The organism is Comamonas sp. GW821-FHT11H03 (genome assembly GCF_058807955.1).
In genome coordinates this window covers 883,731-938,303 of the sequence record NZ_JBXARF010000001.1, presented here as the reverse complement: position 1 = coordinate 938,303, position 54,573 = coordinate 883,731, and the positions used below count along the sequence as shown (strand labels likewise).

Genomic DNA, 54,573 nt, shown 5'->3' with positions numbered 1-54,573 from the left:
ATGCGGGTCTACTTCGAGAAGCCGCGCACCACCGTGGGCTGGAAGGGCTATATCAATGACCCGTACCGCGACGGCAGCTTTGCCGTCAACGAAGGGCTGGAGCTGGCGCGCCGCCTGCTGCTCGATGTGCTGGCGCTGGGCCTGCCGGCCGGCACCGAATTCCTGGACCTGCTGTCGCCGCAGTTCATCAGCGACCTGGTCAGCTGGGGCGCGATTGGCGCGCGCACCACGGAGAGCCAGAGCCATCGCCAGCTGGCCAGCGGTCTGAGCTGCCCCGTGGGCTTCAAGAACGGCACCGACGGCGGCGTGAAGGTGGCCAGCGATGCCATTTTGGCCGCCCAGTCCTCTCATGCTTTCATGGGCATGACCAAGATGGGCCAGAGTGCGATCTTCGAGACACGCGGCAATCAGGACTGCCACATCATCTTGCGCGGCGGCAAGGCTCCCAACTACGACGCGGCCCATGTTCAGGCAGCATGCGAAGTGCTGGAAAAAGCGGGCCTGCATCCGCAGGTGATGATCGACTTCTCGCATGCCAACAGCAGCAAGCAACATCGCCGCCAGATCGATGTATCAGCGGATGTGGCCCAGCAGATTGCCGGGGGCGACACACGCATCACCGGCGTGATGATCGAAAGCCATATTCGCGAAGGCCGTCAGGACATTGTCGAAGGGCATGAGCTGCAGTACGGGGTCTCGCTCACCGATGCCTGCATCAGCATGGAGCAGACCACTCCGGTGCTGGAGCAACTGGCAGCCGCCGTGCGTGCGCGTCGCCTCAAGGCGGCCTGACGCCGGGCAAACGAAGCGAGATGAACAAGAGGCGCCAAGGCGCCTCTTGTGCTTTTCAAAGGGTAGTCCTTGTGGACATTGGGCGGGGCCGCCCCTGTCTTCAAAGCTCCAGCGTCAGCTTGAGCATGTCCTTGTGCTGTACGCCGCGCTCCCACAGTGGGGTGGTGTAGTTCTGCAAAAAGAAGTCGCGCTCGATATCGGTGACGCGAAACCCCAGGCGTTGATAGAACAGCAACTGGTCGCCAAAGCTGCCAGTTCCCACTTCCAGTTGTTGCACGCCGCGTTCGCGCATCTCACGGATGGCGCGCTGCAGCAGGGCAGAACCTATGCCCTTGCTCTGCCAGGCCGTGGACACGGCCACGTTCATCAGCTCCCACCGGCGAAGGCCGTCGCCCTCGGGGATCAGCACGCATACGCCAATCAGGGCGCCGAGGCCGCTGGGCGTGAACTGTTCCGTCTGGCGCGCTGCGAAGCAGGTGGAGCCGGGCAGATAGCGCTTGACGCGCTCGCGTGAGGGGTCGGCCAGCAGCAGCAGATGCCAGGGGGCTTCTGCGGGGTTCATGGTGGTGATATGCCAGGAGTCGGTCGTGCCGGGGCCGGCCAGTGTGGAGCTCATGCGCGCACTCCCTTGCCGCGGAAGGCGGGCGCTGCATATCGGCCGGGCTGGATGTCGGCATTCACTCGATGGGACGAGAGTCCGTCCATCTGCTTCAAACCACAATCTCGCGCCATTTCCACTTTCCACCTGCGGGAGTTGTGATCCCGCCACAAATATTGTCAACAGGCCATAGCGTAGCAGTCGGAGGGCAAATTCGGTGACGTACTGGTGAAAAGTACAGCGTTCTGCGGCAATTTTGATGCAGGAATCTCGCAAACGTTGATCTGCACAGGCCTTGCAACTGCGTGAGCGAGCACTTCAGGGCAGTGCACTGACGAGCCTGACGTTCTTTGCGCAGGATGGGCTTTGCAAAAATGGGGCTAGTGGTTTATACTTAGCACCAAGGGTTAACCCTTAAGGTAAAACCCGCGAATGACAGTACATGAGATGCATACTGTCCATCGCTTGAAGTGCATCTCTTGATTTCATAGAAAGCTCATCATGCGCCAAGCTATCAACTCCCTGATCGAATTCATCCAAGAAGCTCGCGAGTTCCATCTGGATCTGGCCAACCAGTAATCACGCACTGGTTCGAGAAACAGCCGCCGCTCAAGGCGGCTTTTTTTCGTCCCGAAAGAGGCGATCAGGCCGTCAGCAGGCCTTGCTTCTCGATGAAGGCCACTACCTCGTCCAGACCTTCCAGTGTCTTGAGGTTGGTCATCACAAAAGGCTTGAGCCCTTTGGGCGAGGTGCGCTGCTTGATGGTGTCGCTGCGCATGATGTCCAGATTGGCGCCCACATGGGGGGCCAGGTCGGTCTTGTTGATGACGAAGAGATCGCTCTTGGTGATGCCGGGGCCTCCCTTGCGCGGAATTTTCTCGCCTGCCGCCACGTCGATCACGTAGATGGTCAGATCCGACAGCTCGGGACTGAAGGTGGCAGCCAGGTTGTCGCCGCCCGATTCGATGAAGACGATGTCGGCATCGGGGAAGTCCTTGAGCATGCGGTCAATGGCCTCCAGGTTGATGGAGGCGTCCTCGCGAATCGCCGTGTGCGGGCAGCCGCCGGTTTCCACACCCATGATGCGCTCGGCGGGCAGGGCGCCGCTGATGGTCAGTAGGCGCTGGTCCTCCTTGGTGTAGATGTCGTTGGTGATGGCGACAAGGTCCCATTTGCCGCGCATGGCCTTGCAGAGCATCTCCAGAATCGTGGTCTTGCCCGAGCCCACGGGCCCGCCTATGCCCACGCGCAGCGGCGGCAGCTTCTTGGTGCGGTTGGGGATATGGTGCAGTGCGGTCGACATGGTGAGTTCTTTAGTGAATGAGAGGGTTGCGATCAGCGGGCCTTGCCGTAGACACGCTCCACCTTGGCAATGCGCAGCTCGAAATGCTGGTACCAGGTGGTGTGGCCTTTTTCCTGGGCGATCTGGTGCTCGGCGTTGTGCTTCCATTGACGGATGGCTTCCTCGCTTTCCCAGTAAGACACGGTGATGCCGAAGCCCTGGGCATCGCGGGTGCTTTCAGCGCCCAGATAGCCTGCTTGCTGGCCGGCCAGCTCCACCATGCGCTCGGCCATCTCGCCATAGCCCTGGTCCGCCTGGGTGCGCAGGGAGGTGAAGATGGCGGCGTAGTACGGTGGCTGGGGTGTGGCGGCAAACAATGCAGACATGGCGGATGAAGGTTCAGCTACGGAAAAGTCGAGAATACTGGTGTTCATGCTGGGCCGAGAGAATGGCCAGCATGGGCGAAAAAGCCTGTCTTGCGCTGTCCGGCAATGCCAGTGCGTATTCGACGGCGGCGGGAATCTCGGCAGTCAGTCGCGCCAGAATGCGCTGGCCGGCGCTCTGGCCCAGGGGGACGGCCTTGATGGCGGCCTGAACCATGTTCTCTGCCCAGCCAAAGGCATAGGCCAGCAGTGCATCGCGCGGCGTGGCGCCGGTGCATTGCGCCGCAAACGAGAAGGCGATGGGGTAGCTGGCATCCTGCGCGGCCAGCCAGCGGATGGGGGCGAGCAGGGTTGTGTCATCGGCGTAGCGGTTTTTCAGCCACTCGGTCAGCGAGCGGCCCATCTGCTCGGTCTGCAGGCGCAACTCGCTGGTTTCGCGCGTGACTCTTACCCACTGGTTGAGGCTGGCAATGCGCGCCAGATCCGCGCTTTTCCAGGCCTGCATGGCCTGCGCAATCACGGCCATGTCTCCGCGCGACTGGGTCAGGTGCAGCTGCTGCACCAGCCAGCCGGCGGCCTCTGTTTCCGTTGTCACCAGCGCTGCATTGATGGCCGCTTCTAGCCCTTCAGAATAGGAAAAACCGCCGATGGGCAGCGCCGGCGAGGCCAGCCACATCAGCTGCAGAAAGCTCTGCGCGCCAAGAGCCAGCAGTGGCTCAGTGGGCGTGGTCATGCGAGTGTCCATGGCCATGATGATGGTGGCTGTGGCCGTCATTGGTCACATGGCCGCCATAGGCGCCTCCTTCGGGTTCAAAGGGCAAATCGGTCTCGACGACCGTCATATGCATGCTGCGCAGCATATCGGCCAGCACATGGTCGGGTTCGATCTTCAAATGGTCGGGCTGCAGCTCGATCGGCACATGGCGGTTGCCCAGATGGTAGGCCGCGCGCATCAGGTCAAACGGCGTGCCATGCTCGGCGCAGGCAGTGATGTGCAGCACTTTTTGCGGTGCGGCCAGCACGCGGATCAGGCTGCCGTCTTCGGCCACCAGCACATCGCCGCCGCGCACGGCCTGGCCGCGCGGCAAAAAGACGGCCAGCTCGCGACCCTGGCTGTCGGTGGCGGCAAAGCGGCTTTTCTGACGCACATCCCAGTCCAGTTCCACGGACGCTGCGCGTTTGAGGATGACGGTGGAAAGGCCCTGGCCTTGGAGCAGCAGCTTGTTGGCAGTCAGCATGGTGAATTCACAATGAAATAAAAGGCCCGAACCCGGTTGGCGCGCATGTTGCATGTGCTGCGCATCTCAGTGATTTTGATGGTTCGAGCAAGATGACCACTATTTTGGAAACTTCGGCAGAAATGGCAGCCCCGACCTCTTTGCATGATGCGCCTGCTGACTGGCAGGGCTGTGGCGCAGCCTATGTGGCGGTGTATGGCACTTTGCGTGCCGGTGGCATCAACGATATTGCCAGGCTCCAGCCGGGCATCGCCTGTGTTGGCAGGACCCTGCTGACCGGCACTTTGCATGACCTGGGCTGGTACCCGGGCCTGAGGCTGCAAGGCTCGCAGACCGTGCTGGCCGAGGTCTACCCCATGGACGCAGCACTGGAGCGGGCCATGGATCGCATCGAAGGCCTTTGGCCCGAAGACCTGGGCGAATACGCCAAGCGCATTCTGACGCTGCCCGTGATGCTGATCCAGGGCTCTCAGCAGTCCATCACGGTGCTGGTGTACGAGGCCTTGCCCGCCACCGTGAGCGCTGCGCCGCAGCTCGCCGTCAGCGACTGGCTGGCCTGGTTTGAGGGCAAGGGCGTGCAGCATCCGGATACGGAGTTTCAGCTCAACACCGCTCAGAACAGGAAGTAGCGCTGTGCCATGGGCAGGCTGACCGCGGGCTCGCAGGTCAGCAGATCGCCATTGGCGCGCACGGCATAGGTTTGGGCGTCCACCTCCATATGCGGCGCCAGATCGTTGTGGATCATGTGCTGCTTCTTCACCTTGCGTATGCCCTTGACTGCCGACAGGGTCTTGTGCAGCCCGAAGCGCTGGCCGATGCCGGCGGCAAGTCCTGCCTGGGAGACAAAGGTCAGAGAAGTTCTGGCAACCGCACCGCCAAAGCTTGCAAACATGGGGCGGTAATGCACGGGCTGAGGCGTGGGAATGGAGGCGTTCGGATCGCCCATGGCCGCCATGGCGATGCTGCCGCCCTTGAGTATGCAAAAAGGCTTGACGCCAAAGAAGGCGGGCTTCCAGATCACGATATCGGCCCACTTGCCCACCTCGATGCTGCCCACCTCGTGGCTGATGCCATGGGCAATCGCGGGATTGATGGTGTATTTGGCGATATAGCGCTTGATGCGGAAGTTGTCGTTGCGCGCGCCGTCGCCGCTCAGGGGGCCGCGCTGCAGCTTCATCTTGTGCGCGGTCTGCCAGGTACGCAGAATGACTTCGCCCACGCGGCCCATGGCCTGGCTGTCGGAGCTGAACATGCTGATGGCACCGATGTCGTGCAGGATGTCCTCGGCCGCAATCGTTTCCTTGCGGATGCGGCTTTCGGCAAAGGCCAGGTCTTCGGCAATGCCCGCGTCCAGGTGGTGGCAGACCATGAGCATGTCCACATGCTCGTCCAGCGTGTTGATGGTGTAGGGGCGGGTGGGGTTGGTGGAGCTGGGCAGCACATTGGCCTCGCCCACCACTTTCAGAATGTCGGGCGCGTGGCCGCCACCCGCACCTTCGGTGTGGAAGGTGTGAATGGTGCGGCCCTTGAAGGCGGCCACGGTGTCCTCCACAAAGCCGGACTCGTTGAGCGTGTCGGTGTGGATGGCGACCTGGGTGTCGGTGTCTTCGGCCACATCCAGGCAGTTGCTGATGGCGGCCGGCGTGCTGCCCCAGTCCTCGTGAAGCTTGAGGCCGATGGCGCCGGCACTGATCTGCTCATGCAGGCCGCCAGGCAGGCTGGCATTGCCCTTGCCCAGAAAACCCAGATTCATGGGGAAAGCGTCGGCGGCCTGCAGCATGCGCTCCATATGCCAGGGGCCTGGCGTGCAGGTGGTGGCGAAGGTGCCGGTGGCCGGGCCGGTGCCGCCGCCGATCATGGTGGTCACGCCGCTGGTCAGTGCTTCCTCGATCTGCTGCGGGGCAATGAAATGGATATGGGTGTCGATACCGCCTGCGGTGACGATATGGCCTTCGCAGGAGATGATTTCCGTGCCCGGGCCGATGATGATGTTCACACCCGGCTGGGTGTCCGGGTTGCCGGCCTTGCCTATGGCCGCGATGCGGCCGTCCCTGAGGCCGATGTCGGCCTTGACGATGCCCCAGTGGTCCAGGATCAGTGCGTTGGTCAGCACGGTATCGACCGCGCCACCTCCGTCAGGCCCTGTCCCCGTCCCGTCGCGTGTGCGCTGGCTTTGCGCCATGCCGTCGCGGATGGTCTTGCCGCCGCCGAACTTCACTTCCTCCCCATAGCCGCCAGCGGCCAGGGTGTAGTCTTTTTCGACCTCGACGATGAGTTCGGTATCGGCCAGGCGCAGGCGGTCGCCCACGGTGGGGCCAAAGGTTTCTGCGTAGGCTCGTCGGTCCATGGTGGCCATTGAGGAATCTCCGATTCAGGTATTCAGCGCAGGGACTGCTGCTGGGCTGCCGGTGGCAGGGCTGCGGGGCTTGTGACGAGCAGGTCGCGCAAGGTGCCCAGCGCCAGGGCCAGCAACAGTGCGGCGCAGCAGCGGTAGGTAAAACGGCTCCAGTGCGCGGCAGCGCGGCGGAAAAGCCGGTCCACCAAGGCTGCGCAGACAAAGCACCAGAGCAGGGATGAAGTCATGAATCCCGCGAAGAACAGCCCGTAATCGCCAGCGCTGGGCTGGGTCACTCCCACCGCCCCGAGGGCGCTGCCCATGGCTGCCCAGTAGGCTAGGTTCTGCGGGTTGCTCAGCGACAGGGCCATGCCGCGGCGCAGGGCCTGTTTCTGCGTGGCGGCGGCGGTGGTTGAGGCATCGAGCCGGTGTTCGGTTCGCGCGGCCTGCCAGCTGTCCCAGGACAGCCAGAGCAGGTAGGCGGCGCCCGCCAGGCCAACCGGCCAGCGCAAGGCGTCGATCTGCATGACCAGACCAATGCCGGCCAGGCCCAGCAAGGCCCAGCTCGCGTCACCCACCAGGGAGCCCAGCTGTACCGCCAGTGCAGGGCGATAGCCGCCGCGCACACCTTGGCGCACGGTCTCTGCAAACACCGCGCCGGGCGCAGCATTGAACACCAGGCCCAGCACGAAAGCAGAAGCAAACAGCATCAGCATGACCGGTCAGTCCCTGGCAACTGCGGGCAATGGACCCTGGAGCAGACCGCGAAAACCATAGATCTGGCGGTCACCGCCGATCTCGACCAGCTCCACCGTGCGCTGCTGGCCCGGCTCGAAGCGCACGGCCATGCCGCTGGCAATATTCAGGCGCATGCCGTGGGCGGCAGCGCGGTCGAAATCCAGGCCGGCATTGGTTTCGGCAAAGTGGTAGTGCGAGCCGACCTGAATCGGCCGGTCGCTGGCATTTTTCACCACCAGCGTGAGCGTGCGGCGGCCGGGGTTGAGTGCATGGCTGCCCTCGTCAAGAATCAGTTCACCGGGGATCATCTATCGTCTCCTTGCGCTAGAGCCCTGTGCTGCGCCGTGCCGGGGTGTTGCATATCACGCCAGTTTCGTCAGCATGAAAGCGCCGAGCGCGGCGGTGGCAGCTCCGCCGAGCCTGGCAGTCCATTGGTGGCGCTGCATGACGGCATGACCGAGCACCATGCCGGCGATATGCAGTGAGGCCGAGCCCAGCGCAATGCCCACCAGCGCGCCGACGGCAGCCAGGCCGCTGTCTCCGGCCAGCTCAAAGCCGTGCGCTGCGCCGTGGAAGAAGGCAAACACCGCAGCCAGTGCGGCGGCGGCGGCCCAGGGCATTTTTTGCTGGACCAGCACCAGCAGGCCCAGCACCAGCACGGATGCGGCAATCATGGGCTCCACGCCCGGCACCCACAGGCCGGCAAAGCCGGCCACGGCGCCCGCCACCAGCAGGGCCACAAAGGCCGCTGGTGCACGCCAGGCCGTGCGCAGCTCGGGCAGGGTCAGCGCGCTCCAGGCGCCTACGGCCAGCATGGCGGCCAGATGGTCCGCTCCGGTAAACGGGTGGGCAAAGGCATGAACCAGGCTATCGAGAAAGTGGTGATGGCCGCCTGCATCGGTGCCCATATGAGCGAGGGCGGACAGGGGCAGTGCAGTCGCCGCAGCGGTTGTGGTGGCAAGGAGCTTATTGAATTTCATAGCTGTCTGCGCTTGATGGATAAGGGTTTGATGGCTGAAAGGCTTGAATTCTCTGGATGCCGCTTCAGGCGATGGGCTCATGCACGGTGACCAGCTTGGTGCCATCGGGGAAGGTGGCCTCGATCTGGATGTCGGGAATCATCTCGGGGATGCCCTCCATCACATCGGCGCGGGTCAACACGCTACGGCCTTCGCTCATGAGCTGGGCCACGGTCCTGCCATCGCGCGCGCCCTCCATCACGAAGGCGCTGATCAACGCCACGGCCTCGGGGTAGTTGAGCTTGAGGCCGCGGGCCATGCGCCGTTCGGCCAGCAGGGCCGCGGTGAAGATCAGCAGCTTGTCTTTTTCGCGCGGTGTCAGTTCCATCTTCTTCAATCCCTCAGTCGGCGCGCGCATCCGGCAGGGCTGAATGAACGCGATGAGTCAGTGTCATGCCCCTTTATGTAGCAAGTGCCATGCCAAAGGCAAGCCTTTGTTGCCAGCCAGCAGGCAAGCCGTTGCAGATGTTCTGCACCTTGTTGGTGCCTTCGGCATGCGGTTGTGCACCACGGTGTATCGAAGAGGCAGCGATGGTGCTTTGTGGTGCATTGTCGAGCCGTAGCGGTGCATTGCATGGCACGAACTTTGCTGTTCTGGTGCATGTACAAAAGACCATTCAATAGGGGAGGCGCTCAGTGCCTGGGTACCACGGCAAGACTCGGAGTGCTGGCCTTGGGCGGTACGCTGTGGATGGCTTCAGCCGTGCAAGCGCAAACAGCCAAGGACGGCGACAAGGTATTGCCCGAGGTGAGGGTGAATGCCCAGGTCAAAGGCCAGGCGCTGGACGATGCGCAACGCGCGTTTTCCGTCACCGAGTTCAGGCGCGACGAGATTCGCGAGCAGCCCAGGCAGGAAGTGGAGTCGCTGTGGAATCTGGTGCCTGGAATGCATGTCAATCACTACCAGCTCAGCGGTGTGGCCAATGCGCTGGTGTTGCGCGGCTTTGGCGGCGGAGGCCATGGCGGCGATGTGGCGGCCACACTGGACGGCATCCCGCTCAACGAAGCCATGTCGCATGCCGATGGCTATTTCGATCTCAATGTGGTGGTGCCGCTGGAGCTGGATCAGCTCAATGTCTATCGCGGTCCCGTGTCGGTGCTGCAGGGCAATTACAACCGCGCCGGACTACTGGAGCTGCGCACGCGGCGCAGCGGCAGCTATACGGAGCTGGATGTCAGCGCGGGGTCGCGCGGCATGTTCGATGCCCAGGCCGCTCTCGGGCGCGGGCTGGAGGGGGGCGATCAGCTCAATCTGGCGGCCCAGCATTCGCGCGGTGACGGGGCGCGGCCTGCCTCTCGTTATGAGCGCAGCACCATCAGCGGCACCTGGAAGCACCAGGTGCACGAAAAACTCGATATCTCGCTGTCGGGCCGCTGGCACGAGGCGCGTGGCGACTCGCCCGGCTATCTGAGCGAAGCGCAATGGCGAGAGAATCCTCAGGGCAAGGACAGCCGTGTGGTGGGCGACGGTGCCGACAAGCACTTTGGCACGCTGCGTCTGGATGCGCAGTACGCACTGGATGCAGAGACCCGGCTGCTGGGCTTTGTCTACGGCACGCAGCAGGATTTTGTGCGCTGGTTCACCCGCCCGCGCAGCGCCACCTGGATGCAGCGCGAGGAGCGCTACGACCGCAGCGTGCTGGGAGCAGGGCTGAATCTCAGCGGCAAGTCCCTTCTTGCGGCGCGCGAGCTGAACTGGATGCTGGGTCTGGAGCAGGTGCGTGAGTCCACCGACTATGGCTACTGGGATGGATTGCTCGATCGCCGGCGCACCGGCCCTGCATTGAATGATCGCAATACGCGGCTCGACAACACGGCGCTCTACGGCCAGGCTGGCTGGCAGCCAACGGCCTGGTTGCAGACCACGGCGGCCTTGCGCTGGGACCACTTTGACGGCCGCTGCCGCCTGCTGGGGGCAGAGGCCGGTGGCGATGAGTGCAATCGCATGCAGGGCCGCAGCCATGCCAGCCCCAAGCTGGGGGCACTGGCGCAGCTCGATGCACGGACAGCCGTGCGGGCCAGCTGGTCGCAAGGCTTTGCGCTGCCCAGCGACTTTGCCAAATACGCGCTGCGCAACAGCGATCTGCATGCCAATATCTTTCGCCAGAGCGAGCTGGGCGTGGAGTGGAAACCATCGGCCCAGTGGCTGATCGATGCCTCGCTCTACCGCATCGGCTCCAGCCATGAAATACGCAACACGGCCCCCGGCGAGTATGAGAACCTGGGCGCGACCGTGCGCAAGGGCGCCGAGCTGCAGCTGCACTGGCTGCCCAGCCGTCACTGGCATGTGGAATGGGCCTATGGCCGCAATCGCTCCGAAGTCACGCAGAACGCGAACGCCGCACTGCTTGGCAGGCGTGTGGTGGCCGTGCCCGAGTACACCAGCACCCTGCATGTGCGCTGGATGCCGCACAGCGATGTCACCGTGCATGGCTTGCTGCGCCATGTGGGGCGCGCGCCCATCAATACCGGCAATACCGAATGGGCAGGCAGCTATCGCTGGCTGGACCTGGGCCTGCAGTACCGCCTGCCGGCGAGCCTGGCGCGCAATGCCCACCTGAGCCTGTGGCTGCGCAATGCCGCCAACACCCGCTATGCCAGTACCACCACCATGATTGCCGGCCAGCGTCTGGTCGCGCCCGGCGCGCCGCGCAGCGTGCAACTGGGCCTGCAGTTTTCCTTATGATTTTTCGGAGCCTCCATGTCTGTTTGCAGCACACGTCACAACATCATCGCGCGCATTCTGTGCACCACGGCCGCTGCCTGGCTGCTATGCGCCCAACCGGTCTCTGCCCATAACGTCTGGCTGGAGCCCGATGCCCAGGGCGGCTATGTCATGCAGTTTGGCGGTCATGAAGGCAGGACCGAAGTCTTTGACCCGGCCAAGCTGCAGCGCGTGCATGCCTATGACCTGCGCGGCCGCGAGGTGTCCAGCGATGTAAAGAATGTGCAGGGCGGTATCCGTGTCAAGCCCGATGCCAAGGCTGCGCTGATAGCCGTTGAGCTGGACAACGGCTATTTCAGCAGTGCCAGGGCCGAGGGCGAGATGCTGCCTTTGCCCATGGACAAGAACCCCGGTGCGGTGCGCGGCGTGCATGCGCGCAAGTTCCACAAGACCGTGGTGCAGTGGGGCGTCGTCACGCAAAAGCCGCTGGGCCAGATGTTCGAGGTGGTGCCGCTGCAGGGGCAGTCTCCCCATGCCGGTCAGCCGCTCAAGCTGCAGGTGTTGCTGCATGGCAAGCCGCAGCCCGGCGTCAGGCTGTCCTGGGGAGAGAGTGGCTCTCCCAAGATGACGGACGCGCAGGGGCAGGCGAGCATGACGCCTGCTGTCGGCAGCAATACGCTGCAGGCCATATTGCGTCAGCCGGTGCAGGGCGATCCCCAAACCACCGAGAACAGCTACGAGTATCTGCTGCGCTTTGCCGTGCATTGATGAAGCTGCATTCCGCCAGTTCAAGATCCGTTTCACAGCCTGCTGCCATGACCGATTCCACGCCTGTTGTCCGCCGCACCCGAGAGCAGATTCTGCAAGCCATCCGCGAGGCGGCGATTGCGGAGTTCAGCAGCCATGGCTTCAAGGGGGCATCCACCCAGGCGATCGCGGAAAGAGCGGGCCTGACCAAGCCCCAGTTGCATTACTACATCGAGAGCAAACAGGCCTTGTACGACGAGCTGCTCTATGCCTTGCTGGAGGCCTGGTCGGCGGCATTTGCGTTCGATCCGGCACTGGACGATCCGGCGCAGATCATCGGCAACTATGTGCGGCGCAAGCTGGACTATGCGCTGGACAATCCGGCCCTGTCGCGCATCTTCACCAACGAGGTGCTGGGTGGTGGCTTGCGTCTGCATCAATACTGGCCTGTCGCGCTGAGATCCACGGAGCAGAAGGTGGATCTGATCAATGCCTGGATCGCGCAGGGCCGCATGCGCAGCCTCGATGCGCGCGTGCTGCTGATGCAGATCTGGGGCATGACCCAGCACTATGCGGACTATGCGGTGCAGGCCAGGGTCATGCTGGAGTGCGCCGACGACCAGCCGCTGGATCGCGAGCATATCGCCCGGGAACTCACCACTTCCGTGCTGCTGAGCTGCGGTCTGGCACCAATTTGAAGTCGGTCTGCGCAAGCCTGGTGCAGGTGGCCCTGGCGGCAGGCCGGTAGCGCTCCCTGGCGTGTTTTGGCACACCGCTTGCTTAGATTTGACCAGTCGATCAAATCGGATGGTCAATCATGCCCAACACTGCCCCGGATACTCTGGAAACGCCCGTAGAACAAGGCTTTGAGCTGGTATTGCTGCGTCAGGGATTGCGCTTGCCGGTGGAGCCCGCAGAGCGCATCACCGATGTGCTGCAACTGGCCGGTGTGCCCATAGAGACGGTGTGCGAGCAAGGCATTTGCGGCACTTGCGTCACGCGCTGGACGGCTGGCGATCCGGAACACCATGACCGCTGCCTGACCGCCGAGGAGCGCAGCACGCATGTGGCTTTGTGCTGCGCACGCAATCGCGGCGCGACGCTGACCCTGGATCTTTGAAGGGCCGTCATGCGAGTGCTTGTGATCTTCTCCCATCCCGTGGAAACCAGCTATCAGGCCGCATTGCATGCCGAGGTGGTGCAGCAGTTGCGCGGCGCAGGGCATGAGGTCGATGACTGCGACCTGTACGCGGAAGGATTCAATCCCGTGATGTCCCGCGAGGAACGCCTGGGCTATCACGAGGTGCCGCACAACCGGCTGCCGGTGCAGCGCTATGTGGACCGTCTGCTGTGGGCCGAGGCCGTGGTCTTTTGCTTCCCGACCTGGTGCTTTGGCCTGCCGGCCATGCTCAAGGGGTTCTTCGACCGCGTGCTGATGCCCGGGGTGGCCTTCGACATCAGCGATCCGCAGAACGTCAAACCGGCGCTGACCCATCTCAAGCGCATTGCGGCGGTGGTGACTTACGGGCGTCCGCGCTGGACCGCGCTTTTCATGGGCGACCCACCGCGCAAATGCATCACGCGCTATCTGCGCATCCTCACGGGCGGCAAGGCGCGTATCGACTATCACGCCTGCTACCACATGAACGTGGCCACGCCATCTCGGCTGCAGTCCTTCAAGGCCCATGTCGGCCGGGCCATGCGCCGCTTTGCCTAGGAGAGCCTCCATGTCCTCACATCTGACACTCTGCAATGCACGGCTGCCGCGCTGGTTGCTCGCGGCCCTGGGACAGCGCAGCGAGATGCCGCTGTCGCGCCTGGAGATCGCCAACGGGCGCATTGCGGCCATCGGGGCAGAAACTCCAGGCCTGCCGCGCAGCTTCGGCTCCCAGGTCTGGGATCTGCAAGGAGCGCTGGTGCTGCCGACCATGGTGGATGCGCATCTGCATCTGGACAAGGCGTTCACACTGGAGCGCATGGGAGCGGTGAAGCCGGGCCTGCTGGCCGCGATAGAGGCCATGATGGTGGACAAGCAGAACTGGACGGCGGCCGATGTGCGCCGCCGTGCGGGCCAGGGCCTGCAATGGGCCTATGAAGCCGGCGTTTCGCATGCACGCAGTCATTGCGACTGGTGGGAGCCGGACTCGGTGCCCGTGGCCTGGGAAGTGCTGCGCGAGCTGGCGCAGGAATGGGCCGGGCGCGTGCTGCTCGAGCGCGTCAGCCTGATTCCCCTGCATCTGTATGAGGAGCGCGGCATGGCGATGCGCCTGGCCAAGCAGGTGGCGCTCAGCGGCGCGGGGGCCTTGCTCGGCGGCTTTGTCCATTCCACCAACTGGAGTCCGCAGGCCTTGCGCAATCTGCTTGAGGCCGCGCAGCAGCACGGCCTGGACGTGGACCTGCATGTGGATGAGGAACTCAACCCCGCAGCCCAGGGACTGGCCACCACGGCCGCGCTGCTCAAGGAGCTGCGCTTCGAAGCACGTGTGGTCTGCGGCCATACCTGCGCGCTGGCGGCGCAACCGCTGGAGCAGGCGCTGCGCACGCTGGATGCCGTGGCCAGCACTCCCATCACCATGGTCAGCCTGCCGGTGACGAACCTGCTGCTGCAGGACGCGCAAACCGGTGTCACGCCGCGCCAGCGAGGCCTGACGCTGCTCAAGGAGGCCAGGGCGCGCGGCATACCGCTGATGATCTCCAGCGACAACGTGCAGGACCCTTTCTGTCCGCTGGGCAGTTTCGATCCGCTGGAGGCGCTGACCACCGGCGTGGCGGCAGCGCAGCTGACTTCGGCCTTTGACGAGTGGAGCGACAGCGTCTGTCGCCGCGACTGGCTGGGTCATGGTGTCGGCCGCCTGCCGCTGCAGCCTGGCGCGACAGCCGATCTGGTGATCCTTCCTCAGTCCAGCGTCAGCGGCTTTCCATCCCGCAGCCAGCGCCGCGTGGTGATGCGCGAGGGGCGCGTCAGCAACGGCGAGCCGCTGGCTGCCTGGTTCACACCCTGCATTGAACGGAGCGTTGCATGAGCGCAGAAACCACAGGCATTGCCCAACCCCTGGCACGTTATGCGGCCTGGCGGCGGGCGGGCGATCTGGTGTTCCTGTCGGGCGTGATCGCCGTGGACCCGGGCGCCAATCGCATCGTGCGCGGCTATGCCGACATTCCTGCTGAAGCGGCGGCGCTGATCGGGCGTACCGGTGAGTTCAGCACCGACATCAAGGAGGGTCCCATCCTGGCGCAGAGCTGGTGGGTGCTGGACCGCATCCGCCAGACGGTGGAGGCCGCCGGCGGCCAGATGTCGGATGTCTTCAAGCTGGTGCAGTACTTCCGCAATCTGGACCAGTTCCCGCAGTACAGCCGTGTGCGCAAGCTGTTTTTTCCCGGCGAATCACCGGCTTCCACGGTGGTCGAGGTGGCGGGCATGCTGCCCACGCCGGACATTCTGATCGAGGTGGAGGCCACGGCCTATCTGCCCTTGCGTTGACCCATTCATCACTCACCCCGGAGAACCCATGCTGCACGGATACACCCCTGCCGAGCGCTTTCTGCCCTATCTGAGCTGGACCGAGGTTGCGGCCCTGCCGGACAAGGCCAATACCGTGATCGTGCTGCCTGTGGGCGCCATGGAGCAGCATGGTCCGCATCTGCCCTGCTCCGTGGATGCAACGATTGCGGCGGGCGTGGTCGGCGCCGCCATGGCGGAGTTGCCCGCCGCCGTGCCTGCATTCGCCATGGCCCCCATCGTCTATGGCAAGTCGGAGGAGCATCTGCACTTTCCCGGCACGGTGACCTTGAGCGGCGAAACCCTGCTGGCCACGATCAATGAAATCGGCGAGTCGGTGTATCGCGCAGGCTTTCGCAAGCTGCTGTTTGTCAACGGCCACGGCGGCCAGCCCCAGGTGCTGGAGATCGCGGCGCGCGAGCTGCGCCTGCGCCATGGCGACTTCATCGTGGTGCCGAGCTTTACCTGGCGCGTGCCGCATGTCGCGGGCCAATATCTGTCGAACCTGGAGAAAAAGCTGGCCATGCATGCAGGCCATGCCGAGACCGCACTGATGCTGGCGCTGGCACCGCAGACGGTGCACATGGAGCGGGCCGTCATCAACTACCCGCCCGTGTTCCCCTCCAGCCTGCTGTCGCCCGATGGCCGTCCCGCCTGCGCCTGGACCGCACGGGACTTCGGACCCAGCGGCGTGATCGGTGATCCGACCCCCGCCACCGCCGAACAGGGGCAGGAGATCCTGCAATCCCTGGCCCGAAGCTGGGCCGCCGCCATTGCCGAGCTGCACGAGCTGCAATGGGCCAGCCGCGACGAAGCCACCTGGGGCCGAGCCCAGCATCAGGGGCATGTGGAGCCTGCCCTGGCCTGACGCCCTTTCTCGCCTTGCCTGTTTCAAACCTTCGGAGATCCGCCACGATGAAGACTGCCAAACTCCTCAAACCCCTGACCTGCGCGGCCATGCTGGCCTGCGGTCTGAGCGGCCTCGGCCACGCCGAGGAAAAATTCGTCTACATGACCAACTGGTATGCCCAGGCCGAGCATGGTGGCTTCTACCAGGCCGTGGCCACAGGGCTGTACAAAAAGCATGGTCTGGAAGTCAGTATCAAGATGGGCGGCCCCCAGGTCAATATCACGCAGATGATGGCTGCCGGTCAGGCCGACTGTGTCATGGGCTCCAGCGATCTGCAGATGGTGCAGATGCGCGAGGGCGGCGTTCCCGTGACCACGGTGGCCGCGGTGTTCCAGAAGGATCCACAGGTGCTGATCGCCCATGAGGACGTGAAGCGGTTCGAGGACCTCAAGGGCAAGACCATTCTGATCGCCGCCTCCGCGCAGCGCGGCTACTGGCCCTGGCTCAAGGCCAAATATGGTTTCACCGACTCCCAGACCCGGCCCTACACCTTCAATATCCAGCCGTTTCTGGTGGACAAGAATTCGGCGCAGCAAGGCTATCTGACGTCCGAGCCCTTTGCGATTCAGAAGGCTGGCGTCAAGGCGAACACGCTGATGTTCAGCGATCGGGGCTTCCCGGCCTATGCCACGACCATCTCCTGCATGGACAAGACGGTCAAGGAGCGCAGCAAGGCGGTGCAGGCTTTTGTCACCGCCTCCATGGAAGGCTGGAAGAGCTATCTGGCCGATCCCGCGCCGGCCAATGCCCTGATCAAGAAAGACAACCCCAACATGACCGACGAACAGCTGGCCTACAGCGTGGGCAAGCTCAAGGAAATGAATATGGTCGCCGGCGGCGATGCCGCCAGGCTGGGCATCGGCGTGATGACCGATGCGCGGGTCAAGGCCAGCTATGACTTCCTGGTCAGCGCCAAGCTGATCGATCCGGCCAAGGTCAGGCAGGCCGATGCCTACAACCTGAGCCTGATTCAAAACATCAAGGTCCTGCCCTGATGGCATGGGCTGGCAGCGGCAGCGAAAGGTGACTATGAGCGGCTCTGAAATTCCCGCAGCAGCAATTCCCGCAGTGGAGGTGTTGTCTGCAGAGAAAACCTATCCCGGCGGCACGCAGGCGTTGCTGCCCGTCAATCTGCGCATCGAAGAGGGTGAGTTCGTGACCTTGCTCGGCCCCTCGGGCTGCGGCAAGAGCACCTTGCTCAAGATGGTGGCGGGTCTGCTGGAGCCCAGCGACGGCAGATTGCTGCTGTGGCGCAAGCCGGTGCCGCAGCTGCATGCCGGCGGCAAGAAGATGGCGTTTGTCTTTCAGCAGCCCACGCTCATGCCCTGGTCCAGCGTGCATGCCAATGTGCGGCTGCCGCTGGATCTGGCTGGCGTGCCGCGCGCCGAGGCCGATGCGCGCGTCACGGAGGCCCTGCAACTGGTGGGCCTGGCACGCTTTGCCAAAGCCCTGCCGCGCGAACTGTCCGGAGGCATGCAGATGCGGGTCTCGATTGCCCGCGGCCTGGTGACCGAGCCCGATCTGCTGCTGATGGACGAGCCCTTCGGCGCGCTCGACGAGATCACGCGCCACAAGCTGGACGCGGAGTTGCTGGATCTTTGGAGCAAGAAGAAGCTGACGGTGATCTTTGTCACCCACTCCCTCCACGAGGCCGTCTTTCTGTCCAGCCGGGTGGTGATGATGGCGGCCAGGCCGGGGCGGGTGGTGGAGGAGTTTCGCATCGATGCCCCTTATCCGCGGCCTGCCGACTTCATGCTCGGCCCCGAGTTCGCCCGCCATGCCCAGCAGTTGCAATCGAGCCTGCTGCGCGCCAGTGCCATGGTGGAGGAGAGTCTGTCATGAGCGCCTTGCCCGCTTCCATTCCCGATGATGCGGCCAGGGCCGCCGACAACAGGTCTGCCGCGACCGGCGCGCGTGCGGTGGCTGCCGTCAAGTCCGCCAAGGCGGCCACCCCCTGGCTGCTGCAGCCCAAGGTGCAGCGCGTGCTTTTGCCGGCGCTGGTGGGCCTTGTGCTGCTGCTGCTCTGGCAGGCCCTGGTGACCGGGCTGGAGTTGCCGCCTTATCTGGTGCCTTCGCCGCTGCTGATGCTGCAGACCCTGATGACGGACTGGGCTGCACTCGGCCTGTCCCTGTGGGTCACCGTCAAGATCACCTTGCTGGCCTTTGCGCTGGCCACCGTGGCGGGCGTGCTGATCAGCTTTGTATTCGTGCAGAGCAAGCTGATCGAGACGGCCTTGTTTCCCTATGCCGTGCTGCTGCAGGTGACGCCTATCGTGGCCGTGGCTCCGCTGATCATCATCTGGGTCAAGGACCCGGTGCTGTCCATGGTGATCTGTGCAGCGCTGGTGGCGCTGTTTCCCATCATCAGCAACACCACGCTGGGCCTGCGCAGTGTGGAGCCGGATCTGCTGGCCTACTTCAAGCTCAACCGGGCCACGCGCCTGCAGGTGCTGATGCGCTTGCGCATTCCCAGTGCCTTGCCCTATTTCTTCGGGGGGCTGCGCATCTCCAGCGGCCTGGCTTTGATAGGTGCCGTGGTGGCCGAGTTCGTGGCCGGTACCGGCGGGCAGGGGGCGGGTCTTGCCTACCAGATCCTGCAAGCGGGTTTTCAGCTCAACATCCCACGCATGTTCGCTGCGCTGCTGCTGATTTCGCTGACCGGCGTGGCGCTGTTCGTGCTCATGGCCTGGTGCACACGCCGGGCGCTGGGCGGCTGGCATGCCAGCGAATCCGGTAGCGACTAGCGCTTCACCCCTTTGCTCATTTCTGCTCCCGTCATGCCCGCACTGCGCGGCATATGGGCCGACTCATGCCTTGCATTTTTGCGCCACGACCATGAACACCAATCCGATTGCCGAGAACAGCAGCCAGCTGGCCAGCGCCTTGCCTGCGCTGGACTGGATCACCGACTCCCTGAAAGTGTCGCGCCTGTCCCAGGATTTTTCCTGGTTCAGCCCGGTTCTGAAGCAGGCCCTGCAGGGCAAGCGCGGCGACATTGCGGTGCGTCCGCGCACCGAGGCCGAGATTGCCCAGATCGTGGCCCATTGCGCGCGCCGGGGCGTGCCCATCACGCTGCGCGGCAGCGGCACCGGCAACTACGGCCAGAGCACGCCGCTTCATGGCGGCGTGATCCTGGATCTGAGCGGCTATAACAGCCTGTGCTGGGTACGCGGCAGCGTGGGCCGGGCACAGGCCGGCATACGCCTGGCGGACTTCGACCAGCGCGCGCGCGAGCAGGGGCAGGAGCTGCGCTGGCTGCCGTCCACCTACCGCAGCGCCACCCTGGGCGGTCTGTTTGGCGGAGGCTTCGGCGGCGCCGGCTCCATCACCTATGGGCCGCTCGCCTCTGCGGGCAATGTGCTGGCTGCGCGCGTGATGACGGTGGAGGCCGAGCCGCGCATTCTGGAGCTGCGCGGTGCCGACGCCATGCGTCTGCACCATACCTATGGCACGACCGGCATTGTGCTCGAGCTCGAAGTGGCGCTGGCAGATGCCACGAACTGGACGGAATGCATTGCCACGTTCACGGGTTTTGACGAGGCGCTGGGCTTTGCGCAGCAGCTGGGCAATGCGCCTGGCATCCGCAAGAAGGAACTGAGTCTGATGGCGGCTCCGGTGCCGGCCTATTTCACCAGTCTGGCCGAGCATCTGCCCCCTGGCTGCCACGCGGTCATTGCGCTGGTGGCACCCGAAGCCGAGGAGGCCATGCAGCTATTGCTGGAGCGCAGCGGCGGCACACTCAGCTACTGCGAGCGCGGGCGCTGGTCTGCGCAGCCGGCTGCGGGCTACAAATCACTGGTCGAGTATTGCTGGAACCATACGACCCTGCATGCGCTGAAGCTGGACCGGGAGCTGACCTATCTGCAGACCGGCTACAACCCCGCAAGCTTTGGCGAGCAGCTCAAGGCCTTGCGCAGCGAGCTCGGTGACGAGGTCCTGTTCCATCTGGAGTTTCTGCGCACCAAGGAAGGACAGTTCAACTGCAGCGGGCTGGAGCTGGTGCGTTTCAGCTCGGCCGAGCGGCTCAACGCGATCATGGACATCTATCGCAAGCATGGCGTGCAGATCAACAATCCGCATGTCTATGTGGTGGAAGACGGCAAGGCCAACAACCAGCTCGATCCCGTGCTGTTGCAGACCAAGGCCGATCTCGATCCCCTGAATCTGCTCAATCCCGGAAAGCTCCGCAGCGCAGCGCTGCCGGCCTGCATTCAGTCCGACTGAGGCGGACATGCACTTCAATAGTGCCTGCGGCCCGGTGCGGTCTGTATCTGGTGCATGCGGCACTGCAATGGTGCTCGCGGGCGGCCGGTACTGAGCGCAGGAAGAGGCATTCGGGCCGCGCCTGGCCCCAAAGAGGCAGCAGCGCCGATGGCCGCAGTGCCCGGGCCAGGGTGCTGGCACGGTAATTGCACTTCAGGTTTTGCGGTCAATGTGACCGAACAAAACCTCCTGGGAGTGCTGAAATGAATCGTCGCGGAACCCTCACAACACTGGCTGCATCCATGGCTCTGGGCCTGGGATTGACTTCTCAGGTGCTGGCTGCAGACACCATCAAGGTGGGAGTGTTGCACAGCCTCTCGGGCACCATGGCCATCTCCGAGACCGTGCTCAAGGACACGGTGCTGATGGCCATCGAGGACATCAATGCCAAGGGCGGCGTGATGGGCAAGAAGCTGGAGCCCGTGGTGGTGGATCCCGCCTCCAACTGGCCGCTGTTTGCCGAAAAGGCCAAGCAGCTGATCACCCAGGACAAGGTGGCCGTGGTCTTCGGCTGCTGGACCAGCGTGTCGCGCAAATCCGTGCTGCCGGTGTTCGAGCAGAACAACGGCCTGCTGTTCTACCCCGTGCAGTACGAGGGCGAGGAACTCTCCAAGAACGTCTTCTACACCGGCGCCGCGCCCAACCAGCAGGCGATTCCCGCTGTCGAGTACCTGATGAGCAAGGAAGGCGGCGGTGCCAAGCGCTTTGTGCTGCTGGGCACGGACTATGTGTACCCGCGCACCACCAACAAGATTTTGCGTGCCTTCCTCAAGTCCAAGGGTGTCAAGGATTCCGACATCATGGAAACCTACACTCCCTTTGGCCACAGCGACTACCAGACCATCGTGGCCGATGTGAAGAAGTTCTCCACGGGCGGCAAGACGGCGGTGATCTCCACCATCAATGGCGACTCCAACGTGCCCTTCTACAAGGAGCTGGGCAATGCCGGCCTCAAGGCCAAGGATGTACCGGTCGTGGCCTTCAGCGTGGGTGAGGAGGAGCTGCGTGGCGTGGACACCAAGCCTCTGGTCGGTCACCTGGCGGCATGGAACTACTTCATGAGCGTGAAGAACCCGACCAACACGGCCTTCATCAAGCAGTGGGGCGATTACGCCAAGGCCAAGAACATCGCCGGCCACAAGGACAAGCCGCTGACCAACGACCCGATGGAGGCCACCTGGGTCGGCATCCACATGTGGAAGCAGGCCGTGGAGAAAGCCAAGAGCACGGATACCGACAAGGTGATTGCCGCCATGGCCGGCCAGACCTTTGCCGCACCCAGTGGCTTCACGCTGAAGATGGACGAAAAGAATCACCATCTGCACAAGCCCGTGATGGTCGGCGAGATCAAGGCCGACGGCCAGTTCAGCGTGGTCTGGAAGACCAAGGGTCCGGTCAAGGCCCAGCCCTGGAGCCCGTATATCGAAGGTAACGACAAGAAGAAAGACGCCCCCTGAGGCGCTGCGCGCCTTCCCCCTCTCTCGCATTGCTTGGCAATGCGGGAGGGGGACAACAGCCTCGCTGCGGGGCGGCCCTTGCTTGCTGTTACTGAAACAGAGCATGTCTGTTCTAAGCGCAATGAACTGAGCTTCTATTGCTAGGTCGATACGATGAAATTCACGCACAAGCCATGGGTATGGGCGGTGGTTGCCAGCCTCGGTGCCTTACTGAGCTTTTCCAGTCATGCGCTGACTGCAGAGCAGGCATATGCCATGGCTGTAGCCGATGATGCCGAACAACGTGCGCAGGCCATTAATCAGGCCGTAGTGGATCCGGCGGCGCAGGCCGATGGCGGGCGTCTGTCGGCCTATCTGGCGGCACTCTCGGGTGACGAGGTGCGCGTGGCAGGCGGCAAGGTGTTTGTGGTGACGGGAGATGCCGCCACGGACCCGGTCACGGGCGACAAGCGGGTCTTGCCCGCCGATGCCGAAGAAGTCGTCAACAACAATTACATGCGCGGCGTGATCGACACCGCGCTGGCGGCGCTGGCGCTGCAAAGCGGCGATGTGCAGCAGCGCCGCTCGGCTGCAGAAAAGCTGGCCGCAGAACCCGATGCAGCGCGCCTGCCGCTGATCGAAAAAGCGCTGGCCGCTGAACAGGACGGGCAGGTCAGAGCCCTGCTGGAGCGCAGCCTGGCTGCCAGCCTGCTGGGCAGCGACGACGTGCAGCAGCGTCTGAAGGCGGTGCAGCAACTGTCGCGCCAGCAGACGCCGGAGACGCAGTTGCTGTTGAACCAGCGCCTGTCCGAAGAGTCCGATCCCGGCGTGCAAAAAGCCATCAGGGCCGCGCTGGCCGGCATTGCCGAAGGCCTGGCCTGGGGGGACAGGCTGGGTGCCGTTTTCAGCGGCATCAGCCTGGGCTCGGTGCTGTTGCTGGCGGCGCTGGGTCTGGCCATCACCTACGGCCTGATGGGCGTCATCAACATGGCGCACGGCGAGCTGATCATGATCGGTGCCTATGCCACCTATCTGGTGCAGGTCGCATTCCAGCGCTGGCTGCCCGAGGCCGTGTTTGGCTGGTATCTGGTGGTGGCGGCTCCCGTGGCTTTTCTGGCCTCGGCGCTGGTGGGCGCGGTGCTGGAGCGCGGCGTGATCCGCTTCCTCTACGGCCGCCCGCTGGAGACCCTGCTGGCCACCTTCGGCATCAGCCTGGTGCTGCAGCAAACCGTGCGCAGCCTCTTCGGAGCGCAGAACGTGGGCGTGGAAAACCCCGTCTGGATGAGCGGCGGGATTGCGCTGCTGCCCAATCTGACGCTGCCCTACAACCGCATCGCCATCATCGTCTTTGCGTTCGCCGTGCTGGCGGGCGTGGCCTTCATGATCGCCAGAACGCGGCTGGGCCTGTTCGTGCGTGGCGTGACGCAGAACCGCGCCATGGCTTCCTGTGTGGGCGTCAACACGGCACGCACCGACACCTATGCGTTTGCACTGGGCTCCGGTATCGCCGGTCTTGCCGGCTGCGCCCTGAGCCAGATCGGCAATGTGGGCCCGGATCTGGGGCAGAACTACATTGTGGACAGCTTCCTGGTGGTGGTGCTGGGCGGTGTGGGGCAACTGGCGGGCACCGTCTACGCGGCTCTGGGTCTGGGCGTGCTCAGCAAGCTGCTGGAAGGCTGGACCGGCGCCGTGCTGGCCAAGATCGCCGTGCTGCTGTTCATCGTGGTCTTTATTCAAAAGCGTCCGCAAGGCATCTTTGCCTTGAAGGGCCGCAGTGCGGAAACATGAAACACCCCCTGGGTCGCTTCGCGACCTCCCCCGCTCTCGCATTGCTGCGCGCTGCGGGCAGGGGACGACACCCTCGCTGCGGGGCGGCCCTTGCTCGGTGTCTCGTACCTGGGCCGCGCCAGCTGCGCAGGCCATGTGCCTTGCTCGACTTGAGGGAAAACTGAGATGACAACCCAATTCATACCCATCGAACTGCCCAAGCCCGCGCCGCTGCTATCCGCCAAGGGCTGGACGGCATTTCTGCTGGCCCTGACCATGGTCTGCGCCGTGGCTCCCGCACTCAATCTGTGGGTCCCCGAGGACAGTTCGCTGCACCTGTCCGACTACATGCTGGGCCTGCTGGGCAAGTTCATGTGCTATGCGATCTGCGCGCTGGCGATTGACCTGATCTGGGGCTATACCGGCATCCTGAGCCTGGGCCACGGCCTGTTCTTCGCGCTGGGCGGCTATGTGATGGGCATGTACCTGATGCGCGAGGCCGCAGGCCCCGATGCCTTGCCCGCCTTCATGGGGTTTCTGGACTGGAAGGAGCTGCCCTGGCACTGGGCGCTGTCGGGCAGCTTTGCCGCCACCGTGTTGCTGGTGTTCCTGGTGCCGGGCCTGATCGGCGGGCTGTTCGGCTACTTTGCCTTTCGCTCGCGCATCAAGGGTGTGTATTTCTCCATCATCACCCAGGCCCTGACCTATGCCGCCATGCTGCTGTTCTTCCGCAACGAGACCGGCTTTGGCGGCAACAACGGCTTCACGGGCTTCAAGACCCTGCTGGGGTTTTCCGTCAACTCGCAAGCCATGCATGTGCTGCTGTTCGCGCTGTCGGGGCTGGCGCTGCTGGGCTGCTTTCTGTTCTCGCGCTGGCTGATACGAAGCAAGTATGGCCGCGTGCTGCAGGCCGTGCGCGATGCCGAATCGCGCACCATGTTCTGTGGCTACAACCCGCTGCCCTACAAGCTGTCGATCTGGGTCATCTCGGCCATGATGTGCGGCCTGGCGGGCGCGCTGTATGTGCCCCAGGTGGGCATCATCAACCCCAGCGAGATGAGCGTGGGCAATTCCATCGAAATGGCGGTGTGGACGGCCGTGGGCGGACGTGCCTCGCTGGTCGGCCCCATCATCGGCGCGTTTGCCGTCAACGGCGGCAAGAGCTGGCTCACCGTGGCCGCGCCCGAGTACTGGCTGTATGTGCTGGGTGCGCTGTTCATCGTCGTGACGCTGTTCATGCCGGGCGGCCTGATTCGCCTGCCGCAGCAGCTTCGCCAGTGGCGTGAGAAGCGCAATGCGCAGACGCAATCCGAGCTGAACCAAGCCGCTGCTGCCCTGGCCCGCAAAGCCAGCGAACGCGCTGTCGCCGACCCGCTGAAAGGAGCCCGCGCATGACCCCCGATCTGATGCAGGAAGGCGAGCAGCGCCTGGCCTCCTACCAGCAGCGCGAAGCCGCGCTGCGCACCGAATCCGGCGGTCGCAACGCCAGTCTGGCGCGCCCCGTGATTGCCGGTGAAGTGGATGTGACTCACGGCCGAATTCTCTATCTCGAAGACGTGCATGTGAGCTTCGACGGCTTCAAGGCCATCAACGGTCTGAGTCTCGATATCGCGCCCGGCGAACTGCGCTGCATCATCGGCCCCAACGGCGCGGGCAAGACCACGATGATGGACATCATCACCGGCAAGACCCGGCCCGACAGCGGCACGGTGTTCTTCGGCTCCACCATCGACCTGCTGCGCTACAAGGAGCCCGAGATCGCCGCCATGGGCATAGGCCGCAAGTTCCAGAAGCCCACGGTGTTCGAGCAGCTCAGCGTGTTCGAGAACCTGGAGCTGGCGCTCAAGACCCACAAGGGCATTGCCTCCTCCATGCGGTTCAAGCTCAGCGGCGCGCACAAGGACCGCATTGCCGAGGTGCTGCACACCATTCATCTGGCGGCCAGCGTCACGCGCCAGGCCGGCCTGCTCAGTCACGGTCAGAAGCAGTGGCTGGAGATCGGCATGCTGCTGGTGCAGGAGCCCAGGCTGCTGCTGCTCGACGAGCCCGTGGCCGGCATGACCGACGAGGAAACGGTGCGTACGGCCGAGCTGTTTCTGACGCTCAAGGGCAAGCATTCGCTGATGGTGGTGGAGCACGACATGAGCTTTATCGACACCATCAGCGAGAAGGTCACGGTGCTTTGCGATGGCTCGGTGCTGGCCGAGGGAACGTTGGCCCAGGTGCAGGCCGACGAGCGAGTGATCGAGGTGTACCTTGGGAGATGACCCCCTGAGGCGCTTTGTCTGGGCGGCCCCGCGCCTTCCCCCTCTCTCGCTTCGCTGGAGGGGGCGACACCGTCGCTGCGGGGCGGCCTTTGCTCGGCGTCCGCCGATGGGCCGCGCCGGTTTTGTGCGCCATGTTTATCGAAGCAGGCTATTGAAAAAAGATAGCTGCTTGCGCTTGTTGTGTAAGCGTTAGAGGTCAAAAATGCTTAAAGTTCAGAACCTGCATCAGTACTACGGCGGCTCGCACATTCTGCGTGACGTGAATTTCACGGCCGAGATCGGCAAGGTTACGGTGCTGCTGGGCCGCAACGGCGTGGGCAAGACCACCTTGCTCAAAAGCCTGATGGGGCTGGTGCCTATCAGAAGCGGCGGCATTGAATGGCAGGGCCGCGATATCGCGCGCAAGACGCCCTACGAGCGCGCGCGCAGCGGCATCGGCTATGTGCCCCAGGGGCGCGAAATCTTCTCGCGCCTGTCGGTGGAAGACAATCTGCGCATGGGCCTGTCCTATTGCTCGGCAGGCACCCGGATTCCGGGCGAGCTGTACGAGCTGTTCCCCGTGCTGGGGCAGATGCTGCACCGCCGTGGCGGCGATCTCTCGGGTGGCCAGCAGCAGCAACTGGCCATTGCGCGAGCGCTGGCGCCGCAGCCCAAGATCCTGATCCTGGATGAGCCCACCGAGGGCATACAGCCCAGCATCATCAAGGACATCGGCCGCGTGATCCGCATGCTGGCCAATCGCGGCGATATGGCCATCCTGCTGTGCGAGCAGTACTACGACTTTGCCGAGGAGCTGGCCGATCACTATGTGGTGATGGAGCGCGGCGAGGTGATCGCATCGGGCCCGGGCAGCGAGATGCAGGAGAAGAATGTGCGCTCGCTGGTGGCGATTTGAACAGCGGGCGAAGAAAAAAAGGTGCCGCAAGCGGCACCTCAAAGCCTCAGGCCATGCCTGCAGGACAACTCATTTCGTCAATACGCTGCGCCGTGCGCGGCCAGCACCGGATTGCCCTGTATGGCAGTGCTGGCGCGGCCGTCGGCACCCCGGGGGACTTCGCCCACCAGCGTGGTGCGGTAGAGCTGGCGATCGAACTCCAGCGCAAAAATATCCTGTGGTGCCACATGGGCCGTGGAGCGGTTGTCCCAGAAGGCCAGCGAACCGGGCTCCCACTTGAAGCGCACGGTGAACTCGCTGCTCACGGCATGCTCCCAGAGCAGCTCCAGCAGCACGCGCGATTCGCGGGTGGAGAGTTCCACGATGGACTTGAGAAAGCCGGGACTGATGTAGAGCACTTTCTCGCCGGTCTCGGGATGAATGGTGACCAGCGGGTGTTCGCTGATCAGGGTGTTGTCGCGCACCAGATCCAGATATTCCTGCGATGCCGTGGCTCCCTGCGGTGCGCTGAAGCGGTGCTCGCCGCGCAGGCCCTGCAAGAAGGCCTGCAGCGGTTTGGAGAGCGCTTCGTAGGCGGCTGCCAGATTGGTCCATTGCGTGTCGCCGCCATAGGGCGGAATCGTCACGCCGCGCAGAATCGACGCGGCAGGCGGGTTGTGGGCGGCCGTCACATCGGCATGCCAGCCGGTCCAGGGGCGCTGTTCGGCCTGGCCGCTGTGGCGGTTGGCCTTGCGGTGCTTGGCAATCGAATACAGCTCGGGAAAGCCTTCGACATGACCGAAGACGGGGTGGCCGGGCGTCAGCTCGCCAAACTGGCGCGAAAAGGCGATCTGCTGCGCGTGGCTGAGGTGCTGGTCGCGAAAGAAGATCACCTTCCAGCGCAGCAATGCCGAGCGAATGGTGTGCACTTCGGCGGCGCTCAATGCCTGCTTCAGATTGACGCCGCTGATCAGCGCGCCGATATGCGCCGATTGCGGCGCGATGCTGATATGTGGAGTGATGTGGCTGGCAGAGCTCAGGCGTTCGTCCAGATGCTGCAGCGGAGCGTGGGGCAGGGGCATGTTCATGGGCTTGTTCCTTGTGGCAGCGGTGCTTCAGCGCGCCTGGGCAATACGGGAGGTGCTGGCCGGCAGCAGACCCAGCTCGGAGAGAAGCGCATGGTTGCGTTCGACCTGGGCATGCAGTGCGCGAGCCGTGTCCTGCGGACCGAGAAACACCGGCTCCCATTGGTTCAGCGCTACAAACTCCTTCCATTCCCGGGTTTCGGAAACCTTGCGCAGCGCGTTCACCCAGTAGGCCTGTTGCGCGGTGCTGGCACCGGGTGCCGTCATCACGCCCTGAAACGAGTCGCTGACATAGTCGATGCCCTGCTCCTTCCAGGTGGGCGACTGGGCGAACACGCCTTCAAGCCGCTTGTCGGCGGCAATCGCCAGCACGCGCACGCGGCCCGACTGCAGATAGGGCAGCAGGTTCGGCGTGGTGGCCGAGACCACATCGAGATGGCCGCCGGCCAGCGCCACCATGGATTCGGCGGAGGACTTGTAGGGCACGATGCGCAGCTTCTGGATGTTCACGCCGCCTTGCTGCAAGGGCTGGGCCACGCCCAGATGGATGTGATTGCCCAGCGTGGTGGCGATGCCGATGGAGTATTTCTCGGGGTCCTGGCGCAGCTGAGCGATCAGGTCCTGTGCATTGCGCAGCGGCGAATCCGCACGCACGACCACCGTGGTGAACTCGCGCAGCAAGGTCACCAGCGGCGTGCCTTTTTGCAGATGCGCGGGCAGGGCGTTCTGCGCCAGACTGTTGCCGTAGCTGGTGCTCAGCGTCATCAGCGTGTGGGCGTCGCCAGGGTGGCGGTGCAGGCTCTCCAGCGCGGAGATCGCATGCGCGCCAGATTTGTTGCTGACCACGAACTGCGGTGCATGCCCATCGCGTGCCAGCAACTCGGTGAGCTTGCGGGCCGCCAGATCCAGCGCCGCGCCGGCACCGCTGGGGACAATGAATTCCGTGGACTTGCCGGGCTTCCAGGTCGGGGCCGCTGCACCGCCGGATTGCGCGGCAGCAGGGCCCGTTGCCAGCGTGCAGCACAGCACCGCCATCGATGTCAGCCATGGGGCCAGAGTGCGAGGCAGGCGGGAATGAGTTACGGTACTGGCCGACATGAAAGCTCCTGAAATCAACCGCCATGCGCTTTGCGCGCTGGCGTGCTGAAGCACTGTAGAAGTGCGGCAGCCTTGCAACAACGAATGAATTTTCATGAGTTAGTAAGCAAAAGAGCTGAGCTACCCGGGCCTGAGCGGCAGGCCTGCTTGAAGAGGCAAGAACGACAATGACCTGGCATGCGCAACTGGCGCTGAACTATTCCCTGCAGGCTGGCAAGACCTCGGTGCATTTCACACACGATGGTCCGCTGCGCATCCTCAAAAGTCTGTATCCCGAGGGGCCAGCCATCTGCCACAACGTGCTGGTGCACCCGCCGGGCGGTCTGGTGGGCGGCGATGTGCTGGACATTGATGTCCATGTCGCAGAAGGTGCGCATGCGCTGGTCACCACGCCTGGCGCCACGCGCTTTTACAAAAGCAACGGCAAGCAGGCCATGCAGCGCACCCGGCTGCGCCTGGACCCCGGTGCGAGGCTGGAGTGGCTGCCGCTGGAGGCAATCGCGTACAACGCCTGCGATGCGGTCAACCATCTGGAGTTCGAGCTTGCCGAAGACGCGCAGCTGCTGACCTGGGATGTGACGGCGCTGGGTCTGCCACTGGCCGCCCAGCCCTATGAGTCCGGCATCTTCGAGCAGCACATTGAGTGGCCGGGCCGTTTCCTGGAGCGCGGCGTGGTCAACGCGCAGGATGCGCTGCTGCTCGATGGCGATCTGGGACTGGCCGGGCATCGCTGCCTGGGCAGTCTGATCTTTGCCAGTGGCTCAGCCATGACGCGCCATCAGCGCGAAGCCTTGCTGGAGGGCACGCAGGAGCTGCTTGCACAGGCCGCCCCGGTGGTGTTGAGCGGGGTCACTGCTTCCAATGAAAACATGCTGGTTCTGCGCTGTGCATCACCTGTGGTTGAGCCTGTGATGATGCTGTGGAAAACCGTATGGGGTTTCTGGAGAAAAGAACTCTGGGGCCTGCAGGGCGGCACTCCGAGAATCTGGTCCATGTGAGCCAGCTCCGGTCCGATCTGCGACTGCTGCATCCCGGCATCCCCAAAGGCCTGGCGCTGAGGCAGGGCCGGGTTTCAAGGCACCGATCGGCCGGTGCACCGGGCCAGCTCGGCCCGGCTCCAGTCCAGTCGCTCGCGCACGCGGGCACAGGCGGCACTGCCGGCTTGCGGGTCGCGTTCCATGCAGCGCTCCTCGACCATGGCCAGGCGGGCGCGTGTGTGGCGGTATTGCTCCTGAGAGCAACTGCGCGTGCCGGCCTCGGCGCGTGTTCCCCCTTGCGCGCGCGTGCCAGGCGGCACGGCCGTCCAGCCGCGGTTGTGCCAGGGCGAGAAGGAGCCTGAAGGCGTGGTCTCTATGCCATTCACCCGTCCTTGCAGGCCGGGAAATGTGGACAGCATGGCGGCAGCCATCAGGGCCGGGTCGCTCATGCGTCCCAGGGCGGTATCGCAGTCCATGACATCGGGATTCAAGCCCGGCGGCAACAGCCTCAGCACGCCATAGATGCGGGTGGCATCGGTCTCCAGCTCCTTGACGCTGCGCCCGTTGCTGCCCGGCACCAGGCCCATGCCGACCAGTGGGTACTGCGTGTCGCGCAGGGCGGTATCGGGGCCGGCATGGATCTGGACCTCGCCCGAGACCCGGCCCGCGAACATCAGCAGCCTGAAGGCATCTGTGGAGAACAGCGCCTGCACCTCCAGATGGCAACGGGCCGGGGCGGCGGGGCGCAGCAGGCTTGGCAAATCCTTGGCGGCGTCACCGTGGACCAGCATTGCCGTGCGCGGCAGCATCTCCACGGCTATCCGTGCCTTGCCCAGGCGCACGGTGGCCGCCACGCTGGCGTCGATGGCGGCGACCGTGGGAAATTGCGCCAGGGCCTTGAAGCCGGGCTGCATCACGGACAGTCTGTCGCTGCTGACGATGCCGCCTGTGGCGATCTCCAGGCGCCCGTTCTCGAAGCGGTAGTAGCTGGGCACTTCGTCGGTTTCGGTATGGCTGCCGTGGCGCGTGGAGACGCGGTAGCGGATCTCGCGCCCGCCGATCTCCATGAAGGGGCGCAGCGTCTGCACCAGGGCCTGGCGCGTGGCGGCATCGTCCTGGCGCAGCGTGATCTCCACACGTGTGGAGCCATAGCCCAGCAGCTTGTCAAACGCATGGCGCATGACGGCCTGGTTCGGAAAGGTGATGACGGCCCCCACCATGCCAGTCAGGGCCGCCACGCCGCCCAGCAGCAGCGGCCAGGTCGAGCGCTCGTCGGCTTGAACGCGAGTCACGGCGTTCCAGATGGCTTGCGCGCCATGGCCTAGCCAGCTGGTGAGCACGAAGGCGATGAGCGCTGCAGTCGGCGCCCACACAAGAATCAGCAGTATTTGCAACAGGCCCATATGGGCAGTGATTCTAGGCACAAGCCATGCTTGGCCTCGGCACAGCAGCCAGGCGGTGCCTGCCCGCCGGGGGCTACCCGCCTGGGGCTACCCGCCGGGGGCGCTACAGCGCCAGAACGATTTTGGACTCCTGCGTCCTGGCGCGCGAGCAGCAGCTCATCATCTTGGTACAGGCCGCGCGCTCGGCGCGGGTCAGCACCATGTCGCGATGATCGATATCGCCTTCGAGCACCGGCACCTCGCAGGAGCCGCACAGGCCTTCGCGGCAGTCGCACTCGATATCGATGTTGGCGCTGCGCAGCGCATCGAGCAGGGTTTCATCGTTGCGCACCTGCAGCGTGATGCCGGATTCGCGCAGCTCGACTTCAAAGCCGTGCTCCTTGTCCGGGTCGAGGGCTCCCAGAGTGCTGGAGAAATGCTCCACGCGCAGGCTGTCCTCGGGCCAGTGATGGCTGGCCTCAGCCAGCCCGTCGAGCATGCGCTGCGGACCGCAGGCATAGATCTGTGCGCCGGGCCTGACCTCGGCCAGCAGTGTCTGGTAGTTGGCTCGCCGGCCCTGCGCGCCCACATAGATCTGCAGACGCTCGCCATGCCTTGCCTGCAAGGCATTCAACAGCGCCATGCGCTCGCGCTGACTGCAGCTGTAGTGGATTTCATAGGGAATGCCCAAGGCCTGGGCGCGAGCCGCCATGGCCGCAATCGGCGTGATGCCGATGCCGCCGGCGACAAGAATCAGCTGCTGCGCGCCTTCGTCGAGCTTGAAGTGGTTGCGCGGGCCGCGCATCTGCACCTTCATGCCGGCCTGCAGCACGCCATGCACCCAGGCCGAGCCGCCACGGCTGTGCTCCTCGCGCAGCACGGCGATCTCGTAGGTATCCGCTTGCTGCGGATCGCCGCATAGCGAGTACTGGCGCGAGATGCCGGTGTCGCCGCAGTGCAGATCGATATGCGAGCCCGGCGTCCAGCGCGGCAGATCGCGCCCGTCGGGCGCCTTGAGGCGCACGCGCAGCACGTCCTGCGCAATCAGCTCGGTGCTCTCCACCAACATGCTGCGGCTGACGCCGCCTTGGGAGGATTCGCCGATGCGCACGGGCTGCTGCTCGGTCAGCACGGCGGGGTTGGCGCGCTCGGGGTTGCGGCTTGCATCCCATTGCACCCACAGGTGTTCGGGGCCTCGGAACGAGGTGTTGGGCACATAGGTGAAGCGTTGCTCGGCCAGCTGCATATGGGGCAGGCGGCGTGTGAATTCCTCGAGGAAGATCTGCATTTCCATGCGCGCCAGATTCTTGCCCATGCACTGGTGGGAGCCATAGCCGAAGGTCAGGTGATCGCTGGCATTGTCGCGGTGTATGTCGAACAGGTCGGCATCGACAAAGTGCTGCTCGTCGTGGTTGGCCGAGGAGGTGACGATGAGCAGCTTGCTGCCGGCCGCAATGGCCTGGCCGCCGATCACCACATCCTTGGTGGCCAGACGCCGCCAGGCGGCCACCGAGCCGTTGTGGCGCAGGCATTCCTCCACGGCGTTGGGGATCAGCGAGGGATCGGCACAGATCTCCTGCCAGACCTTGGGGTGCTGCAGCAGCAGTTTGACGGCATTGGCCGTGGCGTTGGCCGTGGTCTCGTGCGCGGCGACCAGGCCGGCCATCATCATCGAGTGCAGATAGGAGTCGGTGACGACCTCGGGCAGCTCCTTTTGCTTGCGAATGCCGTATTGCATCCAGCCCTCGGCCTCGGGATCGGCACGCATCTTGTCGAGAATCCGGCCTGCGTGCTGCCAGAAATTGCCCACGGCATGGGCCACGGCCACCTGCTCTTCGGCCCGGGGGCGTCCCCAGGTGTTGACGGTGTGGGCAATGCTGTACTGGCGCAGCGTGTCCATATCGTCTGCAGGCACGCCCAGGAAATGCATGGCCACGGTGAGCGGCACCTCCCACAGCATCTGATCGACCAGATCGGCGCGGCCGTCGTCGATGAAGCGGTCCACATATTCGCGAGCCAACTGGCGCACCATGGGCTCATGGTGTTTGAGTGCCTCGGGCGTGAAGGGCTGCATCAGCGCGCGGCGGCGCGGCATGTGGGCGGGCTCGTCCTCATTGACCAGGGTACGGTTGAGCGCAAAGCCGTAGCTGGCGAGCACGGCGTTGGCTTCGTCGCCCGTGGGCGTGATCTTCTCCAGTGCGATCGAGGGGCTGAAGGTCAGGTTGTCGCGGAAGATGGCCTTGATGTCGTCAAAGCGCGTGACCACCCAGTAGCCCAGCTGCGGGCTGTAGAACACCGGCTCCTGCTCGCGTGCCCAGCGCACATATTCGGGCGGGTCCTGCTGGTAGCCGTCGGCAAAGGGATCGAAGCTGGCGGCCCCGTGGCTGATGGGGCAGCCCGTGGGGCCGCTCTGGCCGGTGGGCTTGCCGAACTGGCTGTGATCGATGGGGCAACGGCTGGGGGTGGAAATGGTCATGGCTATCTCATGGGGTGGCAGGTGGACGGGGCAACCATCCATAGGGCGTGCAAAGGCGGCCTGCCGCCAGCCTCTGCGCTTGCAAAGCTTGCGCTACGAACGTCGTTCCTGGTCTGCAAAACTGGCGCGCTCGCTAAAGAGAGGCAGCGAGGCTGTCGTCCCCCATTGGGGGAAGGCGCGAAGCGACTCAGGGGGCAGTCTCAGTCCAGCGTGATGTTCAGATCCTTGATCAGCTTTTGCCAGCGTGCGCTTTCGCTGTGGATCAGCGCCTGGAACTGCTCGGGCGTGTTGCCCACGGGCTCCACGCCGAAGTCGATGAGCTTTTGCTTGACGGCAGGCTCGTTGATGGCGGCGACCACCTGCTTGTTCAGCGCCGTGACGACATTGGCCGGTGTCTTGGCCGGGGCCACCATGCCGACCAGGGCCGCAGCCTGCACGCTGGGCAGGCCCAGCTCGCCGAAGGTGGGTACATCGGGCAGCTGGGGCAGACGCGTGGCATTGGCCACGGCCAGGGGGCGCACCTTGCCGCCCTTGATGAAGCCGGCGCCGGCAGCCAGGTCCACCATCATCACGGGAATCTGACCGCCCGCCACATCTGCCAGCGCCGGAGCCGCACCGCGATAGGGCGCATGGGCGAGCTTGAGGCCGGCCTCGGACCTGAGCAGTTCCATAGCCAGATGATGGGGGCTGCCCGCACCGGCGGAGCCGTAGTTCACGCCCTCGGCACTGGCCTTGGCGGCGGCAATGAACTCCTTGGCAGTCTTGGCCTTCTCGGCGGGGCCGGCCACCAAAATCATGGGAAAGCGACCCATGAGCGTGACGGGCATGAGGTCCTTGCCGGGGTTGTAGCTCAGGCTCTTGTAGAGCACGGGATTGAAGATCAGCGTGCCGTTGTCGGCCGACAGCACGGTATAGCCGTCGGCCGGTGCGCGCGCGGTCTCCGAGGCGCCGATGGCCGTATTGCCGCCCGGGCGGTTGTCCACGACGATGGGCTGATGGGCCTGGGCACCCCAGGCCTGGCCTATGGTGCGGGCCAGGAAGTCCGAGCCGCCGCCTGCGGCGTAGGGCACGATCCAGCGCACGCTCTTGCTCGGGTACTTGTCCTGGGCCACGGCGGCGCCAGGGGCTGCGGCCAGCCAGAGCATGCTGGTGGCCAGAACCGAGGCGGTGAAGAGGCGTTTTTTCATTGAGGGTGTCTCCTGGGCTGTGGTGTTGTTTGCCTGCGGGTTAACCAAGCTTCACTCCGCCTGCGGTTCCGCTTTAATACGGAAATTGTTTTGCGTAATTTTTATACGCATAGCGTAAATATGCTTCAAGGGATTACCCGAAAGCCAGCATGAGACATGCGTGAAAATGTCTTCAACGGCTTACGAGACAGGCGCAACCAGCTATGAAAATCGAGAAGAAGACCTTGGCTATGGCCAAGCGGCAAGCAGCCAGCCCAGCAGCAGCAGTGGCGTCGCACAATGCCCGGCAAGAGCCGGATCAGCGTCGCCAGCGTGTGCAGGCAGCAGAGACCTGTCTGGCCGTGCTCAAGGCTCTGGCCGGGCTGGGCGGGCGTGCCAGTCTCACGGCCATCGGAGCTGCCGTCGATGAAAGTCCGGCCAAGGTGCATCGCTATCTGGCCAGTCTCATGGCCGAAGGTCTGGTGGAGCAGGATCGTGGCGGCACCCAGTACGCGCTCGGACGCGAGGCCATCCATATCGGCCTGGCTGCGATGCGCCAGAACGATCCTGTGCGCATGTCCGAGCCCGCTTTGCAGCATCTGCGCGAGTCCTTGCAGGTCACGAGTTTTGTCGCGGTCATGGGCAATATGGGGCCCACCATCGTGCGTTTCGAGGAGCCCAGCCTGCCCATTACCGTCAATGTGCGTGTGGGCTCGGTCATGTCCATGCTGTGGTCGGCCACGGGGCGGGCATTCTTTGCCTTCATGGAGCCGCAGCCAGAGGTCCAGGCGCTGCTGGCGCGTGAGCTGGAGGCAGCCAGCCCCGAGCATCGCCGCCTGCTGCATGCCAGCAAGCCTCTGGAGCAGCTGCGCAGTGAGATTCGCGCAGCCGGCTGTGCGGCGATCCGGGACCTGAATCTGCCCGGCATCAGCGCCGTTGCTGCCCCTTTGTTTGACTACCACGGCCATGTGGTGGCCGTGCTCTGCGCGCTGGGGGCCAGCGGCGGTTTCGACCCCGATCCGCAGGGCCGCATTGCCCAGGCTGTATGCCAGGAGGCGCGCAGTATCAGCGCTTCGCTGGGTTACAGAACCTAGGTCTGTGATCAGGCCCCGGTCAGCGCAGCCGGGGCTCCGAGGCGCTGGGACAGCTGGCGCGCCTGGGCCTGCAGCTTGCGGGCCGGCAGACCGGCGGGGTCCAGCGTCAGCGTGACCGAAGGGCCGATGGCGGCAATCGCCAGCACCAAGTGGCCGAAGCCGTCAAACACAGGCACCGCCAGCGCGCTTACGCCGGAGAGCAATTGGTTCTCGACCACGCTCAGGTGGTTGCTGCGAATGGAGTCCAGCTCCTTGGCAAACGCCGGCTCGTCCAGGCTGTGGCCTTCGGCCTGCAGCAGCGGTGCGATACGGGCCGGGTCGCCGAAAGCCGCAAAAATCTTGCCCGTGGCGGTATGGCGCAAGGAGGCCGGCGTGCCGTGGCGCATGGCCACATAGACATGGGTCGGGCCTTCCTCGACGCGGATGATGGTCGGCCCCTGGCCGCTCCACATGGAAACCGACACGGTGTAGCCCACCTCTTGCGCCAGGGCGGGCAAATCAGCAATCGCCATGCGCACAGGGTCGGCCTGCTGCAGGCTGATGAGCCCCATCTGAATGGCCAGCGGCCCCAGGCCGTAATGGCCGCTGACGCGATCTTGCTCCATCAGGCCCAGCTTGCAAAAGCTCACCAGATAGGGGTGGGCCTTGGCCGCCGTCATCTCGGCCTCGCGTGCCAGATCCTTGAGCGCCATGCGCCGGCCCGTGCGCGCCAGCACCTTGAGCAGTTGGCCGCCGACCTCCACGCTCTGTATGCCGCGCGGTGCGCGCGTGGGCTCGTCGTCACAGGTGTCAAGCGATAAACGGGCGTCGGTCGAAGAGGTGTTGGCGTGAGGCATGACGGCATTGTGACGGGGAACGGTGGCTGGAAACCCTCCAGGGTTTTTCACTATGACAAATCAATTGTGCAATGTTGAATTTATATCTAGCATTCAGGAATTCGATAAAGATGAATGCGTTTGTTTAAAACAAAGAGATTGCAACGATGAACACCAAGACCTTTGCCTCCGCCGCCGACCTTGAAGTCAAGAAGGTGAGCTTCGACAAGCTCTCCGAACATGCCTATGCCTACACGGCCGAGGGCGACCCCAACACCGGCATCATCATTGGCGAGGATGCCGTGATGGTCATCGACACCCAGGCCACGCCCGTCATGGCCGAGGACGTGATCCGCCGCATTCGCGAGGTCACGGACAAGCCCATCAAATACGTCACGCTGTCGCATTACCACGCGGTGCGCGTGCTGGGTGCCTCGGCCTACGGCGCCGAGCACATCATTGCCAGCCAGGACACCTACGACCTCATCGTCGAGCGCGGCGAGCAGGACAAGGCCAGCGAGATCGGGCGCTTTCCGCGCCTGTTCCAGAACGTCGAGAGCGTGCCCGAGGGCATGACCTGGCCGACCATGACCTTCACCGGCAAGATGACGCTGTGGCTGGGCAAGCTCGAGGTGCAGATCCTGCAACTGGGCCGTGGCCACACCAAGGGCGATACCGTGGTCTGGCTGCCGCAGGAGAAGGTGCTGTTCAGCGGCGATCTGGTCGAGTTCGATGCCACGCCCTATGCCGGCGATGCCTACTTCCAGGACTGGCCGCAGACGCTGGATGCCATCGCCGCGCTGAAGCCCGAAAAGCTGGTGCCCGGCCGCGGTGCGGCACTGCAGAACGCGGCCGAAGTGCAGGCCGGCCTGGCGGGCACGCGCAATTTCATCAGCGACCTGTGGGCCGAGGTCAAGGCCGGCGCCGATGCGCGCCAGGACCTGCGCAAGGTCTACGAGGCAGCCTTTGCCAAGCTGCAGCCCAAATACGGCCATTGGGTGATCTTCAACCACTGCATGCCGTTCGATGTGACGCGCGCCTATGACGAGGCATCGGGCCATGCCGACCCGCGCATCTGGACCGCCGAGCGCGACCGCGAGATGTGGCTGGCGCTGGAAGGCTAGTCGCCACCCGGGCCGCCTGGCTGACAGTTTCCTGCGCAGGTGCGGCGGTCCACGGTAAATCTTTCAAAAACAGGAGCTGCTTGCGCTTTGAGTACAAGGAATTCAAGTGGAAAAGATATTGAATTCGTTGACTGACAAGCGGTAGTAGCTATCAAAAAACACAGTCTAAATCCGGCCGCAAAGAGCCGGAGGGGTGACTTTTGCCCCAAAGAACAGATCCACGCTTTTCAAGGTTTGCGCACCGATGAACGCCATGTCCAACCCAGCCATTGCTCCTGAGGCCCTGCGCGGCAGCGCCGCCGACATTCAGTCCATCCAGATTCCCTATCGGCGGCATGCGGACCAGGATGCCGATGTGCCGGCTCGCCACCCCGTGGTCGTCGTCGGCGCCGGGCCCGTGGGCCTGTCTCTGGCCATCGATCTGGCGCAGCGCGGCCAGCCGGTGGTGGTGCTGGACAACGACTGCAAGCTGTCCACAGGCTCGCGCGCCATCTGCTTTTCCAAACGCACGCTGGAGATCTGGGACCGCCTGGGCGTGGGCCAGCCCATGGTGGACAAGGGCGTGTCCTGGAATCTGGGCAAGGTGTTTGCCAGGGATCAGTCGCTCTACCAGTTCGACTTGCTGCCCGAAGCCGGTCACGAGCGCCCGGCCTTCATCAATCTGCAGCAGTACTACGCCGAAGCCTATCTGGTCGAGCGCGCCCTGCAGCTGCCGCTGATCGACCTGCGCTGGCACAACAAAGTCACGGCGCTGGTGCCGCGAGACGACGGTGCCCTGGTGAGCGTGGAAACGCCCGAGGGCGAGTACCGGATCGATGCCCAGTGGGTGCTGGCCTGCGACGGCTCGCGCTCGCCCTTGCGCGGCTTGCTGGGCCAGGAAAGCCATGGCCGCATCTTCCGCGACCGGTTTCTGATTGCCGATGTGAAGATGCATGCGGATTTTCCGACCGAGCGCTGGTTCTGGTTCGATCCGCCGTTTCATCCGGGCCAGAGCGTGCTGCTGCACCGCCAGCCCGACGATGTCTGGCGCATCGACTTCCAGCTGGGCTGGGAGGCCGATCCCGAGGAGGAGAAAAAGCCCGAGAACATCCTGCCGCGCATCCGCGCCCTGCTGGGCAAGGACGCGCACTTCGAGCTCGAATGGGCCAGCGTCTACACCTTTGCCTGCCTGCGCATGGACCGCTTCGTCCACGGCCGCGTGGTCTTCGCGGGCGACAGCGCGCATGGCGTCTCGCCCTTCGGCGCGCGCGGTGCCAACAGCGGCGTGCAGGATGCCGAAAACCTGGCCTGGAAGCTCGACCGCGTGCTGCGCGGCCAGGCCGGCGCTGCGCTGATCGCGACCTACGGCGCCGAGCGCGAATACGCGGCCGACGAGAACATCCGCAACTCCACACGCGCCACCGACTTCATCACGCCCAAGAGCGAGATCAGCCGGCTGTTTCGCGATGCGGCGCTGGAGCTGGCGCGCGAGCATGAGTTTGCGCGCCGCATCGTCAACAGCGGGCGCCTGTCGGTGCCGGCCACGCTGCATCACTCGCCGCTCAACACACCGGACAGCGAGGAGTTCGCGGGTTCGCAACTGCCTGGCGCTGTACTCAGCGACGCGCCCATGCGACGTCCCGGCGACGCTGCCACAACTTGGCTGCTGCGCGCACTTGGCAGCGATTTCACGTTGCTGCATTTCGGTCCCACGCCGACCTGGGCGCGAGAGCTTGGCGGCGTGCTCAATCTCTCGATAGCCGCCGAGGGCGATGTGCATGCCGACCAGGCCGATCTGCTGGATGCGCAGGGTCTGGCGGCGCAGCGCCTGGATGCGCGCCCGGGCACCAGCTATCTGCTGCGCCCCGACCAGCATGTCTGCGCGCGCTGGCGCCGTCCCGATGAAGCCGCCGTGCGTGCCGCGCTGCAGCGTGCCGGCGGCTGACATGAAGGCACCACCTGAGGCGCTGCACGCCTTCCCCCTTGCGAGGGGACGACAGCCTCGCTGCGGCGCGGCGCGGTCGGCCTGGGCTCTTGCTCGCTGTCCCTGGTGGAGTGCAACACCCTCAGAAGATTCCCCCTTTTTTAGGAGACTGCCATGCTGCTGTCCACCCACCCGAACCTGCAGGCCTGCGACGATTTCTATGAAGCCCTGATCGCTACGCATCAGGGCCTGGAAACCGCGCAAAGCCATGCCCTCAATGCCCGCCTGGTGCTGCTGCTGGCCAATCACATTGGCCATCAAGAGACCTTGCTGCATGCGCTCGAACTGGCCCGCGCCAGCGCAGGATTCGCTCCTGCCGGCGCAGACCCGGCCGAGCGCGGCGCCGTGACACCGGTTGCCCCGGTACACGCTGCCGTTTGAGATGCAGCACGCCGCCAGCCTGGCGGCAGCTGCGCCATCCCCTAAAGGCCCCGTCACCAAAATCTATTCAAGGGGCCATGAATCAAGGAGACAAGGATGATGCAACGCAAACAATTTCTGGCCGCACTGGCCTGCTCGACGCTGGCCTGGGCGGCAGGGCCGGCCGCCATGGCGCAGGAAAAGCCCCTGGAATGGGTCATCGGCTACGCCGCAGGCGGGGGCTCCGACGTGGTGGCCCGCGTGATTGCAGAGGCCATGGGCCGCAATCTGGAGCGCCCCATCGTCATCAACAACAAGCCCGGCGCAGGAACCAATATCGCAGCCGAATACAGCGCGCGCTCGCATGACTTTGGCAACCTGATGTTCACGGCCGACTTCGCCACGCTGGCGGCCAATCCTTTTCTGTTCCGCAAGCTCAACTACAACGCCGAGAAAGACTTCAAGCCCGTGGGCATGCTGGTGCGCTTTCCCATGCTGCTGGTGGTCAACAACGATGTGCCGGTCAGCAATCTGACCGAGTTTGTCGCCTGGGCCAAGCAGCAGAAGACCGGCGTGAGCTGGGGCTCGGCCGGCCTGGGCAGCCCCCATCATCTGGTTGGCGAGCTGTTTCGCGAAGAAGCCGGTCTGGGCAATATGACCCATGTTCCTTATCGCGGGGCCGCGCCCGCAGTGCAGGATGTGATCGGCGGCCAGATTCCCGCCATGTGGGCCGACAGCGCCACCATCATTCCCTTCCTCGGCGAGAAAAAGCTCAAGGCCATAGGCGTGGCCAGCCCGGCCCGCATCGATGTGCTGCCCAAAGTTGCCACCTTGCAGGAGCAAGGCCTCAAGGGCTTCGAGGGCTATGCCTGGCAGGGCATCGTCGTGCCCAAGGGCAGCTCGGCCGAGGTGGTCAAGAAGTTCAGCCAGTCGCTGCAGTTTGCGTTGGCCGACACGCGCACCAAGGCCCGTCTGGCGGCCATGGGGGTCGAGCCCATGCCCGGCAGCTCCGAGCAGATGGAGAAATTTGTCAGCACCGAGCGCAGCAAATGGGGTCGTGTGATCACGGCCAACAACATCAAGCTCGATTGAGAACCGGACTCGGTGGGCCGCAGGCTGGGTGACGGACAGGCCCGGGCACTGCGGGATATGCGTTTTTGCAGATGCGGCGCTGTGCCAGCCGTGGCAGACTCCGTGCCATGTCCGAGTCCACTCTTCTCGTTGCCGACGATCACCCGCTGTTTCGCGCAGCGTTGATCCAGGTGCTGCACGACCGCTTTCCGCAATTCCGCATTGTGGAGGCGGCCAGCGCTCAGACCCTGGGCGCAGCGATGCAGGAGCATCCCGAGATCGAGCTGGTGCTGCTGGACCTGGCCATGCCCGGCGCGCGCGGCTTCTCGTCCCTGCTGCATCTGCGCGGCGAATATGCGCAGGTGCCGGTGATCATCATCTCGTCCAATGACGACCCTCGCATCATCCGTCGCGCCCAGCAGTTCGGGGCGGCAGGCTTTATCTCCAAGTCTGCGGCTGCAGACGATATGAGTGCCGCGATTGACGATGTGCTGAGCGGGGATATCAGCTTCCCCTCCATGGTGGCCGAGCGCTCGGAGGCCGATGCGGCCCTGGCCGCTCGTCTGGCCCAGCTCACGCCCCAGCAGTTTCGCGTGCTGCTGTGCATTGCCGACGGACTGCTCAACAAGCAGATCGCGCACGAGCTGGGCCTGGCCGAAAACACCGTCAAGGTGCATGTGACGGCAATTCTCAAGAAGCTCGAATGCTATTCACGCACCCAGGCCGCTGTGCTGGTCAAGAGCCTGGAAAACGATCACGAGGTTTGATCGCCCTGGTGCCTCACGGGCTCTCCGCTTTGATAGATTGCGTCGCAGTTCGACGGCTACAAGTGCGCAAAAAACTCCGGCGTCGCGTCCCAGCGATCGTGCATGCCATCGACATAGGTGACGGGAATTCGCGACAGCTCCTGCTCCGAGATATCTTCCAGGCAACCGATATTGATGCCGTACATCTGGCCTGTCGGCGTGTTGTGGCCCACGCCAAAGACGCGGATGCCGCAGCGCTTGCAGAAGAAATGCTGGTTCTTCTGCGAGCCAAACACATAGAGGGTGAGCTCCTTCTCGCCCGTGATAAGGCGGAAATTTTCGGGGCTGGCGATGGCGGGCCAGAACCGGCTGCGTCTGCAGATGGAGCAGTTGCAGCGATAGCTGGGCTGGCTCAGGTCCAGGCTGACTTCAATCTGAACCCGGCTGCAATGGCAACTGGCGCGATAGGACTTCAGCATCTGGCGATCCCCCTGTGTTGAGACGGGCTGCCATCGGCATGTCAGCCCTGGTCGAAGCTTAGATAGTTCAGATGCTCCTGGCTACGCCAGACTGCACACCATGCGTTGATATCGCTGCCGTGGGAGAAAAAAATCTCCCAGCGATGATCGACTTCGTCCTGAAAACCCTGTCTCGCCGCATTGATGAAGCGATGGCAATGGGCCTGGAGCGGGCCTTCTACATCTTGCGCATCGATCAGCCAGAGGAAATCCTCTAGCCAGCCGGCGTCGCACAATACGTCATGCACGGACTTCAGGCGCAGTCTGCCGACCACATCGGGCCAATGAGCGAGATCGATGCGGCAGCGCACAGCCAGGCGGTCGTCAATGCCGCTGCCTCCGGCATAAAAGCCCAGCGCATAGTGCAAGTCTTCCTCTGCAGGCACAAAGCCAATCAGATTGGCAATGAGTGACATGGGCGGCTCCACGCACATGTCTTGGCTGCAGTGTCGATGAGCCAGGCTGTCGTAGTCGCGCATGTCTTTTGCAACCGTCTAAGCAAGAGCAGGCATGCAGAGGTGCGTTCCCTCATGCGGCATGGGTTCGTCCTCCCAGGGAGGACAGCACGGCGGGCGCGATCAGCCTGTGCATGGGTTTGACGGGCAGCATGTAGAGGCGGCCCAGTGCGTTCTTGACATGCACGACGGTGGTGATAGTGATGACGGCGTCCGGGGAACTGATGTCGCTCTTGCGGTGAATGCTGAGCACGACCTTCAGATGCTTGTCGTCGTCGCCGATCAGGGCTTCGTCAAAGGTGTTCTCGAACACCGTGAAGATGCCGACCCTGTCGCCAAGGCCGTAGCTGGCTGCTGGTTTTCCGGGCTGCAGGGCCGACAAGGTGCCCAGGTTCTTGAGCCCCGCCAGACCGCCGATCAGATTGCGCGCACGCATGCAGATTTCAATCCAGCGCGGTGTTTTGCGCGCGGCAAGAATGAAGTGGTCCAGTGCAGACAGGCCTGTGGCGTCCGAGACGATGCTCCAGGAGTCGTGAAAGCTGGAGCCGGCCAATTGCTGTGCGATGCGGCTGCCGGGCGGAACGGCGGATTCAACGGGATGATGGTGCATGCTGTCTCTGTCAGGGTTGAGCGGCCCGCGTGCCTGAAAGCCGCAAAGGCTGTTGCAGCATAGCGAAGAATCCGCCACTGGGCTTGCGCAGTCGTGGCGTGCAGATCGGCGCTGGTTCTGAATTCATGGCGAGAGTGCGATGCCCTGAAATCGCCGCAGCTGGAAATGACTTTGGTTTTCAGGCGCTGCCGCCTTCTCGTCCGCGCAGAAAAGTCTGGCTCATCAGTGCCCGCAGCGCCGGCGGTCTGACCGGCTTGGCGAGAAAACCCCAACCGCGTTCGGCCGCCTGACGGCGCAGTGTGCTGTCGCCTTCGCCGGTCAGCAGGATGACGGGAGGCTGTCGGCCCCAGCGCTCGCAGAGCTGGGCATAGACATCGGGGCCGTAGAGCTGGCCCAGATGCACATCGAGCAGCACCAGTTGCGGAGCATTGCCGGGCGCTGCATAGGCTAGGGCCTCGGGGGCATTGGCGGCCAGCGGCACATCGCAGCCCCAGCGCTCGAGCAAGGCACAGGTGGCGTCGCGGGTGGCGGGATCGTCCTCCACATACCAGACGGTGCGGCCTTGCAGCGGGCTGTCCACACGAGCGCTGGGAGAAGGCTCCTTGGAGACCGGTGTCAATGCTGCGGCCTGGCCCAGTGGAACCTTGACCCAGAAGACGCTGCCCTTGCCCAGGGTGGAGCGCAGGCCGATCTCATGGTCCAGCAATCTGCCCAGGCGCTCCACAATGGCCAGGCCCAGGCCGGTGCCGCGGTCGTCGGCATGGCCTTCGTCGAGGCGGCGGAACTCTTCGAAGATTTCCTTTTGCAGGCTCAGAGGAATGCCCGGTCCCTGGTCATGCACCTCGATGCGCACCTGGTCGCCCTGGCGGCGACAGCCCACAACGATACGGCCCTTGCGCGTGTAGCGAATGGCGTTGGAGACGAAGTTCTGCAGTATGCGACGCAGCAAGGCCTCGTCGCTGCGCACGATCAGCCGGCTGGGCATGCAGTGCAGGCTCAGGCCCTCGCTTTCGGCCTGCAGCGCAAAATTGTTGTGCACCACTTCCAGCAAAGAGCTGAGCGCGAAGTCACGCACGCGGACTTCGAGCTGGCCCGATTCCATGCGCGAGATATCGAGCAGGCTGGTGAGGATGGCGTCCTGAGAGGCCAGCGCCTTGTCCACCCGCTGGGCCAGTTGGCGGCCGGCCTCATCGTGCAGATAGGTGGGCAGCAGGCTGGTGAAAATGCGCGCCGCATTCAGCGGCTGCAGCAGGTCATGCACGGCCGAGGCGACAAAGCGGGTCTTGTAGCGGTTGGCACGCTCGGCCTCCTGTTTGGCCTGGGCCAGGTCTCGGGTGCGATCGGCAATGCGCTTTTCCAGCGTATCGGCCAGATTGCGCAGCTCGCGTGCCGTGTTCTTGTAGCTGGTGATGTCGGCATAGCTGGTGACAAAGCCGCCGTCGGGCAGGGGGTTGCCGCGAATCTCCAGCACCGTGCCGTCGCCCTTGGCGCTCTCGTGCAGATGGGGGCTGCCGCTGCGCAGATGCTGGAGCCGGCGCTGGATCGCAGGCTCCACATCGCCCTTGCCCAGCAGGCCGCGCTTGGCGTTGTGGCGTATCAGGGCCTCAATGGGCTGGCCCACATGCATCAGCTCGGACGGATAGCGGAACAGCTCCACATAGCGCGAGTTCCAGGCCACCAGGCGCAACTGCGGGTCCACCACCACCACGCCTTGCGGCAGGTGCTGCAGGCTGCGCGAAAGTCCGGTGTCGGCCTGCTTGGCGGCCTGGACAATGCCGTCCTGCGCGGTGCGCAGTTCCTGCGCATGCTGGTGCAAAACGGTCTCCAGCTCCTTGCGGCTGCGCTGGCGCAGGGCTGCCAGGCGCTGGCGCTGTCGGATATAGAGCACCAGCAGCGATGCGGCCAGCCACAGGCCGCCGGCGGCCACTGCCGCCCAGTGGCTGGCTGTCTGGCTATGGACGATGTCGTGCAGCAGGTGCAACTGCCATTGGCTTTCAGGGAGTTCCATGCGCAGCCAGAGCATGGGGTCGACCAGCGGAGGCTGACTGAAATGGGCCAGCATGCCGATGCCGGCAGGCTGCCGGCTGGTGCGATAGCCCAGCGCGATCAGGGCCTGGCCCGCGTATTGATGGGTGTCGCGCACTACCTGCTGGTCACTGCTGGACAGCGGCTCCAGCAGGCGGTAGCGCCATTCGTCGCGGTTGGAGAGAAAGACCACGCCATGCTCGTCCGTGGCGAAAACAATGTCGGGCGACTGGCTCCACTCGCCTTCCAGCTCCTGAAACAGGATCTTGATGGCGATGAGTCCAAGCACCGAGCCGTCTTCATCATGAATGGCCTGGGAGAGAAAGTAGCCGGGCAGTCCTGTGGTCAGGCCGATGCCATAGAAGCGGCCACTGCCCTGGCTCAGCGCCTGGGTCACATAGGGGCGAAAGCTGTAGTCCTCGCCCACATTGCTGTGCGAGTCGCGCCAGTTGCTGGCGGCCAGGGCCTTGCCGCTTTTGTCGATGAGAGTCAGCGTGGAGGCCTGGCTGGCGCCGTTGGCCTGCTCCAGCTTGTGGTTGAGCCTGTCCACCTCGGTGGCGCTGAGTGGATGGCTGAGCGCGCTCTTGAGTTCGGCATCGAGCGCCAGCACTTCGGGCAGGGTGCGGTAGCGATCCACGCGCTGCACCATGGCTTGGGCATAGAGCGTGAGCTGGCGCTGCACGCTCTCGCTTTCATCGTGCAAAGAGGTCTGCAGCGCGACGCGACTGGCGGCCCACATGCTCAGCAGCATGCCGCTGAGCACGATGACAAGGGTCAGAAACAGTCGGTTTCGGGCAAGGTTTCGCGCAAGACGCATGACGAGGTGGGGGTGATCAAGGGGCCCAGTGTGGCTCTGGAGCAGGTTCAGTGCGGATTGTGACGCCTAGGGATTTCCCTAAGTTGGTGCATGCTCTCCCTAGGAGCGCATCCCGACCTAATACCAATGGGTTATCGGCACAAAAAGGGCGCGGGAGTACAAACGGCAGCAATTCGGCGCACCACGGTGGTGCGCCTGCAATCTTGGAGATGCAGCGTGCACACTCTGCCCACCGAATCTGCTCCGCGCGAGCACTTGCCGTTCTACCGTCAGCTCTACTTCCAGGTGGTGTTCGCCATCATCGTGGGCGTGCTGCTGGGGCATTTCGAGCCCGCCTATGGCGAGGCCATGAAGCCCTTTGGCGATGCCTTCATCAAGCTCATCAAGATGATCATCGCGCCGGTGATCTTCCTGACCATCGTCACCGGCATCGCCAGCATGACGCACCTGAGCGCCGTGGGTCGTGTGTTCGGCAAGGCCATGGCGTATTTCCTGACCTTCTCCACGCTGGCGCTGGTTGTGGGCCTGATCGTGGCCAATGTGATGCAGCCCGGTGCCGGCATGCATATCAACCCCGCAGATCTGGACCAGACGGCAGTCAAGGGCTATGTGGCCAAGTCGCACGAGATGACGCTGACCGGCTTTGTGATGGACATCATCCCCAAGACGCTGATCAGTCCGTTCGTGGGCGACAACATCCTGCAGGTGCTGCTGGTGGCCGTGCTGTTCGGCGTGTCCCTGGCCATGGTCGGCGAGGCTGGCAAGCCCGTGCTGAACTTCTTTGAAGCCCTGACCAAGCCCGTGTTCAAGCTGGTCAACATCGTGATGAAGTTCGCTCCCATCGGCGCGTTTGGCGCCATGGCCTTCACGATCGGCAAGTTCGGTCTGGGCTCGCTGGTCAACCTGGCCGAGCTGGTGCTGACCTTCTACATCACCTCGGCCCTGTTCGTGCTGGTGATCCTGGGTGCGGTGGCGCGCTTTTGCGGCTTCTCCGTGTTCAAGCTGATCAAGTACCTCAAGGACGAGCTGCTGCTGGTGCTGGGCACATCGTCTTCCGAATCGGCTCTGCCTTCGCTGATGCACAAGATGGAAAAAGCCGGCTGCAGCAAGTCCGTCGTCGGTCTGGTCGTGCCTACCGGTTACTCCTTCAACCTGGACGGCACCAATATCTACATGACGCTGGCTGCGCTGTTCATTGCCCAGGCGACCGATACCCATCTGACCCTGGGCCACCAGATCGCTTTGCTGCTGGTTGCCATGCTGTCGTCCAAGGGCGCGGCGGGTGTGACGGGGGCTGGTTTCATCACCCTGGCAGCGACCCTGGCCGTGGTGCCCGAGGTGCCCGTGGCCGGCATGGCTCTGATTCTGGGTGTGGACCGCTTCATGTCCGAATGCCGTTCGCTGACCAACTTCATCGGTAACGCCGTCGCTACCGTGGTGGTTTCCAAATGGGAAAACGCGCTGGACCACGACAAGCTGGATGCGGCTCTGGCAGGCCAGGAAGAAAACGAGGCGGTGTCCGCTCACTCCTGAGCGCACCCACGCCTGAATCAAGAAGCCCCGACCTGATGGTCGGGGCTTTTTTCATGGCGTTCAGGCTTCCAGTCCAGTGGAGGACGACAGTACTGGCAGCTCTTGTTTTTAGGGCATTCAGGCGGAGAGCGGGGCAGGTGCCAGCAAGTCATGGGCTGCGAGCACGCGCAGGGTGTCGCGCCCCAGGCTCTTGCTGCGGGGCAGAAAGCGCACCCAGCTCAGTTTGTTGACGGTGCGCTCCAGTACCTGCCGGGCCTCGGCGGGAAGCTGCTGCACAAACTGCTGCCAGGCCTGTCGGGCCTGCTCCAGCGCACCTGCCTGCTGCAGGAACAGTGCCGTGGACTGGGCATAGTTGAGCGCATCGCGCGCCATGCAGACGGCTTGCGGCAAATGGGCAGCAGGGTCGTCTTCAAAGTCGATGAAGCCTATGACCCCGTCGGCGCAGACCACCATATTGCGCGCCACGGCCTGGCTCAGTACCTCGCCGCTGGCATGGGCCTGCTCGATGGCCTCCAGGCCTTTCTGCCAGAGCTGCAGCGTGGCATGCGCACCCTGGGCAATCGCGTCTTCGATGGCATTGCTCAGGGAAGGCGCCTCTTCGCCCGGGCGGCCCAGATGGCGCATCACAAAGGCCTGCTCGTGCGTGGCCAGCACTTGCGGCACGCGCAGGCCCTTGGCCATGAAGCTGCGCAGGCGGCGCACTTCGGTTTGCAGGGATTCGGGCCCGCCGGGGTTGGGCACGGGCTGCAGCACGGCGGCCCGGAACAGCTTGGCCAGCGTGCTCAGCAGCCAGTAGTTGAGGGCCGGATTGCCCTTGTTGGCGCGCTTGACCCACAGGGTTTCATGCGCGAGTTCATAGCGCATGATGCTATGAGGCTGGTCCAGATGCTCGCGCAGGAATGCCTGGTAATCGATGGCGGTCTGCGCAGATGGCATCTGCTCTGGGGCGGAAATATCCTGAGATGGCACGGCGTGGGGTCTGTCAGGCGCGCGAGGCTCTGGCTTCTCAGGTCCAGATGCCGTTGCGCTGGGGAAAAGCCTGCGATTGTGCCGCGTTGTCGGAACTGCCCGCAGCAGAGGGGCGCAACACGGGCTCGTGCAGCGGCTGAAAGCTCTGTGCCGTGGCCAGCGGCCAGTAGTTCTGGAAGACCTTGTGCTGGCGCTCCAGGCTCTTGAGCAGGCAGCCCGGCTCCACGCGCAGCATCAGGTTGGACAGCAGGCTGACCTGGGTGTCGTCCAGCCGGCGCACGATATGGTGGGCCGTGATCTCGTTGGGATGCCTGAGGCCGGCGGCCTGAACCAGCTCCTGCAGCGCATGCAAGGTGTTCTTGTGGAAGTTGGCCACGCGCGTGGCCTTGTCGGGCACGACCAGCGCCTGTTGGCGCACGGCGTCTTGCGTGGTGACGCCCGTGGGGCAGGTGCCGGTGTGGCAGCTCTGGGCCTGGATGCAGCCCAGCGCCATCATGAAGCCGCGCCCCGAATTGCACCAGTCGGCACCCAGGGCCATCATGCGGGCAATGTCGAAGGCCGTGATGACCTTGCCGGCCGCGCCGATCTTGATGCGCTGGCGCAGGTTCACTCCCAGCAGCGTGTTGTGCACCAGCAGCAGGCCCTCCTGCAGCGGCACGCCCACATGGTCGACAAACTCCACCGGCGCAGCGCCCGTGCCGCCTTCGGCACCATCGACGACGATGAAGTCGGGCGTGATATTGGTTTCCAGCATGGCCTTGACCATGGCAAACCATTCCCATGGATGACCGACACAGAACTTGAAGCCCGTGGGCTTGCCGCCTGAAAGACGGCGCAGCCTGGCGATGAACTGCATCAGCTCCACAGGGGTGGAGAATGCACTGTGGCTGGACGGCGAAATGCAGTCCACGCCAATGGGTATACCGCGTGCTGCTGCAATTTCGGGAGTGACCTTGGCGCCGGGAAGCATGCCGCCATGGCCGGGTTTGGCGCCCTGGCTGAGCTTGATCTCTATCATCTTGACCTGCGGATCAGTGGCATTGGCGATGAATTTCTCTTCGCTGAACGTGCCGTCCGCATTGCGGCAGCCGAAGTAGCCCGAAGCCACCTCCCAGATCAGATCGCCGCCATGCATGCGGTGGTACTGGCTGATCGAGCCTTCACCCGTGTCGTGGATGAAGCCGCCCATCTTCGCGCCCTGGTTCAGCGCCTGGATGGCGTTGCCCGACAACGCGCCAAAGCTCATGGCCGAGATGTTGAAGACGCTGGCGTGATAGGGGCGGGTGCAGGGATCCACTCCTTCAGCGGGTTGCTCCTGCGTGCCTCCAATCCACAGGCGGAAGTCGTGCGAGCTGAGCTTGGTGGGTTGCAGGGAGTGGTTGACCCACTCATAGCCCTGCTGACTCACGTCGAGCTGGGTGCCGAACGGCCGGTTGTCGACCTGGCCCTTGGCACGCTGATAGACCAGCGAGCGCTGGGCGCGCGAGAAAGGCTGGGCCTCGGTGTCGCCTTCGATGAAGTACTGGCGAATCTCGGGACGGATGAATTCGAAGATGAAGCGCAAATGTCCCATGACGGGATAGTTGCGCAGAATGGCATGCTGCTTTTGCAGCAGATCCCAGATGCCCAGCAGCACCAGCAGGGTCGACGCAATCAACCATCCAAGCCCCCTGCCTGCTGTCGTCAGCGTGTAGAGCGAGATGCCCAGTACGACCACCGAAATGATTAGCGCGCTATAGCGCAGAGGCAGACTGTTGAAGAAGCGATGCACTGCAGATACTCCCATGGCAGGGTGTGTTGATGGTGGCCCGCTAAAATCCAGCCTGTACGGGAGCATCCTGCCCCCAGCTCCATCTTCCGGCCCTGCACTTCGATAGTGATGAAACGGTCCGGGCCATCATAAAAGCCTTTCCCTATGCAAGAACAAGCACCTAACTCCGCAGCAGAAGACTCGGCCCTCGTCGACATGCCCGAGGGCGCACTGAGCAACGATCAGCTCGAAGAGCTCGATGCACTGCTCGATGAGCTGCGCACCCGCGGCGAAGAAATTCCCCAGTGGGAATTCTGTGACGGTTTCCTGACCGCTCTGGTCTGCACGCGCCGCCCCATCGCCGCAGCCGAATACATGCCCATGTTGCTGGGCGATGGCGAAGCCCTGCAAGTGGCCGAAGGCCAGCCCCTGCCCAAGCTGGAAGTCTTCAAGGACGAGGCTCAGCAGGCACGTTTCATGGAGCTGTTCGAGCTGCGCCTGGCCGAAGTGCGCGAGCAGCTCGATGCCGACATCAAGTCCCTGGCAGATGACGCCGCCTTCCAGCCCGAAGCTCTGGACACGCGTGGCGCCATCGCCATCCTGCCCGAAGCCGAGCAGGCCGAGTTGGCTGACGAAGAAGTGCCCTCGTTCTCGCAAGTGTGGGCGCTGGGCTTCATGTTCGTGGTGGAGAACTGGGCCGACGAATGGGCGGCACCCCGCGACAAGGACGCGGCCCAGTTGCTGGATGCGGCCATGGAGTTCATCGTCAACCTGACCGAAGACGACACCGACGAGCCGGCTCTGAATCTGTACGACGAAGCCGGCCCCGCCTCGACCAGCCAGGAACGTGTGGATGCCTTTGGCGAAGCCATCTGGGCCGTGTATGACCTGTACCGCCTGTGGAAGAGCATGGGCCCCCGCCAGGAAACCATCGTCAAGGGCGAGCAGCCCGGCCGCAATGACCCCTGCCCCTGCGGTAGCGGCAAGAAGTTCAAGAAGTGCCACGGGGCCTGACCAGAGCCACCGCCTGAGGCGCTTTGAGCGCTTTCCCGCCAAGGGGCGGGAGCACCGCCGCAGGGCGGTCTTTGCGTGCTGCCTCCGGGTCAGGGGGCGCTGCGTTGCCAAGCCCTGTGCCAAGGCGTCTCGGTCGTCGGGAGGCTCAAACTCAATAAAGGCCGCGTAGCATTTGCGCAGGCATTGCCGTGTCGTGTGAGTGGGTGGGATAGATGACGCATTTAGGTGAGCGCATACGCGCCCGGCGACAGGCGCTGGGTTTGAGCCAGGGACGCTTGGCGCAGATGGCAGATGTCACTGCATCCGCCATCTCGCAGATCGAGTCGGGAGCCATTCGCACTCTCAAAAATGACACGCTGGCAAGACTGGCCGTCGCCTTGCAGACCACGGCGCTGGAATTGATGGCCGGTCTGCATTCCGAGACCGCATCGCTACCCAGCGATGAGCAGCGCTTGCTCGACTGCTATAGAAAACTGCAGCCACCGCTGCAGGACATTGCTCTCAAACTGATTAAAGCCCTGCAGTGATTTCCGAGTCGCTGTATTGAGCGATCTCTTTTGTTTCAAAAAGGCCTGTTAACTACAGGCCTTTTTGCTTTTCATTCAAGAACAAGGGTTAACCCGATTACTGAATGTAGGATGAAATCCAATAGCCTGTAGGAAATGAATGAAGATTGCGTAGATTGAACCGGAAGCCATACGTGAGGGATTCGTCGGGAAAATTGCAGATGATCTCTTTCAGTTTGTGAAGTGATTGTTTTTATTGGATTTTTTGGTGCTGAGGGGCTTGCTGCCCGAGGATTGAAATTGTTGAGAGCTATGCCGCATATTTGTCGATAGCTATTTCAAATATTTCAAGATGTTTCTTGCTTCGTAAGATGGGTTCCGCGGTGGTCGAAAACAGCCACAGCGATCTACAAACCTGATTGTTGAAGGAGCTAGTCATGAAAGACCAAATCATCAAATTCTGGCGTGATGAAGAAGGTGCAACGGCGATTGAGTACGGCCTGATCGCAGGGCTGATTGCTGTGGGAATCATTGCCTCTGTCACAAATATTGGGACACAGTTAAAGGCATTGTTTGATGCGGTCGTCAATAAGCTTACCGCAATACCAAAAACCTGATTGGGTAGTGAATGAGTATCTTCGATGAGAATTTATATTTCACTTTCTCAAGGAGAAAATTATGAAGGATCAATTGATTAAATTCTGGATCGATGAAGAAGCTGCAACAGCGATTGAGTACGGATTGATTGCTGGATTGATTGCAGTCGGAATTATTGCTTCCGTTACCAACATCGGATCACAGTTGGTATTGATATTCGGTGCGATTGTGGATAAGTTGACGGCTATTCCAAAGACATGATCCATGGGAATATTGTTTTTGCTTTGGATGTGTTATGCGGCTGTCTACGATGCCTTGCACAGGCGTTGCGAGAACTGGGTGATCATCTTAGGAATATTGCTGGCATTGGCTTCGGTGTCAGTATTTAAAGATGCGCATCCAGTTTCCATCAGCCTTGGTGATTCCTTGTTAGGATTTTTCGCTGCATTTGTGGTTCTTTTGTTTTTTTATTCAAAAAATATGATGGGTGCCGGTGATGTGAAATTTGCTGCAGTTATCGGTTTATGGGTCGGTTTTGAGTTGCTCCTGCCTATCTGGGCACTCAGTTGCTTTTTTGCTGTATTACATGGAATTTTTGCTAAGTTCAAGATAGTATATTTTTTGTCTGGTTCATTTGTTTGGGGTGAAAGTACTTTTGTGAGAAATAATCGATTCATCCCTTACGTGACATATATGTCAGTTGCAACAGTGATTGTCTTGATGTTCAATAAATAAAGGGGAAATGGAGGGTATATGCAAACAAGAAACCAAAATGGTGCTGCCGCCATTGAGTTTGCAATCCTTTTTCCTATTTTCTTCCTGATTTTCTACGCAGTTGTTACCTATGGGCTGATTTTTGTTGCGCAGCAAACGTTGACGCTAGCTGCTGCGGAAGGCGCAAGAGCTGCAGTGCGCTATCCGGCTGCACCGTCAGGCAGCACCATGACCAAGGCCGCACAGTTGCAGGCCCGGCTCACTGCGGCATGCGCTACTGCCAATGTCGCGACCGATTGGCTGAAAAACATTGGAGCCGGCTTAGGGACTGCATCGTGCAGTACCGGAATTAGTACGGCTGCTGGTGTTTATGCAACCTCTGGCCAATGCGGCACGGGTTCGGCGAGTTTCACTCCCTCTGGTGATACCAGTTTGGTGAACTGCGTCACCATGCAGGTGAACTACAACTACGCTGTCGCGCCTCTGATCCCAAAGCTGCTCGGTCCTTTACTCAGTTTGCCCACGCCTAATCTTTTGCAAGGCAAGGCAGTGGCTCAGATTAGCTTGATTGACTGACTACAACGATAAAGCCCTGCCATGGATGGCAGAGCATGAAGAGAGGAAGTTATGGTGAATCTCGCAAAGATCGCAGTCGGTGTATTGCTGGCCATTGCGTTGGCCTTGGGTGTCTATGGCTGGATGCTCGCCAAGACTCCTCAAGCGAGTGACCCTCAAATTCAGGCCAGCAATAGCGACAGCAAGTCCAGCGCCAACGTGAGCGTCGTTGTGGCGGCACAAGCCATTCCTGCCGGGCAAGCGCTCAAAGCCGAGGATCTTCAACTCTCCGCTCTTCCTTCCACGCTTGATGGTGCTTATGACGATATGCCTGCTGCCG

At 63.2% G+C, this 54,573-nt stretch carries 55 protein-coding genes and 1 pseudogene (2 of these 56 running past the window's edge); 34 read left to right on the top strand and 22 right to left on the bottom strand.

What is annotated here, in order from left to right; all coding sequences use genetic code 11:
* Window positions 1-792 carry the 3' portion of a 3-deoxy-7-phosphoheptulonate synthase gene (locus AC1RTQ_RS04410; RefSeq protein ID WP_492874493.1) on the top strand. 345 nt of this gene lie to the left of the window's left edge, so only the last 792 of its 1,137 coding nucleotides appear in the window; its start codon lies beyond the left edge, outside the window; the stop codon is at window positions 790-792.
* Window positions 793-892: 100 nt separating this feature from the next.
* Here the strand turns inward: AC1RTQ_RS04410 and AC1RTQ_RS04405 are convergent, their stop codons facing one another.
* The 5 genes and pseudogenes from AC1RTQ_RS04405 to ureE form a co-directional block, all read right to left on the bottom strand.
* Window positions 893-1,408, bottom strand: a complete 516-nt coding sequence (locus AC1RTQ_RS04405; protein ID WP_492874492.1) for a GNAT family N-acetyltransferase — start codon at window positions 1,406-1,408, stop codon at window positions 893-895.
* Window positions 1,409-2,033: 625 nt separating this feature from the next.
* A complete protein-coding gene (ureG, locus tag AC1RTQ_RS04400) occupies window positions 2,034-2,693 on the bottom strand; it encodes an urease accessory protein UreG (RefSeq protein ID WP_492874491.1) in 660 nt (219 codons plus the stop codon).
* A 32-nt stretch (window positions 2,694-2,725) separates the two neighbouring features.
* Window positions 2,726-3,058: an antibiotic biosynthesis monooxygenase family protein gene (locus tag AC1RTQ_RS04395; protein WP_302088706.1), complete on the bottom strand. Its 333-nt coding sequence runs from the start codon at window positions 3,056-3,058 to the stop codon at window positions 2,726-2,728.
* A 13-nt stretch (window positions 3,059-3,071) separates the two neighbouring features.
* The gene (locus tag AC1RTQ_RS04390) at window positions 3,072-3,788 is read right to left on the bottom strand and encodes an urease accessory protein UreF (RefSeq protein WP_304351856.1); all 717 of its coding nucleotides are present in this window, start codon (window positions 3,786-3,788) and stop codon (window positions 3,072-3,074) included.
* Window positions 3,775-4,293: pseudogene (ureE, locus tag AC1RTQ_RS04385) on the bottom strand (urease accessory protein UreE); the annotation flags it as partial. The gene AC1RTQ_RS04390 and the pseudogene ureE, both read right to left, overlap by 14 nt.
* Window positions 4,294-4,385: 92 nt before the next feature.
* On the opposite strand from ureE, the gene AC1RTQ_RS04380 reads away from it, so the two are divergent.
* Window positions 4,386-4,922: a gamma-glutamylcyclotransferase family protein gene (locus AC1RTQ_RS04380; protein ID WP_492874490.1), complete on the top strand. Its 537-nt coding sequence runs from the start codon at window positions 4,386-4,388 to the stop codon at window positions 4,920-4,922.
* Here AC1RTQ_RS04380 and ureC read toward each other — a convergent pair.
* The 5 genes from ureC to AC1RTQ_RS04355 all read right to left on the bottom strand — a co-directional run bounded on the left by ureC (window position 4,907) and on the right by AC1RTQ_RS04355 (window position 8,713).
* Window positions 4,907-6,649 (bottom strand): urease subunit alpha, encoded by a 1,743-nt coding sequence (gene ureC / locus AC1RTQ_RS04375; RefSeq protein ID WP_302088709.1) that lies wholly within the window; start codon window positions 6,647-6,649, stop codon window positions 4,907-4,909. The genes AC1RTQ_RS04380 and ureC overlap by 16 nt on opposite strands.
* 23 nt (window positions 6,650-6,672) lie before the next feature.
* Complete coding sequence (locus tag AC1RTQ_RS04370; RefSeq protein WP_492874489.1) at window positions 6,673-7,344, bottom strand: LysE family transporter; 672 nt, start codon at window positions 7,342-7,344, stop codon at window positions 6,673-6,675.
* A 6-nt stretch (window positions 7,345-7,350) separates the two neighbouring features.
* On the bottom strand, window positions 7,351-7,674 hold the full coding sequence (locus tag AC1RTQ_RS04365) for an urease subunit beta (RefSeq protein ID WP_302088711.1): 324 nt from the start codon (window positions 7,672-7,674) through the stop codon (window positions 7,351-7,353).
* Between the two features lie 54 nt (window positions 7,675-7,728).
* Window positions 7,729-8,346: a HupE/UreJ family protein gene (locus AC1RTQ_RS04360; protein WP_302088712.1), complete on the bottom strand. Its 618-nt coding sequence runs from the start codon at window positions 8,344-8,346 to the stop codon at window positions 7,729-7,731.
* 64 nt (window positions 8,347-8,410) lie between these two features.
* The gene (locus tag AC1RTQ_RS04355) at window positions 8,411-8,713 is read right to left on the bottom strand and encodes an urease subunit gamma (protein WP_003068240.1); all 303 of its coding nucleotides are present in this window, start codon (window positions 8,711-8,713) and stop codon (window positions 8,411-8,413) included.
* Window positions 8,714-8,959: 246 nt separating this feature from the next.
* Between AC1RTQ_RS04355 and AC1RTQ_RS04350 the strand changes: the two genes are divergently transcribed.
* From AC1RTQ_RS04350 to urtE, 17 genes are all read left to right on the top strand, one after another.
* Window positions 8,960-11,071, top strand: coding sequence for a TonB-dependent receptor (locus AC1RTQ_RS04350; RefSeq protein WP_492874488.1), 2,112 nt, complete (start codon window positions 8,960-8,962; stop codon window positions 11,069-11,071).
* Between the two features lie 15 nt (window positions 11,072-11,086).
* Complete coding sequence (locus AC1RTQ_RS04345; RefSeq protein ID WP_492874487.1) at window positions 11,087-11,818, top strand: DUF4198 domain-containing protein; 732 nt, start codon at window positions 11,087-11,089, stop codon at window positions 11,816-11,818.
* A 47-nt stretch (window positions 11,819-11,865) separates the two neighbouring features.
* Window positions 11,866-12,495, top strand: coding sequence for a TetR family transcriptional regulator C-terminal domain-containing protein (locus tag AC1RTQ_RS04340; protein ID WP_409815312.1), 630 nt, complete (start codon window positions 11,866-11,868; stop codon window positions 12,493-12,495).
* 119 nt (window positions 12,496-12,614) lie between these two features.
* Window positions 12,615-12,917 carry a 2Fe-2S iron-sulfur cluster-binding protein gene (locus AC1RTQ_RS04335; protein ID WP_492874486.1) on the top strand — a complete coding sequence of 101 codons (303 nt, stop codon included), beginning with the start codon at window positions 12,615-12,617 and terminating at the stop codon, window positions 12,915-12,917.
* Window positions 12,918-12,926: 9 nt separating this feature from the next.
* Window positions 12,927-13,514 carry an NAD(P)H-dependent oxidoreductase gene (locus AC1RTQ_RS04330; RefSeq protein ID WP_302088717.1) on the top strand — a complete coding sequence of 196 codons (588 nt, stop codon included), beginning with the start codon at window positions 12,927-12,929 and terminating at the stop codon, window positions 13,512-13,514.
* 10 nt (window positions 13,515-13,524) lie between these two features.
* On the top strand, window positions 13,525-14,820 hold the full coding sequence (locus tag AC1RTQ_RS04325) for an amidohydrolase family protein (RefSeq protein WP_492874485.1): 1,296 nt from the start codon (window positions 13,525-13,527) through the stop codon (window positions 14,818-14,820).
* Window positions 14,817-15,278 carry a RidA family protein gene (locus AC1RTQ_RS04320; RefSeq protein ID WP_492874484.1) on the top strand — a complete coding sequence of 154 codons (462 nt, stop codon included), beginning with the start codon at window positions 14,817-14,819 and terminating at the stop codon, window positions 15,276-15,278. Before AC1RTQ_RS04325 ends, AC1RTQ_RS04320 begins: the two co-directional genes overlap by 4 nt.
* Window positions 15,279-15,306: 28 nt before the next feature.
* Window positions 15,307-16,164 (top strand): creatininase family protein, encoded by an 858-nt coding sequence (locus tag AC1RTQ_RS04315; protein WP_492874483.1) that lies wholly within the window; start codon window positions 15,307-15,309, stop codon window positions 16,162-16,164.
* Window positions 16,165-16,253: 89 nt separating this feature from the next.
* Entirely contained in the window at window positions 16,254-17,201 is a 948-nt protein-coding gene (locus AC1RTQ_RS04310) for an ABC transporter substrate-binding protein (protein WP_492874519.1), read from the top strand.
* Between the two features lie 34 nt (window positions 17,202-17,235).
* On the top strand, window positions 17,236-18,048 hold the full coding sequence (locus AC1RTQ_RS04305) for an ABC transporter ATP-binding protein (RefSeq protein WP_492874482.1): 813 nt from the start codon (window positions 17,236-17,238) through the stop codon (window positions 18,046-18,048).
* Window positions 18,045-18,950 (top strand): ABC transporter permease, encoded by a 906-nt coding sequence (locus AC1RTQ_RS04300; protein ID WP_492874481.1) that lies wholly within the window; start codon window positions 18,045-18,047, stop codon window positions 18,948-18,950. The genes AC1RTQ_RS04305 and AC1RTQ_RS04300 overlap by 4 nt, the downstream gene beginning before the upstream one ends.
* A gap of 91 nt (window positions 18,951-19,041) precedes the next feature.
* The gene (locus AC1RTQ_RS04295) at window positions 19,042-20,430 is read left to right on the top strand and encodes an FAD-binding oxidoreductase (RefSeq protein ID WP_492874480.1); all 1,389 of its coding nucleotides are present in this window, start codon (window positions 19,042-19,044) and stop codon (window positions 20,428-20,430) included.
* Between the two features lie 242 nt (window positions 20,431-20,672).
* On the top strand, window positions 20,673-21,926 hold the full coding sequence (gene urtA / locus AC1RTQ_RS04290; protein WP_492874479.1) for an urea ABC transporter substrate-binding protein: 1,254 nt from the start codon (window positions 20,673-20,675) through the stop codon (window positions 21,924-21,926).
* Window positions 21,927-22,079: 153 nt separating this feature from the next.
* Window positions 22,080-23,693 carry an urea ABC transporter permease subunit UrtB gene (gene urtB / locus AC1RTQ_RS04285; RefSeq protein WP_492874478.1) on the top strand — a complete coding sequence of 538 codons (1,614 nt, stop codon included), beginning with the start codon at window positions 22,080-22,082 and terminating at the stop codon, window positions 23,691-23,693.
* Between the two features lie 165 nt (window positions 23,694-23,858).
* Window positions 23,859-25,067 (top strand): urea ABC transporter permease subunit UrtC, encoded by a 1,209-nt coding sequence (gene urtC, locus AC1RTQ_RS04280; protein WP_492874477.1) that lies wholly within the window; start codon window positions 23,859-23,861, stop codon window positions 25,065-25,067.
* Complete coding sequence (gene urtD / locus AC1RTQ_RS04275; RefSeq protein WP_302088727.1) at window positions 25,064-25,939, top strand: urea ABC transporter ATP-binding protein UrtD; 876 nt, start codon at window positions 25,064-25,066, stop codon at window positions 25,937-25,939. Before urtC ends, urtD begins: the two co-directional genes overlap by 4 nt.
* A gap of 202 nt (window positions 25,940-26,141) precedes the next feature.
* Window positions 26,142-26,834 (top strand): urea ABC transporter ATP-binding subunit UrtE, encoded by a 693-nt coding sequence (urtE, locus tag AC1RTQ_RS04270; protein ID WP_302088728.1) that lies wholly within the window; start codon window positions 26,142-26,144, stop codon window positions 26,832-26,834.
* A 77-nt stretch (window positions 26,835-26,911) separates the two neighbouring features.
* Here the strand turns inward: urtE and AC1RTQ_RS04265 are convergent, their stop codons facing one another.
* The gene (locus AC1RTQ_RS04265) at window positions 26,912-27,901 is read right to left on the bottom strand and encodes a TauD/TfdA dioxygenase family protein (protein ID WP_492874476.1); all 990 of its coding nucleotides are present in this window, start codon (window positions 27,899-27,901) and stop codon (window positions 26,912-26,914) included.
* A gap of 27 nt (window positions 27,902-27,928) precedes the next feature.
* Window positions 27,929-28,996, bottom strand: a complete 1,068-nt coding sequence (locus AC1RTQ_RS04260; RefSeq protein ID WP_492874475.1) for a tripartite tricarboxylate transporter substrate binding protein — start codon at window positions 28,994-28,996, stop codon at window positions 27,929-27,931.
* Between the two features lie 167 nt (window positions 28,997-29,163).
* On the opposite strand from AC1RTQ_RS04260, the gene AC1RTQ_RS04255 reads away from it, so the two are divergent.
* Entirely contained in the window at window positions 29,164-29,994 is an 831-nt protein-coding gene (locus AC1RTQ_RS04255; RefSeq protein WP_492874474.1) for an urease accessory protein UreD, read from the top strand.
* 74 nt (window positions 29,995-30,068) lie between these two features.
* Here the strand turns inward: AC1RTQ_RS04255 and AC1RTQ_RS04250 are convergent, their stop codons facing one another.
* The 3 genes from AC1RTQ_RS04250 to AC1RTQ_RS04240 all read right to left on the bottom strand — a co-directional run bounded on the left by AC1RTQ_RS04250 (window position 30,069) and on the right by AC1RTQ_RS04240 (window position 35,018).
* Entirely contained in the window at window positions 30,069-31,397 is a 1,329-nt protein-coding gene (locus AC1RTQ_RS04250) for a hypothetical protein (protein WP_492874473.1), read from the bottom strand.
* A gap of 82 nt (window positions 31,398-31,479) precedes the next feature.
* Window positions 31,480-33,831 carry a cytochrome P450/oxidoreductase gene (locus AC1RTQ_RS04245; protein WP_492874472.1) on the bottom strand — a complete coding sequence of 784 codons (2,352 nt, stop codon included), beginning with the start codon at window positions 33,829-33,831 and terminating at the stop codon, window positions 31,480-31,482.
* A gap of 200 nt (window positions 33,832-34,031) precedes the next feature.
* On the bottom strand, window positions 34,032-35,018 hold the full coding sequence (locus AC1RTQ_RS04240) for a Bug family tripartite tricarboxylate transporter substrate binding protein (RefSeq protein ID WP_492874471.1): 987 nt from the start codon (window positions 35,016-35,018) through the stop codon (window positions 34,032-34,034).
* Between the two features lie 203 nt (window positions 35,019-35,221).
* On the opposite strand from AC1RTQ_RS04240, the gene AC1RTQ_RS04235 reads away from it, so the two are divergent.
* Window positions 35,222-36,091: an IclR family transcriptional regulator gene (locus tag AC1RTQ_RS04235; protein ID WP_492874470.1), complete on the top strand. Its 870-nt coding sequence runs from the start codon at window positions 35,222-35,224 to the stop codon at window positions 36,089-36,091.
* Between the two features lie 8 nt (window positions 36,092-36,099).
* Here AC1RTQ_RS04235 and AC1RTQ_RS04230 read toward each other — a convergent pair whose 3' ends face one another.
* A complete protein-coding gene (locus tag AC1RTQ_RS04230; RefSeq protein ID WP_492874469.1) occupies window positions 36,100-36,927 on the bottom strand; it encodes an IclR family transcriptional regulator in 828 nt (275 codons plus the stop codon).
* 146 nt (window positions 36,928-37,073) lie between these two features.
* Here AC1RTQ_RS04230 and AC1RTQ_RS04225 point away from each other — a divergent pair, with 146 nt between their 5' ends.
* The 5 genes from AC1RTQ_RS04225 (at window position 37,074) to AC1RTQ_RS04205 (ending at window position 42,191) form a co-directional block, all read left to right on the top strand.
* On the top strand, window positions 37,074-38,030 hold the full coding sequence (locus tag AC1RTQ_RS04225) for an MBL fold metallo-hydrolase (RefSeq protein ID WP_302088737.1): 957 nt from the start codon (window positions 37,074-37,076) through the stop codon (window positions 38,028-38,030).
* Between the two features lie 253 nt (window positions 38,031-38,283).
* Window positions 38,284-39,954: an FAD-dependent oxidoreductase gene (locus tag AC1RTQ_RS04220; RefSeq protein ID WP_492874468.1), complete on the top strand. Its 1,671-nt coding sequence runs from the start codon at window positions 38,284-38,286 to the stop codon at window positions 39,952-39,954.
* A gap of 153 nt (window positions 39,955-40,107) precedes the next feature.
* The gene (locus AC1RTQ_RS04215; RefSeq protein ID WP_034373951.1) at window positions 40,108-40,374 is read left to right on the top strand and encodes a DUF2783 domain-containing protein; all 267 of its coding nucleotides are present in this window, start codon (window positions 40,108-40,110) and stop codon (window positions 40,372-40,374) included.
* Window positions 40,375-40,470: 96 nt separating this feature from the next.
* Window positions 40,471-41,445, top strand: coding sequence for a Bug family tripartite tricarboxylate transporter substrate binding protein (locus AC1RTQ_RS04210; RefSeq protein ID WP_492874467.1), 975 nt, complete (start codon window positions 40,471-40,473; stop codon window positions 41,443-41,445).
* Window positions 41,446-41,552: 107 nt separating this feature from the next.
* A complete protein-coding gene (locus AC1RTQ_RS04205) occupies window positions 41,553-42,191 on the top strand; it encodes a response regulator (protein WP_304351835.1) in 639 nt (212 codons plus the stop codon).
* Window positions 42,192-42,247: 56 nt separating this feature from the next.
* On the opposite strand, the gene AC1RTQ_RS04200 is transcribed toward AC1RTQ_RS04205, so the two are convergent.
* The 4 genes from AC1RTQ_RS04200 to AC1RTQ_RS04185 all read right to left on the bottom strand — a co-directional run bounded on the left by AC1RTQ_RS04200 (window position 42,248) and on the right by AC1RTQ_RS04185 (window position 46,595).
* Complete coding sequence (locus AC1RTQ_RS04200) at window positions 42,248-42,649, bottom strand: GFA family protein (RefSeq protein WP_492874466.1); 402 nt, start codon at window positions 42,647-42,649, stop codon at window positions 42,248-42,250.
* Between the two features lie 41 nt (window positions 42,650-42,690).
* Window positions 42,691-43,104 carry a hypothetical protein gene (locus tag AC1RTQ_RS04195; protein WP_492874465.1) on the bottom strand — a complete coding sequence of 138 codons (414 nt, stop codon included), beginning with the start codon at window positions 43,102-43,104 and terminating at the stop codon, window positions 42,691-42,693.
* A gap of 112 nt (window positions 43,105-43,216) precedes the next feature.
* Window positions 43,217-43,753 carry a DUF2867 domain-containing protein gene (locus AC1RTQ_RS04190; RefSeq protein ID WP_302088743.1) on the bottom strand — a complete coding sequence of 179 codons (537 nt, stop codon included), beginning with the start codon at window positions 43,751-43,753 and terminating at the stop codon, window positions 43,217-43,219.
* 178 nt (window positions 43,754-43,931) lie between these two features.
* A complete protein-coding gene (locus AC1RTQ_RS04185; protein WP_492874464.1) occupies window positions 43,932-46,595 on the bottom strand; it encodes a hybrid sensor histidine kinase/response regulator in 2,664 nt (887 codons plus the stop codon).
* A 216-nt stretch (window positions 46,596-46,811) separates the two neighbouring features.
* Here AC1RTQ_RS04185 and AC1RTQ_RS04180 point away from each other — a divergent pair, with 216 nt between their 5' ends.
* A complete protein-coding gene (locus tag AC1RTQ_RS04180) occupies window positions 46,812-48,128 on the top strand; it encodes a dicarboxylate/amino acid:cation symporter (protein WP_492874463.1) in 1,317 nt (438 codons plus the stop codon).
* 117 nt (window positions 48,129-48,245) lie between these two features.
* Here AC1RTQ_RS04180 and AC1RTQ_RS04175 read toward each other — a convergent pair whose 3' ends face one another.
* Together AC1RTQ_RS04175 and AC1RTQ_RS04170 are read right to left on the bottom strand one after the other, a co-directional pair.
* A complete protein-coding gene (locus AC1RTQ_RS04175) occupies window positions 48,246-49,064 on the bottom strand; it encodes an RIO1 family regulatory kinase/ATPase domain-containing protein (RefSeq protein ID WP_492874462.1) in 819 nt (272 codons plus the stop codon).
* Window positions 49,065-49,134: 70 nt separating this feature from the next.
* On the bottom strand, window positions 49,135-50,883 hold the full coding sequence (locus tag AC1RTQ_RS04170; RefSeq protein WP_492874461.1) for an FMN-binding glutamate synthase family protein: 1,749 nt from the start codon (window positions 50,881-50,883) through the stop codon (window positions 49,135-49,137).
* Between the two features lie 180 nt (window positions 50,884-51,063).
* On the opposite strand from AC1RTQ_RS04170, the gene AC1RTQ_RS04165 reads away from it, so the two are divergent.
* The 7 genes from AC1RTQ_RS04165 to cpaB form a co-directional block, all read left to right on the top strand.
* A complete protein-coding gene (locus tag AC1RTQ_RS04165; RefSeq protein WP_304351875.1) occupies window positions 51,064-51,861 on the top strand; it encodes a YecA/YgfB family protein in 798 nt (265 codons plus the stop codon).
* A 212-nt stretch (window positions 51,862-52,073) separates the two neighbouring features.
* On the top strand, window positions 52,074-52,388 hold the full coding sequence (locus tag AC1RTQ_RS04160; protein WP_034348855.1) for a helix-turn-helix domain-containing protein: 315 nt from the start codon (window positions 52,074-52,076) through the stop codon (window positions 52,386-52,388).
* Window positions 52,389-52,804: 416 nt separating this feature from the next.
* Complete coding sequence (locus tag AC1RTQ_RS04155; protein WP_114863526.1) at window positions 52,805-52,984, top strand: Flp family type IVb pilin; 180 nt, start codon at window positions 52,805-52,807, stop codon at window positions 52,982-52,984.
* Between the two features lie 61 nt (window positions 52,985-53,045).
* Window positions 53,046-53,225: a Flp family type IVb pilin gene (locus AC1RTQ_RS04150; protein WP_492874460.1), complete on the top strand. Its 180-nt coding sequence runs from the start codon at window positions 53,046-53,048 to the stop codon at window positions 53,223-53,225.
* A 3-nt stretch (window positions 53,226-53,228) separates the two neighbouring features.
* Window positions 53,229-53,699, top strand: a complete 471-nt coding sequence (locus AC1RTQ_RS04145; RefSeq protein ID WP_492874459.1) for an A24 family peptidase — start codon at window positions 53,229-53,231, stop codon at window positions 53,697-53,699.
* Window positions 53,700-53,717: 18 nt separating this feature from the next.
* Window positions 53,718-54,254, top strand: coding sequence for a TadE/TadG family type IV pilus assembly protein (locus AC1RTQ_RS04140; RefSeq protein ID WP_492874458.1), 537 nt, complete (start codon window positions 53,718-53,720; stop codon window positions 54,252-54,254).
* 51 nt (window positions 54,255-54,305) lie between these two features.
* Window positions 54,306-54,573, top strand: the beginning of a protein-coding gene (cpaB, locus tag AC1RTQ_RS04135; RefSeq protein WP_492874457.1) for a Flp pilus assembly protein CpaB. Its footprint extends 725 nt past the window's final position; only the first 268 of its 993 coding nucleotides appear in the window; the start codon lies at window positions 54,306-54,308; the stop codon falls past the right edge of the window.

Coding starts and splice junctions, on each gene's coding strand:
- urtA (WP_492874479.1), top strand. CDS start 20,673: ATGAATCGTCGCGGAACCCTCACAACACTGGCTGCATCCATGGCTCTG.
- AC1RTQ_RS04225 (WP_302088737.1), top strand. CDS start 37,074: ATGAACACCAAGACCTTTGCCTCCGCCGCCGACCTTGAAGTCAAGAAG.
- AC1RTQ_RS04220 (WP_492874468.1), top strand. CDS start 38,284: ATGTCCAACCCAGCCATTGCTCCTGAGGCCCTGCGCGGCAGCGCCGCC.
- AC1RTQ_RS04255 (WP_492874474.1), top strand. CDS start 29,164: ATGACCTGGCATGCGCAACTGGCGCTGAACTATTCCCTGCAGGCTGGC.
- AC1RTQ_RS04200 (WP_492874466.1), bottom strand. CDS start 42,649: ATGCTGAAGTCCTATCGCGCCAGTTGCCATTGCAGCCGGGTTCAGATT.
- AC1RTQ_RS04240 (WP_492874471.1), bottom strand. CDS start 35,018: ATGAAAAAACGCCTCTTCACCGCCTCGGTTCTGGCCACCAGCATGCTC.
- AC1RTQ_RS04315 (WP_492874483.1), top strand. CDS start 15,307: ATGCTGCACGGATACACCCCTGCCGAGCGCTTTCTGCCCTATCTGAGC.
- AC1RTQ_RS04350 (WP_492874488.1), top strand. CDS start 8,960: ATGGCACGAACTTTGCTGTTCTGGTGCATGTACAAAAGACCATTCAAT.
- AC1RTQ_RS04195 (WP_492874465.1), bottom strand. CDS start 43,104: ATGTCACTCATTGCCAATCTGATTGGCTTTGTGCCTGCAGAGGAAGAC.
- AC1RTQ_RS04395 (WP_302088706.1), bottom strand. CDS start 3,058: ATGTCTGCATTGTTTGCCGCCACACCCCAGCCACCGTACTACGCCGCC.
- urtE (WP_302088728.1), top strand. CDS start 26,142: ATGCTTAAAGTTCAGAACCTGCATCAGTACTACGGCGGCTCGCACATT.
- AC1RTQ_RS04265 (WP_492874476.1), bottom strand. CDS start 27,901: ATGAACATGCCCCTGCCCCACGCTCCGCTGCAGCATCTGGACGAACGC.
- AC1RTQ_RS04235 (WP_492874470.1), top strand. CDS start 35,222: ATGAAAATCGAGAAGAAGACCTTGGCTATGGCCAAGCGGCAAGCAGCC.
- AC1RTQ_RS04325 (WP_492874485.1), top strand. CDS start 13,525: ATGTCCTCACATCTGACACTCTGCAATGCACGGCTGCCGCGCTGGTTG.
- AC1RTQ_RS04300 (WP_492874481.1), top strand. CDS start 18,045: ATGAGCGCCTTGCCCGCTTCCATTCCCGATGATGCGGCCAGGGCCGCC.
- AC1RTQ_RS04260 (WP_492874475.1), bottom strand. CDS start 28,996: ATGTCGGCCAGTACCGTAACTCATTCCCGCCTGCCTCGCACTCTGGCC.
- ureC (WP_302088709.1), bottom strand. CDS start 6,649: ATGGCCACCATGGACCGACGAGCCTACGCAGAAACCTTTGGCCCCACC.
- AC1RTQ_RS04210 (WP_492874467.1), top strand. CDS start 40,471: ATGATGCAACGCAAACAATTTCTGGCCGCACTGGCCTGCTCGACGCTG.
- AC1RTQ_RS04365 (WP_302088711.1), bottom strand. CDS start 7,674: ATGATCCCCGGTGAACTGATTCTTGACGAGGGCAGCCATGCACTCAAC.
- AC1RTQ_RS04345 (WP_492874487.1), top strand. CDS start 11,087: ATGTCTGTTTGCAGCACACGTCACAACATCATCGCGCGCATTCTGTGC.
- AC1RTQ_RS04160 (WP_034348855.1), top strand. CDS start 52,074: ATGACGCATTTAGGTGAGCGCATACGCGCCCGGCGACAGGCGCTGGGT.
- urtB (WP_492874478.1), top strand. CDS start 22,080: ATGAAATTCACGCACAAGCCATGGGTATGGGCGGTGGTTGCCAGCCTC.
- AC1RTQ_RS04355 (WP_003068240.1), bottom strand. CDS start 8,713: ATGGAACTGACACCGCGCGAAAAAGACAAGCTGCTGATCTTCACCGCG.
- AC1RTQ_RS04405 (WP_492874492.1), bottom strand. CDS start 1,408: ATGAGCTCCACACTGGCCGGCCCCGGCACGACCGACTCCTGGCATATC.
- AC1RTQ_RS04145 (WP_492874459.1), top strand. CDS start 53,229: ATGGGAATATTGTTTTTGCTTTGGATGTGTTATGCGGCTGTCTACGAT.
- AC1RTQ_RS04295 (WP_492874480.1), top strand. CDS start 19,042: ATGAACACCAATCCGATTGCCGAGAACAGCAGCCAGCTGGCCAGCGCC.
- AC1RTQ_RS04330 (WP_302088717.1), top strand. CDS start 12,927: ATGCGAGTGCTTGTGATCTTCTCCCATCCCGTGGAAACCAGCTATCAG.
- AC1RTQ_RS04205 (WP_304351835.1), top strand. CDS start 41,553: ATGTCCGAGTCCACTCTTCTCGTTGCCGACGATCACCCGCTGTTTCGC.
- AC1RTQ_RS04390 (WP_304351856.1), bottom strand. CDS start 3,788: ATGACCACGCCCACTGAGCCACTGCTGGCTCTTGGCGCGCAGAGCTTT.
- AC1RTQ_RS04305 (WP_492874482.1), top strand. CDS start 17,236: ATGAGCGGCTCTGAAATTCCCGCAGCAGCAATTCCCGCAGTGGAGGTG.
- urtD (WP_302088727.1), top strand. CDS start 25,064: ATGACCCCCGATCTGATGCAGGAAGGCGAGCAGCGCCTGGCCTCCTAC.
- AC1RTQ_RS04230 (WP_492874469.1), bottom strand. CDS start 36,927: ATGCCTCACGCCAACACCTCTTCGACCGACGCCCGTTTATCGCTTGAC.
- urtC (WP_492874477.1), top strand. CDS start 23,859: ATGACAACCCAATTCATACCCATCGAACTGCCCAAGCCCGCGCCGCTG.
- AC1RTQ_RS04170 (WP_492874461.1), bottom strand. CDS start 50,883: ATGGGAGTATCTGCAGTGCATCGCTTCTTCAACAGTCTGCCTCTGCGC.
- AC1RTQ_RS04185 (WP_492874464.1), bottom strand. CDS start 46,595: ATGCGTCTTGCGCGAAACCTTGCCCGAAACCGACTGTTTCTGACCCTT.
- AC1RTQ_RS04140 (WP_492874458.1), top strand. CDS start 53,718: ATGCAAACAAGAAACCAAAATGGTGCTGCCGCCATTGAGTTTGCAATC.
- AC1RTQ_RS04320 (WP_492874484.1), top strand. CDS start 14,817: ATGAGCGCAGAAACCACAGGCATTGCCCAACCCCTGGCACGTTATGCG.
- AC1RTQ_RS04370 (WP_492874489.1), bottom strand. CDS start 7,344: ATGCTGATGCTGTTTGCTTCTGCTTTCGTGCTGGGCCTGGTGTTCAAT.
- ureG (WP_492874491.1), bottom strand. CDS start 2,693: ATGTCGACCGCACTGCACCATATCCCCAACCGCACCAAGAAGCTGCCG.
- AC1RTQ_RS04175 (WP_492874462.1), bottom strand. CDS start 49,064: ATGCCATCTGCGCAGACCGCCATCGATTACCAGGCATTCCTGCGCGAG.
- AC1RTQ_RS04150 (WP_492874460.1), top strand. CDS start 53,046: ATGAAGGATCAATTGATTAAATTCTGGATCGATGAAGAAGCTGCAACA.
- AC1RTQ_RS04335 (WP_492874486.1), top strand. CDS start 12,615: ATGCCCAACACTGCCCCGGATACTCTGGAAACGCCCGTAGAACAAGGC.
- AC1RTQ_RS04380 (WP_492874490.1), top strand. CDS start 4,386: ATGACCACTATTTTGGAAACTTCGGCAGAAATGGCAGCCCCGACCTCT.
- AC1RTQ_RS04340 (WP_409815312.1), top strand. CDS start 11,866: ATGACCGATTCCACGCCTGTTGTCCGCCGCACCCGAGAGCAGATTCTG.
- AC1RTQ_RS04360 (WP_302088712.1), bottom strand. CDS start 8,346: ATGAAATTCAATAAGCTCCTTGCCACCACAACCGCTGCGGCGACTGCA.
- AC1RTQ_RS04215 (WP_034373951.1), top strand. CDS start 40,108: ATGCTGCTGTCCACCCACCCGAACCTGCAGGCCTGCGACGATTTCTAT.
- AC1RTQ_RS04245 (WP_492874472.1), bottom strand. CDS start 33,831: ATGACCATTTCCACCCCCAGCCGTTGCCCCATCGATCACAGCCAGTTC.
- AC1RTQ_RS04155 (WP_114863526.1), top strand. CDS start 52,805: ATGAAAGACCAAATCATCAAATTCTGGCGTGATGAAGAAGGTGCAACG.
- AC1RTQ_RS04165 (WP_304351875.1), top strand. CDS start 51,064: ATGCCCGAGGGCGCACTGAGCAACGATCAGCTCGAAGAGCTCGATGCA.
- AC1RTQ_RS04310 (WP_492874519.1), top strand. CDS start 16,254: ATGCTGGCCTGCGGTCTGAGCGGCCTCGGCCACGCCGAGGAAAAATTC.
- AC1RTQ_RS04190 (WP_302088743.1), bottom strand. CDS start 43,753: ATGCACCATCATCCCGTTGAATCCGCCGTTCCGCCCGGCAGCCGCATC.